The organism is Variovorax sp. Soil_C_17 (genome assembly GCF_057657265.1).
In genome coordinates this window covers 384,113-438,605 of sequence record NZ_JBDGIT010000004.1, presented here as the reverse complement: position 1 = coordinate 438,605, position 54,493 = coordinate 384,113, and the positions used below count along the sequence as shown (strand labels likewise).

General features: G+C 66.9%; 53 protein-coding genes (2 of these 53 cut by a window edge). 17 read left to right on the top strand and 36 right to left on the bottom strand.

Translation table 11 applies throughout. The features are described from left to right. On the bottom strand, positions 1 to 970 hold the 5' portion of the coding sequence (locus AC3A6Y_RS22200) for a ParA family protein (protein ID WP_487870381.1). 227 nt of this gene lie to the left of the window's left edge; the window shows 970 of its 1,197 coding nt (coding positions 1-970); its start codon is at positions 968 to 970; the stop codon falls past the left edge of the window. A 614-nt stretch (positions 971 to 1,584) separates the two neighbouring features. On the opposite strand from AC3A6Y_RS22200, the gene AC3A6Y_RS22195 reads away from it, so the two are divergent. Both AC3A6Y_RS22195 and AC3A6Y_RS22190 read left to right on the top strand, forming a co-directional pair. Then, positions 1,585 to 2,955 (top strand): hypothetical protein, encoded by a 1,371-nt coding sequence (locus tag AC3A6Y_RS22195; RefSeq protein WP_487870380.1) that lies wholly within the window; start codon positions 1,585 to 1,587, stop codon positions 2,953 to 2,955. A gap of 316 nt (positions 2,956 to 3,271) precedes the next feature. Then, entirely contained in the window at positions 3,272 to 4,021 is a 750-nt protein-coding gene (locus AC3A6Y_RS22190; RefSeq protein ID WP_487870520.1) for a DUF899 domain-containing protein, read from the top strand. A 54-nt stretch (positions 4,022 to 4,075) separates the two neighbouring features. Here the strand turns inward: AC3A6Y_RS22190 and AC3A6Y_RS22185 are convergent, their stop codons facing one another. Both AC3A6Y_RS22185 and AC3A6Y_RS22180 read right to left on the bottom strand, forming a co-directional pair. Continuing rightward, a complete protein-coding gene (locus AC3A6Y_RS22185) occupies positions 4,076 to 4,819 on the bottom strand; it encodes an EAL domain-containing protein (RefSeq protein ID WP_487870379.1) in 744 nt (247 codons plus the stop codon). Then, positions 4,816 to 7,536: a sensor domain-containing diguanylate cyclase gene (locus tag AC3A6Y_RS22180; RefSeq protein WP_487870378.1), complete on the bottom strand. Its 2,721-nt coding sequence runs from the start codon at positions 7,534 to 7,536 to the stop codon at positions 4,816 to 4,818. Before AC3A6Y_RS22180 ends, AC3A6Y_RS22185 begins: the two co-directional genes overlap by 4 nt. 315 nt (positions 7,537 to 7,851) lie before the next feature. Between AC3A6Y_RS22180 and AC3A6Y_RS22175 the strand changes: the two genes are divergently transcribed. Further along, positions 7,852 to 9,177, top strand: coding sequence for an NAD(P)/FAD-dependent oxidoreductase (locus tag AC3A6Y_RS22175; RefSeq protein WP_487870377.1), 1,326 nt, complete (start codon positions 7,852 to 7,854; stop codon positions 9,175 to 9,177). 16 nt (positions 9,178 to 9,193) lie between these two features. Here AC3A6Y_RS22175 and AC3A6Y_RS22170 read toward each other — a convergent pair whose 3' ends face one another. From AC3A6Y_RS22170 to AC3A6Y_RS22145, 6 genes are all read right to left on the bottom strand, one after another. Next, entirely contained in the window at positions 9,194 to 9,979 is a 786-nt protein-coding gene (locus tag AC3A6Y_RS22170) for a class I SAM-dependent methyltransferase (protein ID WP_487870376.1), read from the bottom strand. Between the two features lie 81 nt (positions 9,980 to 10,060). After that, positions 10,061 to 11,137, bottom strand: coding sequence for an alkene reductase (locus AC3A6Y_RS22165; protein ID WP_487870375.1), 1,077 nt, complete (start codon positions 11,135 to 11,137; stop codon positions 10,061 to 10,063). 74 nt (positions 11,138 to 11,211) lie between these two features. Further along, positions 11,212 to 11,916, bottom strand: coding sequence for an SDR family oxidoreductase (locus tag AC3A6Y_RS22160; protein WP_487870519.1), 705 nt, complete (start codon positions 11,914 to 11,916; stop codon positions 11,212 to 11,214). Between the two features lie 32 nt (positions 11,917 to 11,948). Continuing rightward, positions 11,949 to 12,950, bottom strand: a complete 1,002-nt coding sequence (locus tag AC3A6Y_RS22155) for an NADP-dependent oxidoreductase (RefSeq protein WP_487870374.1) — start codon at positions 12,948 to 12,950, stop codon at positions 11,949 to 11,951. 71 nt (positions 12,951 to 13,021) lie between these two features. Next, a complete protein-coding gene (locus AC3A6Y_RS22150; protein WP_487870373.1) occupies positions 13,022 to 13,627 on the bottom strand; it encodes a TetR/AcrR family transcriptional regulator in 606 nt (201 codons plus the stop codon). A 189-nt stretch (positions 13,628 to 13,816) separates the two neighbouring features. Continuing rightward, positions 13,817 to 14,512 (bottom strand): nitroreductase, encoded by a 696-nt coding sequence (locus tag AC3A6Y_RS22145; RefSeq protein WP_487870372.1) that lies wholly within the window; start codon positions 14,510 to 14,512, stop codon positions 13,817 to 13,819. Positions 14,513 to 15,150: 638 nt separating this feature from the next. Here AC3A6Y_RS22145 and AC3A6Y_RS22140 point away from each other — a divergent pair. Together AC3A6Y_RS22140 and AC3A6Y_RS22135 are read left to right on the top strand one after the other, a co-directional pair. Then, positions 15,151 to 15,645: an H-NS family nucleoid-associated regulatory protein gene (locus AC3A6Y_RS22140; protein WP_487870371.1), complete on the top strand. Its 495-nt coding sequence runs from the start codon at positions 15,151 to 15,153 to the stop codon at positions 15,643 to 15,645. A gap of 1,294 nt (positions 15,646 to 16,939) precedes the next feature. After that, positions 16,940 to 17,164 (top strand): hypothetical protein, encoded by a 225-nt coding sequence (locus AC3A6Y_RS22135; RefSeq protein ID WP_487870370.1) that lies wholly within the window; start codon positions 16,940 to 16,942, stop codon positions 17,162 to 17,164. On the opposite strand, the gene AC3A6Y_RS22130 is transcribed toward AC3A6Y_RS22135, so the two are convergent. Both AC3A6Y_RS22130 and AC3A6Y_RS22125 read right to left on the bottom strand, forming a co-directional pair. Next, the gene (locus tag AC3A6Y_RS22130; protein ID WP_487870369.1) at positions 17,165 to 17,908 is read right to left on the bottom strand and encodes an enoyl-CoA hydratase/isomerase family protein; all 744 of its coding nucleotides are present in this window, start codon (positions 17,906 to 17,908) and stop codon (positions 17,165 to 17,167) included. It lies immediately after the preceding gene. Next, positions 17,905 to 19,128: a CaiB/BaiF CoA transferase family protein gene (locus AC3A6Y_RS22125; protein WP_487870368.1), complete on the bottom strand. Its 1,224-nt coding sequence runs from the start codon at positions 19,126 to 19,128 to the stop codon at positions 17,905 to 17,907. Before AC3A6Y_RS22125 ends, AC3A6Y_RS22130 begins: the two co-directional genes overlap by 4 nt. 84 nt (positions 19,129 to 19,212) lie before the next feature. Here AC3A6Y_RS22125 and betC point away from each other — a divergent pair, with 84 nt between their 5' ends. The 6 genes from betC to AC3A6Y_RS22095 are packed head-to-tail and all read left to right on the top strand — an operon-like array spanning position 19,213 to position 25,619. Beyond that, positions 19,213 to 20,736 carry a choline-sulfatase gene (betC, locus tag AC3A6Y_RS22120; protein WP_487870367.1) on the top strand — a complete coding sequence of 508 codons (1,524 nt, stop codon included), beginning with the start codon at positions 19,213 to 19,215 and terminating at the stop codon, positions 20,734 to 20,736. Positions 20,737 to 20,749: 13 nt separating this feature from the next. Next, positions 20,750 to 22,249: an aldehyde dehydrogenase family protein gene (locus tag AC3A6Y_RS22115; protein ID WP_487870366.1), complete on the top strand. Its 1,500-nt coding sequence runs from the start codon at positions 20,750 to 20,752 to the stop codon at positions 22,247 to 22,249. 28 nt (positions 22,250 to 22,277) lie between these two features. Then, entirely contained in the window at positions 22,278 to 23,171 is an 894-nt protein-coding gene (gene mmsB, locus AC3A6Y_RS22110; RefSeq protein WP_487870365.1) for a 3-hydroxyisobutyrate dehydrogenase, read from the top strand. A gap of 23 nt (positions 23,172 to 23,194) precedes the next feature. Continuing rightward, complete coding sequence (locus tag AC3A6Y_RS22105) at positions 23,195 to 24,160, top strand: Bug family tripartite tricarboxylate transporter substrate binding protein (RefSeq protein WP_487870364.1); 966 nt, start codon at positions 23,195 to 23,197, stop codon at positions 24,158 to 24,160. Positions 24,161 to 24,164: 4 nt separating this feature from the next. Continuing rightward, positions 24,165 to 24,902 (top strand): hypothetical protein, encoded by a 738-nt coding sequence (locus AC3A6Y_RS22100; RefSeq protein ID WP_487870363.1) that lies wholly within the window; start codon positions 24,165 to 24,167, stop codon positions 24,900 to 24,902. A 30-nt stretch (positions 24,903 to 24,932) separates the two neighbouring features. After that, the gene (locus AC3A6Y_RS22095) at positions 24,933 to 25,619 is read left to right on the top strand and encodes a GntR family transcriptional regulator (RefSeq protein WP_487870362.1); all 687 of its coding nucleotides are present in this window, start codon (positions 24,933 to 24,935) and stop codon (positions 25,617 to 25,619) included. A gap of 33 nt (positions 25,620 to 25,652) precedes the next feature. Here the strand turns inward: AC3A6Y_RS22095 and AC3A6Y_RS22090 are convergent, their stop codons facing one another. Then, positions 25,653 to 26,579, bottom strand: a complete 927-nt coding sequence (locus AC3A6Y_RS22090) for a 2-hydroxyacid dehydrogenase (RefSeq protein WP_487870361.1) — start codon at positions 26,577 to 26,579, stop codon at positions 25,653 to 25,655. A gap of 3 nt (positions 26,580 to 26,582) precedes the next feature. Then, entirely contained in the window at positions 26,583 to 28,337 is a 1,755-nt protein-coding gene (locus AC3A6Y_RS22085; RefSeq protein WP_487870360.1) for a dihydroxy-acid dehydratase, read from the bottom strand. A gap of 122 nt (positions 28,338 to 28,459) precedes the next feature. On the opposite strand from AC3A6Y_RS22085, the gene AC3A6Y_RS22080 reads away from it, so the two are divergent. From AC3A6Y_RS22080 to AC3A6Y_RS22070, 3 genes are all read left to right on the top strand, one after another. Then, positions 28,460 to 28,708, top strand: coding sequence for a hypothetical protein (locus AC3A6Y_RS22080; RefSeq protein WP_487870359.1), 249 nt, complete (start codon positions 28,460 to 28,462; stop codon positions 28,706 to 28,708). Between the two features lie 52 nt (positions 28,709 to 28,760). Next, on the top strand, positions 28,761 to 29,429 hold the full coding sequence (locus AC3A6Y_RS22075; RefSeq protein WP_487870358.1) for a haloacid dehalogenase type II: 669 nt from the start codon (positions 28,761 to 28,763) through the stop codon (positions 29,427 to 29,429). Between the two features lie 228 nt (positions 29,430 to 29,657). Continuing rightward, entirely contained in the window at positions 29,658 to 30,983 is a 1,326-nt protein-coding gene (locus tag AC3A6Y_RS22070) for an NAD(P)/FAD-dependent oxidoreductase (RefSeq protein WP_487870518.1), read from the top strand. Positions 30,984 to 31,087: 104 nt separating this feature from the next. On the opposite strand, the gene AC3A6Y_RS22065 is transcribed toward AC3A6Y_RS22070, so the two are convergent. The 7 genes from AC3A6Y_RS22065 to AC3A6Y_RS22035 all read right to left on the bottom strand — a co-directional run bounded on the left by AC3A6Y_RS22065 (position 31,088) and on the right by AC3A6Y_RS22035 (position 37,310). After that, on the bottom strand, positions 31,088 to 32,362 hold the full coding sequence (locus tag AC3A6Y_RS22065) for an NAD(P)/FAD-dependent oxidoreductase (RefSeq protein WP_487870357.1): 1,275 nt from the start codon (positions 32,360 to 32,362) through the stop codon (positions 31,088 to 31,090). Next, positions 32,359 to 32,565 carry a hypothetical protein gene (locus tag AC3A6Y_RS22060; RefSeq protein ID WP_487870356.1) on the bottom strand — a complete coding sequence of 69 codons (207 nt, stop codon included), beginning with the start codon at positions 32,563 to 32,565 and terminating at the stop codon, positions 32,359 to 32,361. The genes AC3A6Y_RS22065 and AC3A6Y_RS22060 overlap by 4 nt, the downstream gene beginning before the upstream one ends. Positions 32,566 to 32,639: 74 nt before the next feature. Beyond that, positions 32,640 to 33,308: a haloacid dehalogenase type II gene (locus AC3A6Y_RS22055; protein WP_487870355.1), complete on the bottom strand. Its 669-nt coding sequence runs from the start codon at positions 33,306 to 33,308 to the stop codon at positions 32,640 to 32,642. Between the two features lie 79 nt (positions 33,309 to 33,387). Continuing rightward, the gene (locus AC3A6Y_RS22050) at positions 33,388 to 35,007 is read right to left on the bottom strand and encodes an ABC transporter substrate-binding protein (protein WP_487870354.1); all 1,620 of its coding nucleotides are present in this window, start codon (positions 35,005 to 35,007) and stop codon (positions 33,388 to 33,390) included. A gap of 32 nt (positions 35,008 to 35,039) precedes the next feature. Continuing rightward, positions 35,040 to 35,168 (bottom strand): hypothetical protein, encoded by a 129-nt coding sequence (locus AC3A6Y_RS22045; protein ID WP_487870527.1) that lies wholly within the window; start codon positions 35,166 to 35,168, stop codon positions 35,040 to 35,042. Positions 35,169 to 35,220: 52 nt separating this feature from the next. After that, positions 35,221 to 36,147, bottom strand: a complete 927-nt coding sequence (locus AC3A6Y_RS22040) for a GNAT family N-acetyltransferase (protein WP_487870353.1) — start codon at positions 36,145 to 36,147, stop codon at positions 35,221 to 35,223. Continuing rightward, on the bottom strand, positions 36,144 to 37,310 hold the full coding sequence (locus tag AC3A6Y_RS22035) for a DSD1 family PLP-dependent enzyme (RefSeq protein WP_487870517.1): 1,167 nt from the start codon (positions 37,308 to 37,310) through the stop codon (positions 36,144 to 36,146). The genes AC3A6Y_RS22040 and AC3A6Y_RS22035 overlap by 4 nt, the downstream gene beginning before the upstream one ends. A gap of 159 nt (positions 37,311 to 37,469) precedes the next feature. On the opposite strand from AC3A6Y_RS22035, the gene AC3A6Y_RS22030 reads away from it, so the two are divergent. Further along, complete coding sequence (locus AC3A6Y_RS22030) at positions 37,470 to 38,387, top strand: LysR family transcriptional regulator (protein WP_487870352.1); 918 nt, start codon at positions 37,470 to 37,472, stop codon at positions 38,385 to 38,387. A gap of 30 nt (positions 38,388 to 38,417) precedes the next feature. Here the strand turns inward: AC3A6Y_RS22030 and AC3A6Y_RS22025 are convergent, their stop codons facing one another. From AC3A6Y_RS22025 to AC3A6Y_RS22010, 4 genes are read right to left on the bottom strand one after another with little or no spacing between them, the layout of a single operon-like run. Next, positions 38,418 to 39,215, bottom strand: a complete 798-nt coding sequence (locus AC3A6Y_RS22025; RefSeq protein WP_487870351.1) for a class II aldolase/adducin family protein — start codon at positions 39,213 to 39,215, stop codon at positions 38,418 to 38,420. Next, positions 39,212 to 40,243, bottom strand: a complete 1,032-nt coding sequence (locus AC3A6Y_RS22020) for a Bug family tripartite tricarboxylate transporter substrate binding protein (protein WP_487870350.1) — start codon at positions 40,241 to 40,243, stop codon at positions 39,212 to 39,214. Before AC3A6Y_RS22020 ends, AC3A6Y_RS22025 begins: the two co-directional genes overlap by 4 nt. 36 nt (positions 40,244 to 40,279) lie before the next feature. Then, positions 40,280 to 41,284 (bottom strand): tripartite tricarboxylate transporter substrate-binding protein, encoded by a 1,005-nt coding sequence (locus tag AC3A6Y_RS22015; RefSeq protein ID WP_487870349.1) that lies wholly within the window; start codon positions 41,282 to 41,284, stop codon positions 40,280 to 40,282. Next, a complete protein-coding gene (locus AC3A6Y_RS22010; RefSeq protein WP_487870348.1) occupies positions 41,284 to 42,720 on the bottom strand; it encodes an amidase in 1,437 nt (478 codons plus the stop codon). Before AC3A6Y_RS22010 ends, AC3A6Y_RS22015 begins: the two co-directional genes overlap by 1 nt. A gap of 118 nt (positions 42,721 to 42,838) precedes the next feature. Here AC3A6Y_RS22010 and AC3A6Y_RS22005 point away from each other — a divergent pair, with 118 nt between their 5' ends. Continuing rightward, positions 42,839 to 43,720 carry a LysR family transcriptional regulator gene (locus AC3A6Y_RS22005; RefSeq protein WP_487870347.1) on the top strand — a complete coding sequence of 294 codons (882 nt, stop codon included), beginning with the start codon at positions 42,839 to 42,841 and terminating at the stop codon, positions 43,718 to 43,720. Between the two features lie 18 nt (positions 43,721 to 43,738). Here the strand turns inward: AC3A6Y_RS22005 and AC3A6Y_RS22000 are convergent, their stop codons facing one another. Both AC3A6Y_RS22000 and AC3A6Y_RS21995 read right to left on the bottom strand, forming a co-directional pair. Then, positions 43,739 to 44,983, bottom strand: a complete 1,245-nt coding sequence (locus AC3A6Y_RS22000) for a c-type cytochrome (protein ID WP_487870346.1) — start codon at positions 44,981 to 44,983, stop codon at positions 43,739 to 43,741. Positions 44,984 to 45,137: 154 nt separating this feature from the next. Further along, complete coding sequence (locus AC3A6Y_RS21995; protein ID WP_487870345.1) at positions 45,138 to 46,439, bottom strand: lytic murein transglycosylase; 1,302 nt, start codon at positions 46,437 to 46,439, stop codon at positions 45,138 to 45,140. 173 nt (positions 46,440 to 46,612) lie between these two features. Here AC3A6Y_RS21995 and AC3A6Y_RS21990 point away from each other — a divergent pair, with 173 nt between their 5' ends. Then, a complete protein-coding gene (locus tag AC3A6Y_RS21990) occupies positions 46,613 to 46,906 on the top strand; it encodes a hypothetical protein (protein WP_487870344.1) in 294 nt (97 codons plus the stop codon). Here AC3A6Y_RS21990 and AC3A6Y_RS21985 read toward each other — a convergent pair. The 10 genes from AC3A6Y_RS21985 to mdcA all read right to left on the bottom strand — a co-directional run. Further along, positions 46,897 to 47,310, bottom strand: a complete 414-nt coding sequence (locus AC3A6Y_RS21985) for a hypothetical protein (RefSeq protein WP_487870343.1) — start codon at positions 47,308 to 47,310, stop codon at positions 46,897 to 46,899. The genes AC3A6Y_RS21990 and AC3A6Y_RS21985 overlap by 10 nt on opposite strands. A 209-nt stretch (positions 47,311 to 47,519) precedes the next feature. Continuing rightward, on the bottom strand, positions 47,520 to 47,831 hold the full coding sequence (locus AC3A6Y_RS21980) for a hypothetical protein (RefSeq protein WP_487870342.1): 312 nt from the start codon (positions 47,829 to 47,831) through the stop codon (positions 47,520 to 47,522). A gap of 262 nt (positions 47,832 to 48,093) precedes the next feature. After that, entirely contained in the window at positions 48,094 to 49,215 is a 1,122-nt protein-coding gene (locus tag AC3A6Y_RS21975) for a heparan-alpha-glucosaminide N-acetyltransferase domain-containing protein (protein WP_487870341.1), read from the bottom strand. Between the two features lie 451 nt (positions 49,216 to 49,666). Continuing rightward, positions 49,667 to 50,572 (bottom strand): ACP S-malonyltransferase, encoded by a 906-nt coding sequence (locus tag AC3A6Y_RS21970; RefSeq protein WP_487870340.1) that lies wholly within the window; start codon positions 50,570 to 50,572, stop codon positions 49,667 to 49,669. Continuing rightward, positions 50,569 to 51,432, bottom strand: a complete 864-nt coding sequence (gene mdcB, locus AC3A6Y_RS21965) for a triphosphoribosyl-dephospho-CoA synthase MdcB (RefSeq protein ID WP_487870339.1) — start codon at positions 51,430 to 51,432, stop codon at positions 50,569 to 50,571. The genes AC3A6Y_RS21970 and mdcB overlap by 4 nt, the downstream gene beginning before the upstream one ends. Next, the gene (gene mdcG / locus AC3A6Y_RS21960) at positions 51,429 to 52,112 is read right to left on the bottom strand and encodes a malonate decarboxylase holo-[acyl-carrier-protein] synthase (RefSeq protein WP_487870338.1); all 684 of its coding nucleotides are present in this window, start codon (positions 52,110 to 52,112) and stop codon (positions 51,429 to 51,431) included. The genes mdcB and mdcG overlap by 4 nt, the downstream gene beginning before the upstream one ends. A gap of 16 nt (positions 52,113 to 52,128) precedes the next feature. After that, positions 52,129 to 52,830 (bottom strand): biotin-independent malonate decarboxylase subunit gamma, encoded by a 702-nt coding sequence (mdcE, locus tag AC3A6Y_RS21955; RefSeq protein ID WP_487870337.1) that lies wholly within the window; start codon positions 52,828 to 52,830, stop codon positions 52,129 to 52,131. Positions 52,831 to 52,841: 11 nt separating this feature from the next. Then, complete coding sequence (locus tag AC3A6Y_RS21950) at positions 52,842 to 53,723, bottom strand: biotin-independent malonate decarboxylase subunit beta (RefSeq protein WP_487870336.1); 882 nt, start codon at positions 53,721 to 53,723, stop codon at positions 52,842 to 52,844. After that, positions 53,720 to 54,052: a malonate decarboxylase acyl carrier protein gene (gene mdcC, locus AC3A6Y_RS21945; RefSeq protein ID WP_487870335.1), complete on the bottom strand. Its 333-nt coding sequence runs from the start codon at positions 54,050 to 54,052 to the stop codon at positions 53,720 to 53,722. The genes AC3A6Y_RS21950 and mdcC overlap by 4 nt, the downstream gene beginning before the upstream one ends. A gap of 14 nt (positions 54,053 to 54,066) precedes the next feature. Continuing rightward, positions 54,067 to 54,493: the final stretch of a malonate decarboxylase subunit alpha gene (gene mdcA, locus AC3A6Y_RS21940; protein ID WP_487870334.1), read on the bottom strand. Its footprint extends 1,256 nt past the window's final position; 427 of the gene's 1,683 nt are visible here — the last part of the coding sequence; its start codon lies beyond the right edge, outside the window — the gene reads right to left on this strand; the stop codon is at positions 54,067 to 54,069.

Sequence of the window (54,493 nt, the reverse complement as noted above, 5' to 3'; positions counted from 1 at the left end):
AACCTTCCAGGACCCACTGCCGGACCACCGAGCTCGCCGTGTCCGATGCCTCGACGCGCGACAGCAGCACATCGATGAACTCGAAGCTCTTGTCCTTGCCGCGGCTGCGAACCAGTTGGTTGCACAAGTCCGAGAACAGGTCCCAGAATTGCGCCGAGCTCGCAAAGTCCAGTGCCGATGGGGGCAGGGGCATGATGACCCCGTCGGCCGCCATGAGCGCATTGATCGTCACGTAGCTCAAGGATGGCGGGGTGTCGACCACGATGACGTCGTAATCCTCCCGCGAGAGATCGAGGCCGCGGTCGAGCACGCGCCAGAATTCAAAGCCCGGATCGCGGGCCTGGCGCGCCGGCAAGTGGAACTCGGCGCCGTAGAGCAGGGGGGCCGCGCACACCAGGTCGATGGACGGCCAGTAAGTGGGGCGGATCGCGTACTTCAGATTTTCCTGCTCACCCGTGAAGAGCGACATCGCCGTGTGCTCGGTCTCGACCTCTGCGTCCGGCAACACGCCGAACAGCGTCGTCGCCGAGCCCTGGGGATCGAGGTCCACCAACAGGACCCGATGGCCACGCATGGACAGTCCTTGCGCCAACGTGACCGCCGAGGTGGTTTTGGCGACGCCTCCCTTGAAGTTGGCCACCGTGATCGTGATGCCCGCCGCGCCGCCGGGGCGCAGATGCTCGGCACGCAACTCCCGGGCCCATGCTTGGGCCTCGGCCATCGTCCACTCCCGGCTGTTGCCGTGAATCTCGCCGGCCGGCAGGCCGCCCCGGGTCACGCGATAGGCAATCTTCGACTTGTCCACGCCGCACAGATCCGCCAGCTGCACCGCCTTCAAGGTCGGCGCCGTCTTGACTGCGGTGGGTGCCAACATGGCGGAGCGGATCCGGTCCATCATGCCGGCGATCTTGTGCGCTTGCTGCTCGATGTCTTCCAGGTTCTGACGACGTATGGTCTGCTTGATGTCCACGAAATCTGCCTTGAAAGTTGGTGAGTCGTGCGATTATGCCTATCACCCTCAGAAAAACGAAGGACCGTCGATCCATCGCGCGCAGACGGGCTTGTCCAGCCGGTTTTGGGGTCCTTTTCTCAAGAGTCTTCCGAGATTAAGGAAGAACTTCAATACCTTCAAGAGATTAAGCGGTCGGCAAGTGCAAAATTCTTCAATTAAATCAACAGGTTAGTAAGCGATCCCAGTCACAAGCGTCCAGCTTTTAATCGCTTCTGTCCAACTCTCAATCGGATCCGTCCGGGCTTTCATCGGCGGCTGTCCAGCCTTCGCTCGGTATGCCTCGCGCGGCTTATCCACAGCCCCGGATCGACGCCTGCGTGCAAGCAGGCGGCGATTGTCCGGCTTTTAATCGGGACCGAGTGCTAGCTTGGAGCGGTAGGAGCGGCTGAGTGTCCGGCTTCTAATCGCCGCAGCCGGAGCGTTGAACTGCTCGGCGCACTCAAGTGTCCAGGTTTTGATCGGGCCCGCTGGCACCGCGTGTTCCAAAGTGTCCAGGTTTTGATCGGCTTGGGTCTGGCGGTGCGAGGAGCGCTTGTGTCCAGCGCCGCTTGGACATAACATTGGCGCCCAAGATGAGCCCACGGAGCACCGAAGTCAGCCTCGAAAAGCCGAGCACGAGCCACGCCGTCGACGACGTGCTGGAGCTCAGGAAGCCGCACGAGATGATCGTCATGATGCCTCGTTCGGCCCGCGTCACCCTGACCGGCCGGCGCATCTACAGCGCCTTGCTCCAGATCGCCCAGACCCGGCTGGTCGCCCTGCCCGGCATGCCGGCGGCCGACTTCATGTTCGAGGCCCCGCTCGCCGCCGTCCTCCGGACCACCGGCTCGAGCGGCAGCGAGCGCACCGCGGCCAAGAAATACCTGATCGAGATGCGCAGCCTGGAGGTGGACTGGGAATCGACCGCGCCGGGCGATGGCGTCAAGTGGCGCGGCTTCTCGATGCTCTCGGAGGTGGCGCTCGAGCTGCGCCGCGGCGAGAACTGGGTGAGCTGGTCCTATCCGCCGACGATCATGGCCGCCTTGCGCGAGCCGCAGCGCTGGGCGCGCATCGACCTTGACGTGCTGGCGAAGCTGGGCTCCTACACGGCGGTCGCACTCTACGAGATCTGTGCGCGCTACCGGGAGAACCCCAGCGGCGTCACCAGCCGCAAGCCCGTGGCCTGGTGGGTCGACGCCTTGAGCAACGGGCCGGGCGCCGAGCGGCGCGAGTGGCGTAAATTCAAGAACGAACGCGTGAAGGACGCGGTCGCCGAGATCAACGCCGAGACCGACCTCGACATCGACCTCATCGAGCACAAGCAGGGCCGGGTGATCACCGAAGTCCAGTTCGCGGTGCGCAAGAAGCGCCAGGCCGCCCCGGCACGGCCGGCATCGAGCGAGCCCGTGGACGCCACGCTGGTGCTGCGCGCCGAAACGCTCGGCATCCGCGAGATCAAGCTGGAGGGCCTCATCAAGGAGTTCGGCGACGAGCGGGTGCGCAGCCAGATCGACGTGCTCGAGCGCAGAGCCGCCAACAAGACGCTGCGCACGATCGATAACGCCTTTTCCTACCTGCGATCGCTGCTGCGCAACGAGCCGCCGGCCCAGGAGAGCCCCCCGGAGCCGTCCCGCGCGCCCGCGCCCCATGCAACGGCTCCCACGCCGGCCTCCCGGCCCGTCGGTCCCGTGGCGGGCCTGGAAGGCTCCAGCTATCTGCGGGAGCAGATTCAGGCGATGAAGCAGGAGGTCGCAGCCCTGGAACCGGCTCAGCTGAAGCGCTGGGTCGACCAGGCGCTGCACGACCTGGCCCGCAAAGGGGCGTTGAACGCCGTCATCAGCCGCCGCGCCGCCCAGGGCGATGTGCTCCACGGGCTGCTGGGGTCCGCCGTCGTGTACGCCTATGCCGATGCCACCTACGGTCCGGACTGGAAGGTGGATCGCCAACTGTTCGACTCGCCCTGAGGATTTCGCTTGGCGCGCCATTGAACGATGCTCGCGAGAGTGATCGCTCACTAATCGACGCAACGGCAGGGGAGGGGAGGGGGCGAATGCCCGCGCAGCGCCACCTGGCCCGGGTCAATCACTCACGGGAATGGCGCCACACTTGTTACTCCCCGGCGTTCGATCCCCGGTGCCAAACTGCCTCCCAGCCATCGACGAGCGATGCGCAGCAATCGGAATTGCGCTCCAGCCAGGGAGCGCAGGAATTCCCCAACCAGGAGATTCAGCCATGACGACCAAGCCAACAGAAAGCGGAGGCCGCGGTGGGCAGACTGCCATGCACACACCACCGGTCGTGTCGCCGCAGGAATGGGAAGCAGCCCACAAGAAACTGCTCGTGAAGGAAAAGGCCCAGACCCGCGCCCGCGATGCCTTGGCCGCAGAACGCCGGCGCATGCCGTGGATGGCCGTGGAGAAGGCCTATGCCTTTGAGGGGCCCGCGGGCAAGGCCAGCCTGCCGGACCTGTTCGACGGGCGGCGTCAGTTGATCGTCTATCGCGCCTTCTTCGAGCCGGGCGTGTTCGGCTGGCCCGATCACGCCTGCCGCGGCTGCTCCATGGTGGCCGACCAGGTCGCCCACGTCGCCCACCTGAACGCCCGCGACACCACCCTCGTCTTCGTCTCGCGTGCGCCTCAGCCGGACATCGTGCGGCTGAAGGCACGGATGGGCTGGGAGATCCCGTGGTTCAGTCTCACCGACCGCTTCGACGCCGACTTCGGCGTGGACGAGTGGCACGGCACGAACGTGTTCTACCGCGATGGGGACCGCGTGTTCCGCACCTACTTCACCAACAACCGTGGCGACGAGCAGATGGGGGGCACCTGGAACTACCTCGACATCACGCCGCTCGGCCGCCAGGAGGTCTGGGAAGACTCGCCCGAGGGCTATCCCCAGACGCCGACCTACAAGTGGTGGAACTGGCACGACAACTACGACGCAGACGCAGCGCCGGACAAGAAGTGGGTCGAGGTGTCGGAGGCCGGAGAAGCGGCGTTCCGGAACCAGGACGCGGACACGAAGCCGTAAGCCGGGTCGGTCCCGGGGAGCCGGCGGGCGGCGGTACCCGGTGAGGGTGGACGGTCAGACCGCGTTCCAGGCCACCGCCGGCAGCACGCCGATGCCGGGCGCCGCGAACAGGAAGCCCTGGAACAGGCGCACGCCGAGCCCGCGAAGCGCTTGGACCTCTTGCGGGTGTTCCACGCCTTCTGCGACCACCCGAATCCGCAGCTCTGCGCAGATCGCGACAATGCCCTTCACGATGGCGAAGCGCACGGCATTGCGATGGACGTCCCGAACGAAGCTCATGTCGAGCTTGACGACATCGGGCTGGAAGGCCGCCAGCAGTTCGAAACCTGCATAAGCAGCCCCGAAGTCATCGATGGCGGAGGTGAAGCCAAGGCCGTCGAAAGCATTGAAGGTGGTGGCCAGCGCGGCCAGGTCGGCGACGGGCTCGCTTTCGGTGAGCTCGAACATCAGGCGGTCGACCGGAAATTGCGCCAGCTCGGCCGCGCGTATGGCGCTGTGGAAGCACTGCGCCGGCCCCGCAATGTCGTTGGGATCGACGTTGAGACTGAGCCGCGATTCCATGCCGAGCATCGACGCCATCTCGATCGCCTTCACGCGACAGGCCTCGTGGAAGGCAAAGCGGTGATGCGCCTGCACCTTGCCGAGCACCTCGAGCGCGCCTTCCCCGCGAACGCCACGCACAAGCGCCTCGTGCGCGAACACCTCCCTGACATCGAGGTCCACGATCGGCTGGAACGCGATCGTGAACGCCGGCCCAATGGCGGGCATGGGGGCGTCGCTGGCGCTTTGGGGTTTCATCGCGCCAGAGATTCCTTGCGAGGCCACGCAGAATCATGCCGGGCCACGGATCTCGAGGCCGCCATCATGAAGCGGTTCCGCCCGTCCTTCTTGGCTGCGTACAGGGCCGAGTCGGCGGTGGCCATCAAGGATGCGAAATCCTCATCCTCTTCCTCCGAAATCGCGATGCCGATGCTGGTCGTCACCTGCATGCTGCGGGCGGGGAGGACGAAGGCGGGGCGCATCGCCGCCAGCACCTTGTCGGCCACCCGCTGCGCTTCATGGGCATCGGCAACGCGTTCGAGAAGGATCACGAACTCGTCGCCTGCATAGCGCGCCGCCATGTCCGTCTCGCGAACGCTTTGCTGAAGGCGGCGGCCGAACTCCTTGAGCACCGCATCGCCCGCCGCATGGCCCAGCGAATCGTTGATCGACTTGAAGTAATCGATGTCCAGGAACATGAGACAGATCGGGATGCCGGATCGCCGGGTCTTGGCCAAGGCTTCGCGCACGCGCTGCTCGAACGACCTTCGGTTCGGCAGGCCGGTGAGCGCATCTTCGCGCGCCAGCGTGTCCAGCTGCATCTGCTTTTGCTTGAGGTCGCTGACGTCGTTGGCCAGGACGTACAGCCCGACGACCTCGCCCTGTGCATTCCGCTGCGGCAGGTAGGTGGTCTGCAACGTTCGCTCGCCGACCAGCAGCTTGGCGGTCTGTTCGAAGGACACCACCTCGCCGGCGAATGCGCGCTCCAGCAGCGGCTTGCGCATCTCGTAGTGCGCCTCGCCGACGGCTTCGCGGATGGGCCGATTGATGATCGACGCCGGCGGGATGCCGAGCCAGCTCTCGTAGCGGCCATTGCAGAAGACCACCCGTTCGTCGCGATCGAGCTCGGTCAGCAGCGCCGGCACGTTGTCGGTCAGCCCGCGCAGGCGCTGCTCGCTCTCGACGCTGCGGATCTCGGCGCGCTTGCGTTCGGTCACATCGAAAGTCATCGCATAGAAGCCCCGCACGACGCCCTGCGCATCGGTGTCGGGGATGTAGTGGGATTGGTACCAGTTCTCGCTGGTTCCACGCGTGCTGTAGCCGGTTTTCTCGAAGGTCACCGTTTCCCCCGCGAGCACGCGCTGCACATAGGGCTCGACCATTCGAAAATCCTCGATGCCGCGAACGTCGGCCAGGAGCCGACCCACCAGTTCGGCGTCGTCGTGCAGCGCGCGCACGTGGGCGTTCACGAAGGTGTAGCGCAAGGAGGCGTCCACATGCGACACCAGGGCCGGCAGGTTGTCGGTGATGGTGCGGATGCGGGCCTCGCCGGCTGCCCGCTCGCGCTCGGCCACCTTCTGGCGCGTGATGTCGAAGGTCATCACGTAGTAGCCGACGGTCTGCATGCCGTCGCGGATGTCGGGCACCAGATGGCACTCGAAGAAGCCTTCCTTGCCGTTGCGGTCGTAGATGCCTTCGCAGCGCGTCGGGGTGCCCGCCAGCACCTTGGCAACCTGTGGCACGAGCTGCTCATAGACCGCATCCGGCAGCGACTCCTTCATCGTCATGGTGCCGATGTCGGCCTGCGTCCGGCCCCGCATGCTGAGCCCCGCCTTGTTGCCGAAGAGGCAGCGCTGATCGCGGTCGAAGTAGGCGACCACGGCCGGCAGGTTGTCCGTCACGTCCCGCAAGAATCTTTCGCTCGCTTTCATCCGCTCCTGAGCCGTCTGCCGCTCCAGCATCAGCGAATCGAAGGTGCGCGAGAGATCGCCGATCTCGTCCTCGGGCGGCAGCTCCGTCATGGGAAGGTAGCTGGAGACCGTGCGCGAGACCTGCATGTGCTCGCGCAGCCGTGTCAAGGGCGCGAGCTGAGAGCGCATGACCAAGAAAGCGAGGCCGCCCACCAGCACCGTCAGGAGCAGGGCGCCGGCCCATGTGTAGCGCTCGATCTGCTCGATCTGGGCAAAGGCCTCGTCTCTGGGGTAGATGCCGCCCAGCACCCAGTTGGTCTGGCCGATGCGTTTGAAAGCGTAAAGTCCCTGCACGCCGGTGCGATCCATCGCTTCGATGGCGCCCTCGAATCCGGTCATGGCGAGATCGACCGCGGAATTGCGGCCTCCCTCGGCGTCCGCGCGCTGGAGAATCCGGGACTTGTCCGGGTCGTCGATGACGACGCCCTCCGTGTTCGTGATGAACATGTAGCCGCTCTGGCCGAACTTGACCTTGGCGAGTTCACCAAGAAAGTTGTGCTCGCTGAGATTGATGGCGCCGGAGATAACGTAAAGAACCTCGCCATGCCTGTCGAGGACCGGCTCCGTCATGGCCACCTGGGCCATGCCGTTGAGGCGATTGCGGTAGGGCTGGGAAATGACGCCTGCCTTGCGGGCGATCGTCTGCTGGAAGTACTCGCGGTCCTTGATGTTGATCGTGCCGGGCCGCAGCGCGCCTCCGAGGCCGGCCACGAGATCACCGTTGAGGTCGACGAAGGCGACGTTGGCGAAAGCATCCTTCAGGGACTTGTGCTGGCTGATGAAGTCCTGCAGCAGCGCGCTGTTCGCCAGCTGATGCGCCTCCACGCTGTCGCCGAAGGTCTGGAGCAGGGTGCGCCGGCTCAGGAACTTCTGGTCCATTGCCTCGGCGATGGCGGAGATCCGCTCCAGCTGCTCGGTGGCGATGGCGGCCTGCATGTTGCGCTTCACGAAGTACAGCGCCGTGGTGATGACGCCCAGCGTGATCGACAGGACGACCGCGACCATGCCTATCGACAACCGGGCGCGAAGGCCCAGGCGAGGGAGGCGAAGAGCTGGAGCACGCATCGAGCCTGCGAGCATACTGAACGAAGGTCTTCGGGCCTACGGGTGCGAGTCGCCGGAAGCGGCCTCTGCGTGACGAAATTGCGATGACGGCCACGCAATCGCGAGGTGTTCATGCTCGAAGGATTACCAAAGTACTCGTGCCTTCGACGTCAGGACGCTGCCTGCGTACCTGGCGCGAGCAAGTCCAACTGCTGACGCGCGGCGCGCCACAATGCGGACCTCGCCAGCGCGCTGGTCCAAAGGAGAAGTCATTTCATGCAGGTAATCCAGAATTGCGATGTGCTCGTCGTCGGCGGAGGGCCGGCCGGCTCCACCATCGCGGCCCTCCTGGCGCGCGAAGGACGGCACGTGGTTCTGCTCGAGAAGGACCATCACCCGCGATTCCACATCGGCGAATCGCTGCTGCCCGGCAATGTCGAGCTGTTCGACAAGCTCGGCGTGCGCGAGCAGGTCCAGAAGATCGGCATGCCGAAGTTCGGCATCGAGTTCGTGCCGCCGGACCTCGACTACTGCAGCTACGTCGACTTCTCCGAAGGCTGGGACCCCTCCAAGGACTCGGCCTGGCAGGTTCGCCGTTCCGAGCTCGACGAACTGCTGTTTCGCAATGCCGCCGAGGCCGGCGCGCTGGCGATCGAAGGCGCGAAGGTGCGCGAGATCGATTTCGACGAATCGGGTGCCACGGTCCAGGCGCTGCTCGACGAAGGCGCCAGCCGCACATGGCGCGCGCGCTTCGTCGTCGATGCCAGCGGCCGCGACACGGTCCTGGCCAGCAAGCTGAAGTGCAAGAAGAAGAACCCGGACCACAACAGCACCGCACTCTTCGGGCACTTCCGCAACGCCCGGCGCCTGGAAGGCAAGCGCGAAGGCAACATCAGCATCTGCTGGTTCGAGCATGGCTGGTTCTGGTTCATTCCCCTGGCCGATGGCACGACCAGCGTCGGCGCCGTCTGCTGGGCCTACTACCTGAAGGCGCGCGACAAGCCGCTCAAGGACTACTTCTTCGACACCATCGCCCTGTGCCCGGAGCTGCGCGACCGCCTCAAGGATGCGAGCCTGGTCGACGACCAGGTGCACGCGACCGGCAACTTCTCGTACTCCAGCACGCACGCCACCGGCGAGCGCTACCTCATGGTGGGGGATGCCTTCACCTTCATCGATCCGATGTTCTCCTCCGGCGTCTACCTGGCGATGCAGAGCGCCTTCGATGGCGCAGAGCTGGTGCGAACCGCGCTCGACCGTCCGCAGCAGCTGCCCGCCGCGCGCGCCGCGCTGGAGAAGCGCATGCGCGTGGGGCCGCGCGACTATTCGTGGTTCATCTACCGTGTCACGAACCCGACGATCCGGGACATGTTCATGCACCCGCAGAACATCTTCAAGGTGAAGCAGGGCCTGATGTCCCTGCTGGCCGCCGACATCCACCACGGGCGCGCCTATCGCCGCTCGTTGCTGATGTTCAAGGTGGTCTACTACGTCGTCTCCATGCTCAACTGGCGCCGCACCTATGCCGGGTGGAAGCGCCATCGCTTCAACATCCGGGACATGGGCGCACTGCGCGGCGAGACGATCCTGAAAGCGGACTGAAACCGGCACCGGCCCGCTAGCCTGGCGCCTGGCCCTCGGGCTTGAGGGCGCTGTACTCGGAGAAGATCCCGAGCTCCGTGTGCCGGCTCACCGCCTCGAAACCGGCCGCCTGCAGCGCCGCGAGGATCTGGGCCGGCGCGACACAGGCTTCGATCGTGTCCCAGTAGTAGCGCCACAGTTCGGAGGTGCTGCGCCGGCGCGCGACGACGCGTGCGATGACGGGAACGAGCGTGCGCATGTACGCCTTGAGCAGCGCGTTGCCGATGCGGCCCTCGGGACGGCTGATCTCCAGGATGAGCAGCCGGCCGCCGGGGCGCAGCGCCCGGTGGAATTCGGCGAAGGACCGGCCGAGATCGGACACGTGCCTGAGCGCGTAGCCCATGCTGAGGAAGTCGGCCTCGCCGTCCTCGCACGGCAGCTGCTCCGCCCGCCCGACCTTCAGCTGCACCCCACGCAGGTCGACCTGGCCCAGCATGCCGGGACTCGGGTCGACGCCGACGAGGCTTCCTGCCGAGCCGATCAGGGCGCATGCCTCGCGTGCCACCAGGCCGGTCCCGATGCCGACATCGACCACCTTGTCGCCCGGGCGCAGCCCCGCGCGCTGCAGCGCCATTCGCCGGTACCTGGAGCCGGTACCCAGGGCCAGGACGCGCTCGATGCGGTCGTAGTCGCTGGCGGTCTCGTCGAAGATGCGCCGCAGGAAGCGCTGATGCTCTGCTTCATCCCGGTAATACGCCGGCAAGGGCGTATGGGGCGACTGCACGGGACCGGCGGCAAGATCGGATTCGGGGGCGGCGTTCATCCGCCATCATAGGCACGCCCGCAAGGCCACGGCCCCCTCCCTGCGCATGCGGCTCGAACTGTCCGAGCCCCCCGGGGCAGATCAGGCCGCAAGTGCCGGATAGTCGGTGTAGCCCGTTGGACCCGGGGTGTAGAACGTCGCCATGTCCGCGGTATTCAGCGCCGCATTGGTCCGCATGCGCTCCACCAGATCCGGATTGGCGAGGAAGGGGCGGGCGAAGGCGATGAGATCGGCCTGCCCGGCGCTGAGCGCCGTTTCGGCACTGGCGCGGTCGAAGCCGCCCGCCAGGATGAACAAGCCCCGGAACGCTTCGCGAAGCCGAGATTTCAAGTCGCCGGGCACCGGCGGCGCACCCAATGCCGAATGGTCCAGCAGGTGGAGGTATTGCAAGCCCAGCTTGGATAGTTCCTGGGCGAGGGCCAGGTACTGAGCGTCGAGGTCGGGGAACGCGCCCGTGCTGTTGAATACGCCATGGGGCGACAGGCGGATTCCGACACGATGAGCACCGATGGCGGTCGCAGTGGCACCGGCAACCTCGAGCGCGAAGCGATTGCGGCCTTCGATGCTGCCGCCGTAGGCGTCGGTGCGCTGGTTCACATTGGCGTTCAGGAACTGCTCGATCAGGTAGCCGTTCGCGGCGTGCAGCTCGACGCCATCGAATCCCGCCTCGATGGCGAGTTGTGCAGACTTCGCATACTCGTTGATGGCGTGGACAATGTCGGCCGCGGTCATCGCTCGCGGTGGGCTGTGCGCTTGCATGCCCTGCGAGTCGGTGTACATCTCGCCGGGGCAGGCCTGGCCCGTTGGCCCGAGCACTTCCGCGCCCGCGGGCAGGTTGGCGATGTGGGTCACGCGCCCGGTGTGCATGAGCTGCACGAAGATCTTGCCGCCTTTGGCGTGGACCGCATCGGTGATCGCCCTCCAACTACCCACGTGCGCATCATTGAAGAGCCCGGGGATGCGCGCGTAGCCCAGGCCGTTGGGCGACGGCGAGGTCCCCTCGGTGACGATGAGGCCGGCTGAAGCACGCTGGGCGTAATACTCGGCCATCAACGCGTTGGGGGTGTTGGCGTCGACGGCACGGCTGCGCGTCATCGGCGCCATGATGGCGCGATTGGCGAGTTGAATCGATGCGGCGGTGAGAGGTTCAAAAAGCATGATGGTCCTTGGACAGGTGCAGGGCGTTCGAGAGCTTGCCGGTGGCAGAGGAGGGCTGCGATCGAAGCGAGACCTCAGGCGGGCTGTGGCAGGTAGCTGGGCCTGGCGGCCGTCATCCCGCGCTTGACTTGCAGGGTGAGTTCATCGGCCAACACCTCATCGAGGCCCGATTCGAGCCCATCGAGTGCGCGCTTGACGATCTCCTCGGAACTGGACTTGGGAACGTCGAACCCGCGCGTGAGGTCGGTATCGACGTAGGCCATGTGCAGCCCGAGCACCTGCGTCTTCTGCACCGCCAGTTCGTTGCGCAGGGCGTTGGTGAGCGACCAGGCTGCAGACTTGCTGGCCGAATAGGCGGCCAGCTCGCCGCCATTGACCCATGAGGCGATCGACAACACATTGAGCAATGCGCCACCGCCGTTGGCCTTGAGAGCCGGTGCGAAGGCCTTGCTGACGCGCAACAGGCCGAAGAAGTTGGTCTCGAAGATGCGTCGGGCGACCTCCTCGCTGTCCGACGCAACAAAGCCACCGGCCTGGGCTATGCCGGCATTGTTGATGACGAGCGTCACATCCGATGCCAGCGCTGCGGCGGCCGCCACATCGTCGGACCGCGTGACGTCGAGTCGCAGGGACTGAACCCCGGTTTGCGTAACGGTTGCGGGGTCGCGCGCGCCGGCGTAGACCTTGCGCGCACCGCGGGCGAGCAATTCGCGCGTGAATGACAGGCCGATGCCGCGATTGGCACCGGTGACGAGGACGACAGCATTCTCAATCTTCACGATGAAACTCCATGGTGGGGATAAAAACAGGCTCACTTGATCTTGACGACGACCTTGCCCTTGGCGTGGCCTGCTTCGACATAGGCCAGGGCGTCGTTGGTCGACTCGAATGGAAAGACCCGATCGATCACGGGCCGGATGGCCCCGGTCTCGACGAGTCGGGTGATTTCGCGCAGTTGGCTTCCGTTCGCCTTCATGAAGAGGAACGCGTAGTCGAGGCCTCGGCGTTTCGCCTTCCGCCTGACGCTTGAGCTCAGCAGCCGCACGACCAGCTTCACGAATGCCGGTGCCGCGATTTGCTTGCCGAAGTCGGGGTCGGGCGGGCCCGATATGGAGACCAGCTTCCCGCCTCGTTTGAGCACGCGCAGGGACTTTTCGAGCGTCTTGCCATCTTGGCTGTTCAGGACCATGTCGTAGTCGCGCAAGACATCCTCGAAGTCCTGCGTCCGGTAGTCGACGACCACGTCTGCACCCAGGCTCTTCACGAGCGAGGCATTGGCCGCGCTCGTCGTCGTGGCGACCGTTGCGCCCAGGTGCTTGGCCAACTGGATGGCGAAGGTCCCCACGCCGCCGGAGCCCGCCTGGATGAAGACCTTCTGCCCCTTCTTCAGCTTGGCTTTCTCGATCAGTGCCTGCCATGCAGTCAAACCCACCAGGGGGATGGAGGCGGCTTCCTCCATCGTGAGGTTCTTCGGCTTGAAGGCGAGCGATGCCTCCTTCACCGGCACGAACTGGGCAAAGGTGCCGATCCAAAAATCATCCGGCCGGGCATAGACCTCATCACCTGGCTTGAACTGCCGCACTCGCGATCCCACCTCGACCACGACACCTGCCACGTCATGCCCCAGGACGAGGGGCAGGCGATAAGGCAGGATCAACTTGAACTCTCCGTCCCTGAGCTTGGCGTCCAGTAGATTCACGCCGGCGGCATGGACCTCGACCAGCACTTCGTCATCGCGCAGTTCGGGAATCGGCATTTCTTCCAACTGCAATGCGCGCTGTTTTCCGTAGCGCTCGAGGACGAATGCTTTCATGGGGTAGACCAGTTTCGTATGATGAACATAATGTGTAAAGGCGAGCGAACGGGCGGCATCCATCGGTGATTTCAATGAGCAGCGGGGGTGAGGTGCTTGAGCGCCGCTTCGCGCAAAGCATCCGACAGCGCTGCATCATCGACTGCGCGAGCCAAGGTCAATGCACCCACCATGGTGGCGATGGTCACGAGTGCCCGTTCGTGGGCGCTGGGCTGTCCCCAGTCCGGCGACTGGCGGGCCACAAGGTCGATGACTTCCTTGATGTGGCGGGTCGCCACTCGACGCACTTCGCCCGCCTGGCGTGACGTTTCAGAGCCCAGGGCTGCCAGGGGACACCCGATGTCCGCCCGCTCGACGTGCTCCTTGGAGAGATAGGCATTGAGCATGGATGCCAGTGCCATGTCGGGGGGCACTCTGGCCACGAGCTCGGCGGCAGCGGCCGCAGACTCCGCGCATGCCTTGCCCGCCGCTTCGGCCAGCATCGCCTCGCGTGACGGGAAGTGAGCGTAGAAGGCGCCATGCGTCAGGCCGGCTTCCTTCATGATGTCCGCGACCCCGGTGCCGTCGTAGCCGCTACGCCGGATCGCGCGGGCGGCCACTGCCACGATGCGCTCGTGCGTGGCATCTTTGGCTGCTGCTCTGGCGTTGGGCTTGCTGCGTCGCATGATGTGCATCATACAACAATATTCCGCAAGGCGTAGAAGCGGTTTCGTCCCGACCGGATCGTGCGGAGAGCGGCCTCGCGCACGAGGCGGCGCGAGGGCCGGGTGAAGGCGAGCTGTCGCTCGGGGCTGGTGACCATCAAATGAGCTCAGGCATCGGTGTGCAGGTTGAAATGCATCGTGGCTCCAGAATAGACAGTGAGATCAGTCGTCCACCCAGCGCACGACCTCGTCAAGCGGTGCACGCGTGGTGCGAAAGCGGTTGGCCGGATGGCCGGCATCTTCGTAGCCGAAGGAGATGCCGCACACCACGCGCCGGTCATCGCCCAGCCCGAAGTGCGAGCGGATCAGCCCGGAGTGCGAGGCCAGCGCCGCCTGCGCGATGCACGCCACGCCGAGGCTGCGCGCCGCGAGCACGAAGTTCGCGACGTAAGCGCCGCAGTCGATCGCGCCGTAGACGCCCAGCGCCTCGGCGGTGCTGACGATGGCCACGTGGGGCGCGCCGAAGAAGCGGAAATTTTCCAGCGTCTGGCGCGCCGAGCCCTCGCGGTCGCCGCGCGCCACGCCGACGCTCTCGTAGAGCGCATAGCCGCATTCGCGGCGGCGCTGCAGGTAGGCGCCCTGGTACTCGCGTGGCCAGGGAAAGTCGGGCGCCGCAGGCTCGCGCGCTTGCGCGAGCATGGCCTGGCGGAATCGCTCGGTGCCGGCACCGCGGGTGATTGCCAGCTGCCAGGGCTGCGCGTTGCACCACGAGGCCGTGCGCTGCGCGAGCGCGAGGATGCGCTCGATGCGGGCTTGCGGGACGGGTTGCGGCAGGAAGGCGCGGCAGCTGTGGCGCTGCGACAGCAGGCGCCCGAGCGCGTCGGCTTCGGGGAAGGAGGAAGGCACGGTGGTGTTCATGAGGCAGAGGGTGCCACGGCGGCGACGTGCGTTGTCATCTGCCACGGATCTGTGTGTCGCTGATCACCGGGTCCCGGTGCCGTACTCGTCCGCGACGCGGCGCCGTCGATGCTGACCTTATCGTGATCCATCATGTCGCACCCGAGCAGCATGCCGACCCGGCCAAGAGACTTTCGCGGGTGGCACTTGTCGCTTTAAACGGTCCGGCCATTCGGCGATGAAAGGTCGAAATTGCGGCGCGTGGGTCTCTTAGTCGTCTTCCTCCAGCCATTGACATTAGAAGGTGGACTGTATGTTTGCAATGCTGCGGCCCATGGCATGGAAAGACGCACCAGACTTGCGCGATATCTGGTGGTTGCGAGCCCAGCCCAGCAACCCTGCAACAGGTGCGTTTCCTTGCTCGACTTCCCCAACGACAAGCGCCTGGTGCGGGAGACCGCAGTGGACGCAGCTTGTGAAGACGCAGAACATCAAACCCGATCAAGGGGGCGCTGGCAGGCGCATGGTCAGAGCCCAACGATTGACGCTGGCTCTCGAATAAAGCAGTCCCAGCCTTGGTGGCGTGAGGTCGTAATTCCGGGGAACCCGGCAATGCGATTAAAGTCGCACTCTCACCTCAATCTTGGAGACCTCATTCAATGGCTCAGAGTTACAAGCAAATCCAGAAGCAAATCGAGGCGCTTCAGCGCCAGGCAGATAAGATTCGCGATCAGGAAGTCAAGGGGGTGGTCGACCGCATCAAAGTTGCCATTGCCCATTACGGACTGACGGCAGAGCAATTGGGCCTTAGCGCGAAGTCTGATTCCGGCAATGCGAAGGCGAAGGCAAGAAAAGCCGCGCCGGTGCGCACTGCCAAGTACAGTGACGGGCAGGGGAACTCCTGGTCTGGAATGGGAAAGCGCCCGTTCTGGCTGCGCGATGCGCTCAATGCGGGCCGCGCGCTCGAAGAATTCGCTACCGAGTCCGGGTCGCCGAAAGCGCAGGGTCCGAAGGGGCGCACAGCTAAGAAGCGCAAGGCCAAGGTTGCTTATCGAGATCAGGCGGGACACACCTGGTCGGGAATGGGACCCAAGCCGCGCTGGCTCAAAGACGCACTCGAAGCCGGGAAGACGCTCGAGGAAATGGCAGGCTGAGTCGCCGCGCAGCGCGCCTTTCGAAACCAGCTGCTCGGAGCGGGTCACGACTCGGCGGTACCTGGCCATCGCTTCAGGTTCTGCCTTGGCCTTTGCGCGGTCTGCACGGCATCCGTACCTCTGCGCACTTGGCGAAGCGCGAAGGCGTGGCGCGATCGGGCGATCGGCGTTGCGCGCGGTGGCAAATTGCCATTGCCCGGAACCACTGACTTTCAGGGGGCGCCACGCGTGTGCCTTGCGTGGTCGGTGAATGAATGGTGAGCACCCGCACACACCCGGTGCGAGTGCCGCACTCGACAGCAATGAACCCGCCACGCGATGGCGAAGTTGTTGCCATTTCGAAGGCCTTGGGATTGCTGCGACGAGGCCCCGCTGCTGCGGGCGACGGGCGCGGGTTTCGGCAGGAAGCCGTCAGGTGCTTTGCTAACGAGACGCACGGATGCTCGGGCAGCGGATCGGCATGCTTGGCCTTGGCATCCCGAAACTGCGGCTGCGCTGCGATCCAGTCGGCCGCCGCGGTGTCCGCCTGGACGCCGGTCTGGGCGTCGTATGGCGAGACACCCAGCGAACAAGCGCTGCAGACGCAGGGCATGACGAGGGAAGAGCGATAGGTCCGCGCTCTCCATGCCCAAGCGCGCCGTAAGGAGCGCCTGCAGGTCTCGCACGTCCAGCGACGCCAGCGTCAGCACTGGCGACTTCGCCAGGCACCAGGCGGTGCAGCCGCCTTGCTTGTCCCGGTAGAGCTGAGTCGAGGAGCTTTGCCGCCAAGGCCCCGGTGGTCTGCTGGTGTGACAGCCACCGCTCGAAGGCCGGCCGAGGCCGTGGGTCGCACTTCTAAAAGAGAAATCACCGTTAGTTTATTTGTATCAATGCTCGACCTCACGACAGCCGGACGAAACAGGTCGCAAGTGGGCTGAGCTGCCGATAGCGATGAGGTGTCAGTGCATCGGGCATGCAACGACGTGCTCACCGGATCGGCAACGCCAGCAGCTCTGCGACGTGGCGACCGCCAAAGAGGAAGACGCCGACCCTTCTGCCGGGTCGTTGGTGTGACGAGATCCTGAAGCACAGCGATGGCTTGGCGCATCGACGAGCATGCACGCCTGGAAGACCACTGCGCGCGTTCATGTGGAAGGCTCCATCGGCTGGCTCTGCTGCATCACCGCGACCCTGGATGTGCCATCAGAAGCGAGTTCTGCCCACCGCAAGCCGAATATTCCTGTCTTTACGTGCCGTCGCGCGCCGCTTGTCATAAAGTCGAAGTCGCGACGAAGAGGGGAGGAACGAGTTGCCAATGAAACTGCTTGCCGCGCTCTGTGACGCGCGCTTGCCTTCGACAGTGTTCGAAGCCGACGACATCGAGAAACTGTTGGTCCTGAAAGACACGGGCTTCGTGGAGGCTGACATTCCACCGATGCGCCAGGACGAGGAAAGCTACCGCTACCGTGCCCCTGCCGTCGTTCTTAAAGTGACCGAACGTGGCTTTGCAGCCTGTCACACCCATGGACGGAAAGCGTGATCACTTGCCTGCCAGTTGCGCCACTTTGGCCAGTCGCCTGACCGTTTCCTCCGACGACATGGAGGCTTCGTACGCAGCCCTGCCGCAAGCTTCATCCCATTCGCCTGCCGAGATGGCGTTGATGTGGCGTTTCATCGAGCGGACTGCCTGCGCATCGCACTGAGCGATGTTGTCGCGGTAGAGGTCGATCCGCGGCTGCAACTCGTCGCGTTCGACCAGCTCCGTGAGGAAGCCGGTTCTGAGCAGTTCCTCGCTGTCCATCGTCATCCCGGTCAGGAAGATCTTCTTGCTGGCCGAACAGCCGAGCCGCGTGACGAAGCGCCGCAGGCCGCCCGGGTAGTAGTGCAGGCCGAACCTCGCGGCGGGCATGAACAGGCGGCATCCACGCACACCGATCCGGAAGTCGCACGCGAGGGCCAGGTCGGTGCCGCCGCCATAGGCGCTGCCGTTCATGGCGCACAGCGTGGGTACGTCGAGCGTCTCCAGGGCGTCGAGCATTTCCTCGAGAGATCGATCCAGGCGTGCGCCGATCTGCCCCAGCGTATAGCCTGAACAGAAAGTCTTTTCACCTTCACCGGTCAGCACGAGCAGCCGCACCGAGGGCGCGGCGCGCACTTGCTCGATGTGTTGCAGCAGGACCGCCGGGTCGTCCGGATCGATGCGGTTGTGTTGCCCCGGACGGCGCAGGGTGATGATCGCCATCGAGTCCGCGATCTCCAGCGTGGGTGCCGAGTCGCCGTTCATGCGCCGGCCCCTTGCGCATGCTGCACGATCACCCCCTTGCGCGCCAGCGCCTGGAGGTCCGCCTCCGCGTAACCCTGTTCCCGGAGCACTTCGAAGGTGTGTTCCCCAAGGACGGGAGGCGCACGGCGGATCGATCCGCCCAGGCGGCCATCGAACGAGATGGGGCTGCCCACCTGCCGGATCGCGCCGAGCTCGGCGTGCTGCACCTCTTCCACGAGCCGAGAGTGAAGCACCTGTTCATCCGCAAAGACGTCGGCAAGGTTGTTGATGGGGCCGGCCGGGATGTCGGCGGCGAGCAGCCGCTGAGTCCATTCGGCCCGGCTGCGCTCCTTCAACTTCGCCTCGACCAGCCCCTTGAGTTCCAGGCGCCGCTCGATCCGCGCGGCGTTGGTGGCGTAACGCGGGTCGTCGACCAGTTGCTGCAGTTCGAGCACCTCGCACAGCCGCTTCCACATCTCGGCGGTGGCCGGCGCAATGTTCAAGGGGCCGTCGGCGGTCTCGAACACGCCGTACGGCGAGATCACAGGATGGGTGTTTCCGGCGAGCGCCGGCACCTCGCCGAGGCTCAGGTAGCGCTGCGCCTGCACGCTCATGAGGGCGACCAGGCCCGAAAGCAGGGAGGTTTCCACGCGGCGGCCGCGGCCGCTCGCGTGCCGCTCTGAAATTGCGGCGAGCACGCCGATGGCGCACCACATGCCCGCGGTCTGATCGCCGATGGCCACGCCGACCCGGACCGGGCCGGACTCGGCGGTCCCCGTGACGCTCATCAGGCCCGAGTAGCCTTGGGCGATCTGGTCGAAGCCCGGACGACCACCGGCGGGACCCGTGCGGCCGAAGCCGGTCACGCTCGCATAGATCAAACGCGGGTTCGCGGCCGCAAGCGCTTCATAGCCCAGGCCCATGGCCTCCATGGCGCCGGGCCGGAAATTCTCGACGATCACATCGCAGCCGGTGGCCAGCTCTCGCAGCAGATCCAGCGCCGCAGGGTCGCGGAAGTTGACCGCGATGCCGCGCTTGTTCCGGTTGCCGCTCAGGTAGTAGGCGCTGGTGCCGCGATCGAAGGGCCCCCAGCTGCGGATCATGTCGCCGCCGGTCGGCTCCACCTTGACCACGTCGGCGCCAAGGTCGCCGAGGACCATGGTGCAGAAGGGCCCGGCCAGCGCCCGGGTGAGATCCAGGACGCGAACCCCGGTCAGGGGCAGGAATGTTGAGTCGCTCATGTTGTCTCCGCTTGTCATGTGGCTGAGACCAGTCTATATTGCATACAACCGAAATGCAATCGTTGTGCAATCAAGGAGACCCCCATGCGAAAACCCAACATCCTGTTCGTCATGGCCGACCAACTGTCGGCCCCCGTCCTGCCGTTTCACGGCAACCCCGTCGTGAAAGCGCCCCACCTGCAGGCGCTCGCGGAGCGCTCCGCCGTGTTCGAGAACGCCTACTGCAATTTCCCGCTGTGCGCGCCCGCGCGCTTTTCACTTCTCGCGGGCCAGTTCGCCACCCGCATCGGCGCGTTCGACAACGCCTGCGAGTTCCAGGCCGCCACGCCGACACTCCCGTACTACCTGGCCCAGCAGGGCTACAAGACCATCCTCAGCGGCAAGATGCACTTCGTCGGGCCCGACCAGAAGCACGGCTTCCAGGAGCGGCTCACCACCGACATCTATCCCGCCGACTTCGGCTGGGTCGCGGACTGGACGGAAGGCGAATTCAGCTTCTACTCGCCGGGCCACAACCTGAGCACCGTGGATGAAAGCGGCTCCTGCTTCCGAAGCCTGCAGCTCGACTTCGACGAGGAAGTTGAGGCCAAGGCGATCCAGCGCCTGTACGACCTCGCGCGGGAGGACGAGCAGCCCTTCTTCATGTGCGTGTCCTACACGCATCCCCATCCGCCCTATCACATTCCCCCGGAGTACCTCGATCGCTACTCGCCGGACGAGATCAACCTGCCCATCGTCGGCGACATGCCGATGCAGGAGCGCGACAAGCTCAGCCAGTGGGTTCAGTACTCGCACGGGCTCAACGACAAGGGCGCGACCGACGACCAGGTCCGCCGCGCGCGCCACGCTTACTACGCGATGGTCAGCTACATCGACGACAAGGTCGGCCGCCTGCTCGAAACCCTCCAGCGTGCCGGCTTCGACGACAACACGATCGTGGTCGTCACCTCCGACCACGGCGACATGCTGGGAGAACGCGGCATGTGGTTCAAGCGGGTGTTCTTCGACTGGTCGGCCAAGGTGCCCCTGCTGGTCTTCGATCCCCGGGCGCCCAAGCCGCGCCGCATTGCAGACCCGGTCTCGCACGTGGACCTGCTGCCGACACTCGTGGACTACGCCACCGAGGGAAAGGCGCCGGCCTGGGTCGAACCCATCGACGGCCGCAGCCTGGTGCCGCTGGTCGCCACGGGCGATGCCGGCGGCGAAGCGGAAGCCTTCGTCGAATACACCGCCGAAGGGGTGACCGGCCCCTGTTGCATGCTCCGGCGCGGCAAGTACAAGTACGTGTACACGCATGGCCATCCCGACCTGCTGTTCGACATGGAGGCCGACCCGAACGAGCTGGTCAACATCGCGCAGCAACAGGCGCAGGTCGCCGCCGACCTCAAGACGCGTGTGCTCGCCCGCTGGGACCCGGAGGCGATCACGCAGCAGGTGCTGGCCAGCCAGGCCAGGCGCAAGTTCATCAATTCGCTGCCCGACGCCATGCAGCCGGTCTGGGACTACCAGGCCAGCACCGACGACACGCGCCGCTTCGTGCGCCGCGGCAGTGCCCGGGTGATCAAGGTCAAGAAGCGTTGGCCGCCCCTGGCCGCCGCCGACCAATGAAAGGAGCCGCAGCATGACTCAAGCCAAGCTCATTGCAGATATCGATCCGCACCGTCTCGCCCGCGCCATCAGCGGCTACAACCTGATCGGCGGCGCACTGATCGGGGCGCGCTCGGGACGCACCTTCCCGGTCGTCAATCCCGCCACCGGAAGCGAGATCGGACAGGCTGCGCACAGCGACGCGAGCGACGTGGACCAGGCGGTCGCAGCGGCGGCGAGCGCTCAGCCTGCGTGGGCCGCCACGGCCGCACGCAAGCGGGGCACCCTCGTGGCCGAATGCTCGCACCTCCTGGCCGAGCACGTGGAGGAACTGGGGCGCCTGGTTGCGCTCGAAACCGGCAAGGCCTTGCGCACCGAGAGCCGCGTCGAGGCTTCCGTCGTCGCCGACGCCCTGCAGTTCTACGGCGGCCTGGGCTCGGAGCTCAAGGGGGAGAGCGTTCCCTTCAGCCCCGACATGCTGACCTTCACCCAGCGCGACCCGATCGGTGTGGTGGGCGTGATCATTCCCTGGAATGCGCCCATGATGCTGATGGCGCTGAAGATCGCGCCGGCCCTGGTGGCAGGCAACACGGTCGTCGTGAAGTCGGCGGAAGAGGCACCGCTGGCGGTGCTGCGCGTGTGCCAGATCCTCAACCAGAAACTTCCTCCGGGCGTGCTGAACATCGTTTCGGGCTACGGAGCGGATTGCGGGGCGCCGCTCGTCGCGCATCCCAGCGTCGGCAAGGTGACCTTCACCGGCTCGGTCGAGACCGGCCGCATCGTCGCGCGCACGGCCGGGGAGAAGCTCATCCCCGTCACGCTCGAACTGGGCGGCAAGAGCCCGATGATCGTGATGGACGACGCCGACCTCCCCAAGGCCGTCGCCGGCGCGGTCAGCGGCATGCGCTTCACCCGGCAGGGCCAGAGCTGCACCGCGGCCAGCCGCATCCTCGTGCACGAGAAGGTCCATGACGAATTCGTCGCCATGCTGAAGGCGCGCGTCGATGCGATGAAGATGGGCGACCCGTTGGACGAGGCGACGGACATCGGCACCATCATCTCGCGGCCCCAGCTCGAGAAGGTGCTCGGCTACATCGAGAGCGGCCGCTCCGAGCCCGGAGCCCGGGCGCACGAATGCTCGCAGCTGCCCGCGGGCGAAGCACTTCGCTCGGGCCTCTTCGTGCGGCCGGTCATCTTCACCGGGCTCGACAACGCCTCCCGCCTCGCGCGGGAAGAGATCTTCGGGCCCGTGACTTGCGTGATCCGCTTCTCCAGCTATGAAGAGGCCTTGGCGATGGCGAACGACAGCGACTTCGGGCTGGCAGCGACCATCTGGACGCAAAACCTGCACACGGCCCTGGACGCCACCCGGCGACTGCAGGCCGGCTTCGTGCAGGTGAACCAGAACATCGTCGTCCAGCCCGGCCTGTCCTATGGCGGCGTCAAGCAATCGGGCCTGGGGCGCGAAGCCTCGCTGGAGGCGATGCTGGACCACTTCACCCACAAGAAGACAGTGATCTTCAACATGACCTGAGCTGGCTTTCTGACAACAAGGAGACATCATGGCCGTCATCGGTTTCATCGGACTGGGCAACATGGGCTTTCCCATGGCATGCCGCTTGAAGGAAGCAGGCCACGCGGTGCGCTGCTTCGACGTGAGCGCGGGCTCCATGGAGCGCGCGCATGACGCGGGGCTGCACCCACGCACATCGGTCGACGAGGCAGTGGCCGGCGCCGAAGTCGTGATCACGATGCTGCCCAGCGGGCGCCACGTGCTGGACGTGCTCGCGGCGCGGGCGCTGCCCTTCGCCCCGGGTGCGCTGGTCATCGACTGCTCGACGATCGATGTCGCGTCCTGCGCCACCTTCCACGAGAGCTTGCAGGCCAAGGGGCTCGCCACGCTCGACGCCCCCGTCTCGGGCGGCGTCGGCGGCGCCGCCGCGGGGACGCTCACCATCATGGCGGGCGGCACGGAAGCTGCCTTTGCGCGTGCGCTCGAGTTCCTGCGCGCCATGGGCAAGAACATCATCCACGCCGGCGCGGCCGGCGCCGGACAGGCCGCGAAGATCTGCAACAACATGCTGGCAGGCATCTCCATGCTGGCGGTGTCCGAAGCCCTTCACCTGGCAAAGCAACTGGGCCTCGATACTCGGAAGTTCTTCGAGATCGCCTCGACCTCCTCGGGCCAGTGCTGGGCCCTCACGAGCTATGCACCCGAGCCCGGCCTGGTGCCGTCTGCCCCGTCCAATCGGGGTTACGAGGGCGGCTTCGCGTCCGAGCTGATGCTCAAGGACCTGCGCCTGGCCGAGCAGGCCGCCGTCGCGAGCCACTCGCCTGCGCTGCTCGGCGCGGCCGCCGCGTCCGTCTATGCCATGCATTGCGCCGCGGGGCGGGGCCGGCTCGACTTTTCTTCCATCATCCAGATGCTCGGCGCTGCGCAGCCCGCGCGTGCCTGAACGAGCCGGACAAGGAGACGCGCATGAAGATCATTCGTCGCACCTTCAACAGCGCGATCGTTGCGCTGCTGTGCACCGGCACCGCCGCCTTCGCGCAAAAGGACACGGGCAAGCTGATCGTGGGCTACCCGGCCGGGCAGTCCGTCGATGCGGTGGCCCGGCTGCTGGCCGAGCGCCTGGGCCCGGCGATCGGCCGAACCCTGATCGTGGAGAACATGCCCGGCCAGTCCGGCAGCATCGCGCTCGAGGCGGTCGCGCGAATGCCCGCCGACGGCAGCATCATGACCTTGTCCGCATCCGCTGCCGTCGCCGGCAATCCGGTGCTCTACAAGAACGTGCGCTACGACAGCGTGAAGGACTTCGAGCCCGTCGGCTTGATCTATGACGCGCCGCTCGTGCTGATGGTGAACACCACCCTGCCGATCAAGTCGCTCGACGAGCTGATCGCCTACGCCAAGGAGCACCGGGGCAAGGTGAACTACTCGTCCCCGGGCAATGGCTCCGTGTCGCACCTCGCCATGTCGGAGCTCATGCGGCGCACCGGCATCGAAATGACGCACCTGCCTTACCAGGGCGCCGCCAAGTCGCTCACGGACCTGGCCGCGGGCCAGGTGCAGGTCTCCTTCGACGCCTATGGCGCCGCCCAGCCCTTCCTGGCGGGCGGACGCGTGCGCGCGATCGCCGTGAGCTCGAGCGAGCGCATCTCCGTGCTGCCCTCGGTCCCGACGGTCGCGGAGAGTGGCCTGGCCGATTTCGATCTCGTGCCGTGGGTCGGCTTGCTGGCGCCTGCCGGCACGCCCAGGGCCGTCGTCGACAAGGTCAGCGAAGAGCTTGCGAAGATCGTGCGCTCGCCCGATTTCTCGCAGCGGATCGTCGGCCTGGGAGGGCGGCCCCGATCCAAATCGGCTGCGGAGTTCAAGAGCTTCGTGCGGCTCGAGGTCGACCGCTGGGCGGCCATCATCAAGAGCTCCGGGGCCCGGCTGGAGTGAGGCGATGATTGCACTCGGCTTGGCCGCGCTCGCCGGCGAAACCCGGCACCATCGCGTGCTGGAGAACGGCTTCAGCTTTCATCGAAGCGAGTGGATGCAAAGCGATCGCGGGCCGGGTCTGTCTCCCACCGTGTTCCTCGTGGAGCAGCCGCCGAACGCCGTGCTTGCACCGCACTTTCATACGCAGAATCAGTTCCAGGTCGTCAAGTCCGGCGGCGGCACCCTGGGTGCCCACGCGGTGGGTCCCGGCTCCGTTCACTACGCCGGCGCGTTCACCGGCTATGGGCCGCTGGTGGCCGGTCCTGCCGGCCTGAGCTATTTCACGATTCGGGCGGTGTACGAAACGGGCGCGAACTTCCTCCCGGCCGCACGGGACCGGCTGCGGCGCGGCCCCAAACGCAATGCCCACGGGCCGGTGCATGAGCCGCTGGCGATCGAAGCGCTTCGCGCCCTCGACGCGCCGCGCCAGGTCCCGCTGATCGCGCCGCAGGACGGCCTCGAGGCCTTTGCCCTGCAGCTCCCGCCCTTTTCGCGACTCGAGCCGATCGAAGCGCGCGGCTCCGGCCAGTTCCAGCTGGTCCTTGCCGGCGTGCTCGAAACGCCGCAGCGGCGGCTGCAGGCGTGGGAGAGCCGCTATCTTTCGCCCGGTGAAGATGCAGGCGGCTGCCTCGCCGGCGCCGCCGGCGCTCACCTGCTGGTGCTGCAGATGCCGGCCGCCGCGCTCGAATACTCGAGCGCGTGAAGCGCCGTTGATCTCTTGTATAACCGTTGCATGACATCTGAGAATTCCAGCGCACTGCGAAAGCGAGGTCCCCAGCCGCTCTCGGCCGAACAGGTCTGCGATCGGATCCGTGCCGCGATCCTGAGCGGGGAGCTCAAGCCCGGATCGAAGCTCACCGAACAGGATCTCGCAACCGAACTCGAAGTGAGCCGAACGCCGGTCCGAGAGGCCATCCGCCAGCTGGAAGTGGAGCGCCTGGTCCGGCGCACGCCCTTCGTGGGCGTCACCGTCACCCAGCTGCGCCCGGAAGAAGTGATCGAGCTGCTGGACATCCGCGAAGTCCTCGAAGGGCTGGTGGCACGGCTCGCCACGCGCAACATGGACATCCACCACCTGCAACGACTCAAGAAGCTGATGCAGCAGCTGGCCGCGAGCGCAAGGAAAGGCGACGTCGCCGTGTACCTCGATCACGCGCTGGCGTTCCGGCGTGCTCTCGTGGAATGCTGCCGCAGCGCCACCTTGTCGGAGCATGTGCTGGCCATCGAGAACCGCCTGCGGTTGACGGGCAGCCGCACCGCGCTGCTGCCGGGGCGCCTGGAAGCGGCCATCGAGGAACACCAGAAGCTGCTGGATGCGATCGAGCGCGGCGATGCCGACGATGCCGAGCGCCTCAATCGCGAACGCATCCGGCACATTCGCGACGCGGTCGCGAGGTCGATTTCGTTCGTCATCTTCTAGCTGAGCGATGGCGAGAACCAGGCGCTGGCGCGGTTAGTAGCCGCGGGACCGATCGACGACGTCCATGAGCTGCTCGCCGCGTCGATGCCGGCGAAGGTTCTCCAGCAAGATGGGTGCAGCGGTCTCGGGCTGGGTCATGCTGGCCACGTGGGGCGTCAGGAACACACGCGGATGCGCCCAGAAGGGATGTTCCGGCGCCAGGGGCTCGGGATCGGTCACGTCGAGAATGGCACGTGAAAGCCGGCCCGAATCCAATGCGTCGATCAGATCCGTATCCACGAGGTGCGGACCGCGACCGACGTTGATCAGTGCCGCTCCGGAAGGCAAGGCGGCAAAGAGCTCTCTGTTCAAGATGCCCTTGGTGGCCGGGGTGAGCGGCAAGAGGCAGATCAGGACGTCGCAGCCCTCCAGGAAGGGCTGCAGCTGCTCGGCGCCGGCGAAACTCTCCACGCCCTCCATGTGGCGCAGGGAGCGGTTCCAGCCGCGCAGCCGGAAGCCGTAGGTCGCCAGCCGCTCCAGGACGGCACGCCCGAGCACGCCCATGCCCATCACGCCGATGGTGCGCGCCGAGGCGGGCGGCACCTCGAGCGCATGCCAGGTCCGCGCCGCCTTGGCCGCCACATAGTCGAAGAAGTCACGGTGCAGGGCCAGGACGGCGAGGCTCACGTACTCCACCATGCCGTTGATGATCCCGGGCTCGACCATCCGCACGATGGGAATGTGCGCGGGCACGGCGGAGAAGTCGACGTGGTCGATGCCGGCGCCCGATGAGAACAGCACCTTCAACCGCGGCAGCGCGGCGAGCAAATCCTGCGGCGCCTGCCAGGCGATCAGGTATTCGATCTCGTCGAGCTTGCCGGCGTCAGGCCAGACGCGGAAATCAATGTCGGGGGCATGTTCTGCAAAGTAGCGCGCCCAGGCTGCGGCACGCGGTGCGTCCGATCGGTAGAGAATCCTCATGGCTCACCAGCCTCCCACCCAGCCATCGAACAGTCCCTCGGGGAGGATCTCCTTGTCGGCGCCGCGCAGGAAGTCGAAGTCGCAGCCGAGGTGCGCCTGCTCGACGTGCTGGTCGTAGAGCTTGCGGTAGCCGCGCACGTGCGTCTGCGGTGGGGGCTGCCAATCCCGGCGCCGACGTTCGAGCTCCTGCGGCTCGACGCAGAGATCCAGCCGACGTGCGGCAACGTCGAGCTCGATGATGTCGCCATCGCGCACGAGGGCGAGCGGGCCGCCGACCGCTGCCTCTGGAGAGACGTGCAGCACGGCGGCGCCATAGGCCGTGCCGCTCATGCGTGCATCGGAGATGCGCAGCATGTCGCGCACTCCGCGCTCGAGCAGCTTGCGAGGAAGGGGCAGCATGCCCCACTCCGGCATCGCCGCTCCCACGGGTCCGGCATTGCGCAGAATCAGTACGCTGTTCTCGTCGATGCCGAGCTCGGGGTCGTCGATGCGGTTGGCGATGGTGTGCACATCCTCGAAGACCACCGCGCGGCCCCGATGGCGGAACAGCTTCGGGTCGGCCGCGCAGGCCTTCATCACGGCGCCTTCGGGCGCAAGACTGCCCTTCACGACCACCAGGGTCTCACCGGACTTCACCGGCTTGTCCAGCGGCCGGATGACCTCGGCGTCGAGCACCTCGGCGGTCTCGATGATCTCGCCGATCGTGCGCCCGTCGACCGTCCGCGCGTCCAGGTGCAGGAGCGGCCTGAGCGTCCTGAGCAGGGCGGGCACGCCACCGGCCGTCATCAGTCGCTCGGTCAGATGTTCGCCGGCGGGCTGGACATTGGCGATGAGCGGCACGCGGCGGGCGATCTCGTCGAAGCGATCCAGGGTCAGCGGCACGCCCACGCGTCCGGCGAGCGCCAGCAGATGAATGATGACGTTGGTCGAGCCACCCACCGCGCACAGGAGCGTGATGGCGTTGTCGAAGGCCCGTGCATCCAGGATTTCCTCGGGGCGTGGGCCGCCTTCGTTGGCCAAGCGGACACTGCAACGGCCCGCCTCGCGGGCGCAGTGACTGCGGCGACGGTCGGTCGCCGGCACCAGGCTGCTGCCGGACAGGGCCACGCCCAACGCCTCGCAAATGGCCGACATCGAAGAGGCGGTACCCATCTCGGCGCAGTGGCCCACGGTTCCCATGACGCTGTTCTCGAAGGAGGCGAAGTCGCATTGAGACTGGCCAGCGCGCAACTGGTCAACCAGACGCCAGACGCCGGTGGCGTTCGCCAACTGCCCGCCGGTCGCCGAGCGCGGCGTCGCCGGGCCGCTGGCCAGGAAGACGAAGGGAATCCTGGCGCTGGCCGCCCCCATCAGCAGCGCCGGCTGCGTCTTGTCGCAGCCGCCGAGCAGCACCACCGCATCGAAGGGATAGCCGCGCAGGGTTTCCTCCACCTCCATCGCCAGCAGGTTGCGGAATGGGAACGAGGTCGGCTTGATGATGTTCTCGCTGATCGACATCATCGGCACCTCGAACGGGATGCCGCCGGCCTCGAGGATGCCCGTGCGCACTTCCTCTGCAAGCGCGCGCAGGTTGAGGTTGCACGGGTTGATGTCGGACCAGGTGTTCAGGATGCCAACGATGGGTCGCGTCATGAGGTCCTCGCGGCTCCACCCGGCCGCGGCAAGCGTGGAGCGGTGCACGAAGCCAGGCAGATCATCCTTGCGGAACCAGCGCGCGCTGCGCAGCGGCCGCTTGTGCGAAGTGGCGTTGTCGCCCATGAGTTCAACCTCCAAAGAATTGGAGAAATGCTACTTGCACGGTGCAAAGCCGACCTGCCGTTTACGCTCGACATTCAGCACGAATGCTTCGGCCTTGCCCGTGGAATGGCACAACCCAATGGATGCCCGCCGCCGGGCGCACGAGCGTGATCGGGAACTGGCTCTGGGCTGAACTTGGCGCGCCGCTCGGCCAGCACAAACGAGCCGCGCACCCGGCCACTTCCGGTTTTTACTGTGCAGCGGCCATGCAGAACGACACCATCTTCGGTGTGCACTGCTTACCATTTCTTTTCATGACATCCAGTGCTTCAAGCCTGCTCGATCCACATGATTTCGTGCCGGCAAAGCCGATGCCATCAACGGCTGCCTGATGGGTTTGCCGCCGCCTGGACTTCACCACCAACTCCCTGCAGGAACACGACCATGACCTTCCGCCCCAAGTACATCACCTTCGATTGCTACGGCACGCTGACCTACTTCCCCATGCACCAGGTGGCCCACGACATCTACGCCGATCAGCTGTCCCCGGAGCAGATGTACCAGTTCAGCAATGATTTCAGCAACTTCCGATTCGACGAAGTGATGGGCGATTGGAAGCCCTATGACCAGATTCTCAAGTCGGCGGTGCAGCGCACCTGCAAGCGCCATGGCCTCACCTACCGCGACGAGGATGCTCAGAGGATCTATGACGCAGTGCCCACCTGGGGTCCGCACGCGGACGTGCCGCACGCGCTGACGCGCGTGGGCAAGAAGATCCCGCTGGTGATCCTCTCCAATGCGATGAACGAACAGATCCACTCCAACGTGAGCAAGCTCGAAGCGCCGTTCCACAAGGTCTTCACGGCAGAGGACGCCCAGGCCTACAAGCCTCGGCTTGCGGCCTATGAGTACATGTTGGAACAACTCGGTTGCGGGCCCGAAGACATCCTGCACGTGTCGGCCAACCCGCGCTACGACATCTTTCCGGCCCACGACATGGGCATCAAGAACAAGGTGTTCGTCAATCGCGGCCACGAACCGCGGCCCAACGAGGCGTTCAACTTCGCCGAGATCCGCGACATCAAGGGCCTGCCCGCGCTGGTTGGGCTCTGACAACGGGGCACCGTGGGCAGCAAGAATCGAGACCTATCGCCGCAGCTGCTCCACGGGAGACATCCATCCAGGACAAGCATGAAACGCAACAACGAACTGAACGGCCCAGGCGACCTCGAAGAAGGCGTCGCGCCGGGCGCGCCGATCGGCTGGGAGAGCAGCGAGCGCGCCGCCAGGTTCTCCGCAGTCCAGACCGTGCCGTCTTTGAACGACGATCGGGCTCCAGCCATGTCACAGCCACTGCGCCTTGTCGAGACTTCGCCCAACCCGCCCGCCCATGCCGACGTCGTCGTGATCGGCGGCGGGATCATCGGCATGTTTACGGCGTACTACCTGGCCCGGCGCGGGCTTTCGGTCGCCGTGGTTGAGAAGGGCCGCATCGGCGCCGAGCAATCGAGCCGCAACTGGGGCTGGTGCCGCCAGCAGAATCGCGACGCGCGCGAACTGCCGATGGCGACCAGGAGCCTCGAGCTGTGGGAGCAGTTTGCCGCCGACACCGGCGAAGACACGGGCTTCTCCCGCTGCGGGTTGTTGTATCTCAGCAATGACGAATCCGAATTGGCCCGCTGGGCCCGCTGGCGCGATTTCGCAAAGACGGCGGGCGTGACCACCCACATGCTGAGCGGCCGGCAGGCCTCGCAGCGCGGTCAGGCGACCGGCCGCGCATGGAAGGGCGGCGTGTTTTCGCCCAGCGACGGCACGGCCGATCCCGCCAGGGCGGCGCCCGCCGTGGCAGCTGCGCTGATGAAGCTGGGCGGCAGCGTCCACCAGAACTGCGCAGCGCGGGGCATCGAGCTCGAGGCCGGCCGCGTCAGCGGCGTGGTCACCGAAGCGGGGACCATCAAGACCCGCGCGGCCGTTCTCGCAGGCGGTGCGTGGGCGTCCTCGTTCTGCCACCAGCTCGGCGTGCGCTTTCCGCTCGCCACTGTGCGCCAATCCATCGTGCGCGTGTCCCCGCTGGAAGAGCGCCTGCCGGATGCCCTGGCGGGCCCGGGTGTCGCGGTGACGCGGCGCCCCGACGGCAGCCACATACTGGCGATCAGCGGCCGGGGGCGCGTGGATCCGACGCCGCAGCTGATGCGCTTCGCGCCGCAGTTCGTGCCCATGTTCGCCAAGCGCTGGCGCAATGTGTTTCCCGGCGGCCTGGAAGGCATCCGCTGGGGCCATGAAACCCGCGCGCGATGGAAGCTGGACGCGCCCACGCCCATGGAACGGGCGCGCATCCTCGATCCCAGGCCTGATCCGGCGGGCGTGCGCGAGACCCACCGGCGTGCCGTCGACCTGTTGCCTGCACTCGGCAAGGCGCCTATCGCCGGCACTTGGGCGGGTTACATCGACAGCACGCCCGACGGCATCCCCGGAGTCGGAGAAGTGCCGCAGGTGCCCGGGTTCATCCTGGCCGCGGGCTTTTCCGGGCACGGCTTCGGCATCGGTCCGGGCGCCGGCCACCTGATTGCCGACCTCGTCACCGGCGCAAGCCCGATCTTCGATCCCGCGCCTTTCAGTCCAGGCCGGTTCGACAAGTCGGCGTGGGGCAAGGTGGCCGATTTCTAGTGGGCTAGGCCAGCCGAAGCATTCACGAGCAGGCCATCAAGACGAAAGCACTGGCAACGGCCTACTACGGGCGACACCAGTGCGTTCGCGCCGGGCACCGATACTTACCGCAAGACGTCCATCAGCCTGTAGTACGCACCCACGGCAGGAAGAAACCACGGCTTGCCGAAATGCCCGGGGATTGCGGGCCAATCGAAGTCCTTCCACGGATTGCGCCCGTGGTTTCCGTCCATCACTTCTGCCATCACAGTGCCCATGTAGGTGGACATCTGCGTTCCATGGCCGCTGTAGCCCATGGAGTAGTAGACGCCATCACGCTCGCCGGCCCGAGGTAAGCGGTCGCGGGTCATGTCGACCAGGCCGCCCCAGCAGTAATCGATGCGCACGTTCGAGAGATAGGGGAAGGTGGCGACCATGTCGCGGCGCAGGATCTCACCACTTTTCTTGTCCGATTCCGGGCCCGGGGCGGCGAAGCGCGCGCGACCGCCGAAAAGGAGCCTGTTGTCCGGCGTGACGCGGAAGAAGTTCACGAGATTGCGGGTGTTCGTTGCATTGCGGCGTCGCGGCAGGATCCGATCCAGCACGTCCTGTGGCAGTTGCTCCGTGACGATGATGTAAGCACCCACCGGAACGATGCGCCGACGGAACCAGGCGAGGGGGCCCACCGCCGATGTGCCGGTGGCAAGCAGGACTTGGCGCGCCTGCACGCGCGCGCCGGGCGTTTCCACCTCGTGACCCTCTGAGGTCCGGCGCAGTGCGGTCAAGGGCGTGTTCTCGTGGATGCGCACGCCTTTGCGCGCTGCGGCGCTCGCCAGCCCCTGGACAAACTTGCCCATGTGCATGCCCGCACTCTTGCCGAACACCAGCCCGCCGTAGTAGGCGTCCGACCCCAATTCTTCGGACAACGCGGATTTCGACACCATGTGGGTGTCCGGGTCGACCTCACGCGCCAGCAGTTCCTGCGAGCGCGCCAGCTTGTCGTAGTGAGCGGGCTTGGCCGCGAGCTTGAGCTTGCCGGTGCGGCGGAAGTCGCAATCGATTCCTTCCTCGCCGATGATCCGCTCGACCGTGTCCACGCCGGCGTCGAAGCTGCGGTACAGCAGGTTTGCCCGTTCGGTGCCCAGCCGCGCACACATGGCGGCGTAGTCCTGGGCAAAGCCGTTGTTGACATGCCCGCCGTTGCGGCCCGAGGCAGCGTTTCCGACACGCTCGGCCTCCAGCAGCACCACTTGCGCGCCCTTATTTGCCAACGCCAGAGCGGCGGAAAGGCCGGTGAACCCGCCGCCCACTACGACGACGTCCGCACGACCGCCCGGAGGTCCTTGCACCGCTGCGTCGAAGCGTGGCGCGGTGTCGTGCCAGTACGAGGCGAGTTTCATGAAGCATCTCCCTGGCGTCGCATGGCGACGGCGTCGATTTCGATGAGATGGCCGTGATGCACCGCCGGCGCCCGAACTACGTTGCGGGCCGGCCGGGCCGGCCCCACGGATTCGACGCAGATCTTGCTGAGACGCGGATAGTGGGCCACTTCGACTGCATTGCCGGCCACCTCGGTATCGGCCCAGAATGGTTCGATCTTCATCTTGATGCCATTGGGGAACGGCCCGGTGGCAGATCCATCTCGAATCGAGCTGTCAACGGTGCCTCGCCCCCGTTTCACAAGCCGACCAGCGCGGGCAGGCCGTTGATGTCGCGGATCTCCGCGAAGCTGTAGGCTTCGTTGGGCCGCGGTTCGTGGCCGCGATTGACGAACACCTTGTTCTTGATGCCCATGTCGTCGGCCGAGAAGATGTCGTAGCGCGGGTTGGCCGACACGTGCAGGATCTCGTCCGGCGCACAGCCGAGCTGGTCCAGCATGTACTCGTACGCAGCCAAGCGGGGCTTGTATGCGCCGGCGTCCTGTGCGGTGTAGATCTTATGGAACGGTGCTTGGAGCTTGTCCACGTTGGACTGGATATGTTCGTTCATCGCATTGGACAAAATCACCAGCGGGATCTTCTTGCCCACGCGAGTCAGCGCATGCGGCACGTCCGCGTGCGGGCCCCAGGTCGGGATGGCGTCATAGATCCTTTGCGCGTGCTCGTCCTTGAACGTGAGGCCGTGGCGCTTGCAGGCGCGCTGGAGGGACGACTGGATCACCTGCTTGTAGGGCTTCCAGTCGGCCAGCACTTCGTCGAAGCGGTAGTCGGAGAAGTTCTTGATGAAGAGGTGCATCTGCTCGGGCGGCAGCTGGCCCTCGTAGATGTCATGCGCCACTTGATGCATGGGAAAGTAGGTCAGCGTGCCGTAGCAATCGAAGGTGATGTACTTGGGGCGGAAGGTCATGGTCGTGTTCCAGAGAGTGTTGATGTGCAAAGCTGAGGTGGCCGGGAATCCCTGATTGAGAAAATGCGAACCGGTGAGGTCATGCTTCCAGCCAGACGTGTTCGGCGAAGCTGGAGCCCATCATTCCGCCGAGCGGTATTTGCGACAGGCCCTTGAGCTTGCTGACGTGCCCATCGATGCTGGAGGTGAACATCGGGATCCCGATGCCGCCTTCGTTGTGGATCATCACCTGCATGTCCGCATACATCTGGGCGCGCTTGACCGCGTCGGTTTCGCCGCGCGCGGCCACCAGCAGCTGGTCGAACTTCTCGTTCTTCCAGCCCGCTTCGTTCCAGGGTGCATCGGACTTGAAGAACAAGGTCAACGCCAGGTCGGCGCTGGGGCGCGTGTTGACGTTGCCGAAGCCCACGGGGTGCTTCATCCAGTGCGTCGACCAGTACCCGTCGGCAGGCATGCGCTTGACCTCCAGGTTCAGCCCGATCTGCTGGGCCGCCTGCTGCAGCACCAGGGCCATCTCCACCGAGTTGACCGCGGCGGGCGAGACCACCACCGGGACGGCGGTGCTGCCCAGGTTGGCCCTTTGAAGGTGCCACTTGGCCTTCTCGGGATCGTACGGACGCTGCGCCAGGCCCTTGAAGTGGAAGCGGCTGTGCGGGCCGATGGGCTGGTCGTTGGCGACTACGCCATAGCCCTGGGAGATGGTCTTGAGCATCTGCTCGCGATTGAACAGGTGCTTCATGGCCAGCACGAAATCAGGGTTGGAGCCGGGGCTGCGATCGAAGCGCATGACCAGGTCCGTGTACGAGACCGCCTTGGACTCGAAGATCGCGTGCTGGCCGGTGGCCTTCACGCGTTCGACCGAGCGCGGGTCGACCGCGCTGATCAAGTCCAGCTGGCCCCCCAGCAGCGCGTTGACGCGTGCCGACTCATCGGTGATGGCCAGGAACTCGACCTCGTCCAGATACGGCCGGTTCGGCTTCCAGTAGTTCTCATTGCGCACGGCGATGGAGCGCACCCCGGGCTTGAACTCCTTGACCTTGTAGGGGCCGGTGCCGATGCCGGCACTGAAGTCGGTCGTGCCTTCCTTGACGATGTGGAAGTGGTAGGTACCCAGGATCACGGGCAGGTCTGCGTTGGGCGAGGTCAGGCGGAAGGTCACCTCGTTGGGGCCGGTGGCCGTCACCTGCTCGATCTGGTCGGCCAGGACTTTGGCCTTGGATGCGGTCGCCGGGTCCTTGTGCCGCATCATCGAGAACACCACGTCGGCCGGCGTCAGCGGCTTGCCGTCGTGGAAGCTCACGCCCTTGCGCAGCTTGAACACCCAGGTCTTGGCGTCCTTGGTGCTGAACTCCTCGGCCAGCGACGGCTGCGCCGCCAGGCTGCCGTCCAGCGAGGTCAGCCCGTTGTAAAACATGAAGCCGCGGGCGTAGTCGGTACCGTTGGCCTGCCTGGCGGGATCGAGCGTGTCGTTCACGCCCGAGGAGGTACCCGCCACCCGAATGCGACCGCCCTTGCGCGGCGTCTGCGCGTGTGCCGTGCCGGCCAGCGTCGCGACGCTGCCCGCCAGCGCGGCCTGCATGCCGCCGGCCATCAGCATCGCCAGCACGTCGCGCCGGTTGGCACCGCGCTGCAGCTGGCCCATCAGGCGCGTGCTTTCCTCGGCCCCGATCAGGCCCTTGAGATTCGTGTGCTCGTTCATGGTTGACTCCTCGATGGGTGGCGAGATCGGCTTCAGGCGAGCTTGTCCTCGAGCCGTTGGCAGGCCCCTACCAGCGGCAGGAACCACGGGGGTCCGACATGGCCCGGGATGGCCGGCCAGTCGAAGTCTTTCCAGGATTCAGTTCGGCGCGCCAGCTTCATCGTGGCGCCTCCTGCGTTTCCCGCGTCTTCGTGCGCAGCATCGTGATGTCTCCTAGTTGAACGACTGGTTGGCCAGCGCGAACATGCGTGCCGGCCCCGCCGGCGGGACATGCGGCCCCTTGACCATGGTGGTGGCGTCGCCGACCTGGCGCAGGCCGATGCTGTCGAGCCAGTCCCCGAGCTGGGTGGTGGCAGCGGTGTCGACGCGCACGAAAACCTGGCCGAGTCGCGCGAGCGCAGCTTCGATCAAGGCGCGCGCATCGGCCGCACTTTCGGCGACCACGGGACCGATGACGTGCCCGCGGCCGAACAGGCGCGAAATGGCGTAGCCGCGCGGCTCGCCGTCACGCACGAGCACGTGGCCCTCACCGGCCTGGAGGAGCCGATCCAGCATCTGCCGCCGGGCAAAGCACGTGGCCTGCCGGTCCAGATCCGCGATCGCCTCGACATCCGCCGGCGTCATTGTCCTGACCAGACTGGCCGGTGGCGCCTGGTGGCGCTCGTGGGGAACGCCTTGATGCTGCTGGATGACGCCGATGCGCACAAAGCCGCGCTTTTCGTAAAGCGCCAGACCTTCGGCCGTCGAGTTCAGCGTGATGCTCCGCGGGTGCGCCGCTGCCAGCAGCGCATCCATCAGCCGGGCACCGTGGCCACGGCCCTGGGCAGCCTTGGCAACGATGATCATCCCCATCGAAGCCTGGGTCCCGCCGTAGTCCCACCAGGCCGCGGTCGCGATCACTGTACCGGCGCCGTTGCGCAGCACGAAACCCTGGCCGAGCTCGAGGGCGAAGGCCCAGTCCTCGAGCCGGTAGGGCCAGGACATCTCCTGCGAAAGCTGCAGTGCGCTTTCCAGATGTTCCGTGGCGAACGGAAGCAGCACCGCATCGTGGTCGCCCGAGACCACGGCCTGCGTGGCGTGGCGTGCCGGGGTCGCCGTCCGGTGCGTCGGGCTGCCGGTCGCGATCTGCTCGCCGCTCATCGCCACCCCCCGAAACGCGACCACTCGGCTTCGACCCGATCGGATGCGCCGCGAACGACGTGATAGGCCCGATGCTGGGCGCCTGTGGCGCAGGCGTGGTTCGGCAGGATCCGCACACGATCGCCGATCGCCAGATCGGGCAGCTTGCCCGCCGAGCCGGGACGCACCGTGATGATGCCGTGCTCCTGGTTGGCATCGGCGACGATCAGGTCCGGATACGGCACGCCGGCGGCGTTGCACACCAGCCCATAGCCTTGGTCGATTGCCTGCCTGCGGGTGCCGCGGTCCTGCGACAGCGCCATCCAGCCGGCGTCGACCACGATCCATCCCTTGCTGCGCTGGTGGCCGATCACCGTCGCCAGCACCGACAGCGCGATGTCGTCGATCTGGCAGACACCGATGCCGGCCATCACGAGATCGAAGAACACGAACACGCCGGCACGCACTTCGGTGACGCCGGTGAAGTCGGTGGCGTTGTGCGCGGTCGGTGTGGAGCCGACGCTGACCACCGGGCAGGGCAAGCCCGCCTCGCGCAGGATGGCGGCGGCATCGACCACGCTGCGGCGCTCCGCCTCGGCACATTCACGCAAGGCCTCGGCCCCGCGGGCCGAATAGCTGTCGCCGGCGTGCGTCATCACGCCACGCAGTCGGGCGCCGTCTTCGAGGGCGCGGCCGATGTCCAGCAGCAGTTGCCGGTCGGTCGGCAGCACGCCGGAGCGATGGCCGTCGCAGTCGATCTCGATGAGCGCCGGAATGCACGTGCCGGCCCCGCGCGAGGCCTGGGCGACGGCTTGCGCCTGCTCCACGGTGTCCAGCACCACGGTGACGTCGGCGCCCCCGGCGCGCAGCGCCAGCACCTGGGGCAGCTTCGATGGCGCAATGCCGACGGCGTAGACGATGTCCCGCACGCCGGCCGCCGCGAACTGTTCGGCTTCGAGCAAGGTCGAAACGGTCGCCGGACCCGACGGCGACGTCATGACGCGCCGGGCGACCTCCACCGACTTGGACGTCTTGAGGTGGGGACGCAGCGTCACGCCCTGGCCGTCCAGCCTGGCTTTCAGGCGCGCGATGTTCCGCTCCATCCGCTCGGTGTCGAGGAGGAGGCAAGGCGTCGCCAGGTCCTCCAGGGTCGTTGCGATCCGTTCGGCTTGCGCCTGCTTCATGGCGATGGACTGGCCCAATGTCGTGCTCCAAGTTGTCTGGTCCGATGCGGCCTGCTGGATGCGGACCGGCACCGACCTCGATGGGATGACCGGATGTTGCACTCGATCGATTGAACCTACAATTTATCGAACCTGCATAGCGAGTTAAGGCTGCACTAAATGATCAGCTCCGAGGATCTGCGCTTCTTCAACGTGCTGGCGCAGTCCGCCTCGCTCGCCGAAGCTGCCCGCAAGATGGATGTCACGCCGCCGGCGGTCACCCAGCGCCTGCAAGCGTTGGAAGCACGGATCGGCATCCGGCTGATCGACCGGTCCGGCCGCCGGATGGTCCTGACCGACGAAGGCGATCTGGTCGCATCGCACGGGACCATCGTGGCCGATGCGATGGAGGCACTGTCCGAGGCGTTGGCCAATCGCAAGAAGTCCGTCAGCGGCCATCTGCGCATCGCCGCCCCGCATGGCTTCGGCCGGCTGCATGTCGCGCCCGTGGTCGATGCGTTTGCGAAAGCGCATCCTGGCGTGACGGTCACCCTGGACCTCGCCGACCATCCCGGCGCGCACCTGGTCGAGAGCAGCGACGTCATCGTCCATATCGGCCCGCCTGCTGCCCAGAACCAGATCGTCACGACGCTGGCACCGAACCGGCGCATCCTCTGCGCCAGCCCGGACTATCTCGCCAGCGCTGCGCCGATTCAGTCGCCTTCCGACTTGCTGCGGCATCGATGCCTGGTGCTGAGAGAGAACGACGAGGACGTCACGCTGTGGCGCTTCGTGCACGCTTCGCGCGAGCCGGAGACCATCAGAATCCGGCCCACCATGTGCAGCAACGACGGCGCGGTGGTGTTCGAGTGGGCGTTGGCAGGGCAGGGCGTCGCGATCCGATCGGAGTGGAACGTCGCGGCCGATCTGGCGGCCGGTCGGCTCAAGCGGTTGCTTACGAGCTGGGAGGTTCCTGCGGCCGACGTGGTCGCCATGCTGGGCACCCGCTTCGGGCGAAGTGCGCGGGCAACGGCCTTTCTGGCGATGCTGCGCCAATCTCTTGCGCCGCCGCCCTGGCGGCGCAGGAGATTGCGATGATGCCGGGCTTCGGGCGGGCCCGGCCCGTGCTCACGTCCGGTAGGAGCTCCCGCGCTCGCGCTCCAGCTTGCGCAGCAGTCCCGGCCACTCCAGCTTGCCGACCTCCATGAAGCCGCCGGGGCCCAGCATCTTGCGGCCCTGGGCGCGGGTGTGCCGGATGGTGGCCTCGGACAATTCGTGCAACGGCACGCCGCCGGCTTGTCCGTCGATCTGGAACTGGCACGCCGTCTCCAGTCGCAGCATCCAGCAGAAGGCCTCCGCGACGCTGCGTCCCACCGTCAGGGCGCCGTGGTTGCGCAGGACCAGGACACGCCCTTCGGGACCGAGGTCGCGCACGAGTCGCTCGCGTTCGTCTTCGTCGAGCGCCGTGCCCTCGTAGTCGTGGTAGCCCAGGAAGTCCAGCATGACGCAGGCCTTCTGGCTCAGGGGCCGCAGGCCCAGGGCCTGCATCGCGATCGCGTTGTTCGCACGGGTGTGGCTGTGCATGACGCACACGAGCTGAGTCTGCGCCATGTGGATGGCGCTGTGGATGATGAAGCCCGCGGGGTTGAGCAGCGACGGGTCCCCTTGCACCACGCGACCGTCGAGGTCGACCTTGATCAGGGCGGAGGCCGTCATCTCGTCGAAAAGAGTGCCCAGCGGATTGACGAGGAAGTGATGTTCGGGCCCCGGCAGCATCACGGAGATGTGGGTCGATGCCAGGTCCGACATGCCGTGCAGATCCGTCAGCTGGTAGCAGGCCGCGAGGTCGCAGCGCAAGCGCCACTCGGCGGCATCCATGCCTTCGGGCCTGGCACGCGACGAAAGTTGCGCGATATCGTTGTTCACTTCGATGTCTCCTTGGTGTTGGGGCTGTCGGTGCCGAGCGATCGCGACATGGCGATCCAGCGTGTGAGGTCGGCCTGGACGAAAGCTTGCGTCTCGGTCGGCGGTGCGGGTTGGATGAGCAGCCCCAGGTCCTTGAGGCTGGCCTGGACATCGGGCGCCGCGAGTGCCTCCGTCAGCGCACGGGCGAGCGTCGCCGTCACCTCCGGCGGCAGCCTGGCTGGCGCCATCAGGGCAAACCAGTTGGAGATGGCCAGCTCGGGCATACCCTGTTCGGCGACCGTGGGCACGTCCGGCAGCGACGCGACCCGTGTGCTCGACGTCACGGCGATCGCCTTGATCCTGCCCGATTGAACCTGCTGGACGACCAGCGGCACGGTCATCGCGGTGACGCCGATCTCGCCCCGCATCAGGTCGGTCATCACCTCTGGCTGGCCGCGATAAGGCACGTGCGTGAGATCGATCTTCTGCTGGCTCTTGAGCAGTTCCATCGTGAAGAAGGGCGTCGTGCCTGCGCCCGCAGAGCCGTAGTTGACCTGGCCCGGTCGCGCCTTGGCGTGGCCGACGAGATCGGGCAGCGAGCGGACCGGCACGCCGTTGCTCACGATGATCGCCTGGGGAATGGTGCCGATCATCCCAATCGCGCTGAACGCGGTCTGCGGCTGCCAGGAAGGGGCCGCCGCGCCGGGGGGCGCCATCGTGGTGGGGCCGCTGGCGACGACCAGCGTGTACCCGTCGGGAACCGCGCGCGCCACGGCCGAATAGCCGATGCTGCCGGCAGCACCCGAGCGGTTGTCGACGATGAAGCTCTGCTTGAAGCGCTCGGAGAAGTGCTGCGCGAGCCGGCGCGCAATGACGTCCACGATGCCGCCGGCGGGAAATGCCGAGACGATCGTCACCGGACGCTCGGGGTAGGCCGCGGCGGCGGCCTGTCCCAGCGGCACCACACAAGCCGCGAGGAGCAGGGCCACGGCCCGGACGGCTGCACGACGATGCGTGCATGCAGAAGTCTTCCTGATCGCATTGCGCATGGAGATCTCCTTCGATTGAAAAGGCGTGCGGCGGCGTCACTCCTCGCTGCGGAATCCCGAGGCCTTCACCAGGGGCCGCCAGAAGTCGCGCTCATCGCTCAGCATGCGTTTCAGCGCGGCGCCGGGCAGGCCCGTGGGCTCCAGGCCTGCGCGCGTCATCGCGCTTCTGACCTGCGGCTGCTGCATGGCGGCCACGAAGGCGCGCTCCAGGCGCTGCACCACCGCCGCAGGCGTGCCTGCAGGAACGAAGGCGCTGTAGGAGGCGTTGGCATGGTCGAAGGCCTCGATGCCCGCCTCGCGCGCGGTCGGAACATCGGGCAGGATCGCGTTGCGGCGCGTGCCGGAGACGGCCAGGATGCGCACCTTGCCGCCGCGATGCAGTTCCAGCTGGCTCGCCAGGGCATCCGCGCTCAGGGGAACGTGCCCCCCGACCAGGTCCGCCACCAGCGGCGCGCCCCCCTTGTAGGCCACGGGCGTCAGCGGAACGCCCACGGTCTTGCCCATGCCGAGCACGGCGAAGTGCAGTGTCCCGCCCAGGTTGGTGAGCCCCACGCTCGCCTGCGACGGGTTGGCGCGCACCCAGCCGAGGTAGTCCTGCAAGGTCTTGTAGGGCCGATCCGAGCCGGCGGAAATCACCGTGGGGACCTCGACGAGATGGGCAACGGGGATGAAGTCGCGGTCGAGGTCATAGGCGAGCTGCTTGTAGGTCATCGGGAAGATGACCAGCGGCGCGTTGGAAGACAGGAGCACGGTCCTGCCATCGGGCGCGGCCCGCTTTACGAACTCGATGGAGATCCGCGAGCCCGCGCCGGGCCGGTTGTCCACGATCACCTGTTCCTCGCCGCCGGTGCGCAGCTGCTCGGCGAGCGCCCGCGCCAGCGTGTCCAGCGCGCCGCCGGGCGGAAAACCGACGACGAGGCGCAGCGGAGGGGCGCCTGCGGCCGGCGCTTGCGATTGCGCGTGCGCCGAAGTCGAGCCGACCGCAAGCGCCGCGAGGGCTGCGATCCACAAGGAAGAACGGAAATACTGCAACACATTCATCACTGCACCTCTAGATCCGGCCAACGGCCCAAAAGATTGCTGGCCGCTTCGAACACTGCCGCCGCGGCAAGCAGGTCCGACTCCTGGCGCAGGCGCCCCACCAGCTGCAGCCCGATCGGAAGTCCGTCGCGCGCGAAGCCGCAGGGGATGGTGATCGCGGGGTGGCCCGTCAGATTGAAGGGCATGGTCCAGGGGAACCAGTTGGAGCGCACCTCATCGAAGAGCCGCCCGTCGATCTCGAGCTTGCCGAACAGGTCCTGCTCGATCGGCAGGGCGGTGCGCGCGAGCGTGGGGACCACGATGAAATCGTGGTCCTGCAGCAGCGCCTGCACGTGCCGGAAGAGCCGGGTGCGAGCGAAGTTCGCTTGCTGGTAGTCCACGGCGGTGTAGTCGTTCGCGAGCGCGAGCTGCTGCAGCAGCGAGGGGCTCATCCGATCCGGCTGCTCCTCGGCCATCTTGCCGAAGCGTGCCTTCCATACCGTGTGATTGATGGTGCGCCACAGCGGCTCGATGTCGAAGTCCGAGGCCGGCGGCATCTCGGCCAGCTCCGCGCCCAGGTCCCGCAGCAGTCCGAGGGCAGACTCGAAGCAGGACGCAACGTCGGCAGCGATCGGCCTGCCGGACGGCATGTCCGCGAAGAGGATGCGCTTGCCGCGCAGGGTCCGCGCCGATTGCACGGCTTGCAGGTAGTCCGCGGGCCGGGCCCCGGCGGACCAGGGGTCGCAGGCATCCTCGCCCGCCATCGCCTGGAGCATGAGCGCGGTGTCGGCGACCGTGCGCGAGATGGGCGTGACGTAGGTGAGATTGCCGATGACGTCTTCCGCCTGCGAATGCGGCACCAGGCCGATCGACTGCTTCAGCCCCACCACGCCGTTGCAGGCCGCCGGGATCCGCGTGGAGCCTCCGCCATCGGTGGCGATGCCGATCGGTGCGAGCCCTGCCGCAACCGCCACGGCTGCGCCGCCGCTCGAGCCGCCGCTGGTGCGATCCGGATGCCAGGCGTTGCGCGTGCGTCCGAACAAGGGCGCATCGGTCAGGCACTTGGAGCCGAACTCCGACGTCGTGGTCTTCCCGATGAGGATGGCTCCCTGCCGGCGCAGGCGGGCGACGGCTGCCGCGTCCTCGGCCGGCACGTTGTCGGCGAACAGCAGCGAGCCGAAGGTGGTCTTCACGCCCTGAGTGTTGACCAGGTCCTTGCAGGCATAGGGAATGCCGTGCAGCAGCCCCGTGGCTTCGCCTCGCACGACGGCCTGCTCCGCGGCCTTGGCCTCGCGCATGGCCTCGTCCGCGCAGAGCGTGATGAAGCAGTTGAGCTTCGGCTGCAGGCGCACGGCGCGCTCCAGCACCGCCCGGGTCACTTCCACGGGCGAGACTTCACGGCGCGCGATGGCTTCGCGCAGCCGCACGGCAGTCCAGAAGCAAAGTTCCTCGGTCATCCGGCATTCCTCTGTCACATGCCGGCCACTTCAGCCGGCGACAGGATCAAGAGTGCCAACGACCTGCTCGCCGGTCCAATACTCGTTCACAATCCGCACATATCGGAATCGTATGAGCATGGATCTCAAGAGCTTGCGTTACTTCGTCGCCGTGGCGGAGGCCCGCAGCGTCGGCAAGGCCGCCCAGCGGCTGCACATGGCGCAGCCGCCCTTGTCCGTCCAGATTCGCAACCTCGAGGCCCAGGTCGGGACGCCGCTGTTCCTGCGCGAATCGACGGGGATGCGGCTCACCGACGCGGGCAGTGCCCTTTTTGCGCGCGCGCGTGAAGCCCTGGCCCTGGCGCACGAAGGCTTCGAGGCCGCTCGTGCGGTCGGGTCCGGACGGCGCGGCCGGCTGGCGGTGGGCTACATGTTCTCCCTGGGCTACGCCATCCTGCCCAAGCTCGTCCCGCTTCTGCATCGCAACCTGCCGGACGTCGAACTGCAATTCGTCGAGATGAGTGCCGCCACCTGTGAAGCGCATGTGCTGCAGCACAAGGTGACCGTCGGCCTGTGCATGCCGGCGATCCAGCGCGCGGAAGTGGCCAACACCATCGTCGGCACGCAGCCGCTGCGCCTCGCCATGCCGTCAAGCTCGCCGCTGGCCCGCCTCGCCTCGGTCCCGATGGAACGGCTTCAGGGCCAGAAGATGATTGCGCTGCCTTCGCTCAGGGAGGACGTGGATGCCTCGATGGTGGCCGCCCTGTTTCGGCGGCACCAGGTCACGGTGCAGGTGGTCGAGCGGGTGGAGACCGTGCACGCTGCGCTCGCGCTCGTGCTCGCCGGGGAGGGCTGTGCCGTGGTCCCCGCGTGCGCTGCTGCGGGCCTGCCCCGGGGCGTCGTGGTGCGCAGGCTGGCGGGCGTCAGCGAGGGCTTCGATGTGGCGGTCTCCAGGCGCCATGACGTGGACAGTCCGTTCATCGAGCCGTTCATCGCCGCTGCGAGGCAGGCGCTGCGCTGAGAGGGCGTCTACCGGGATCTACTGGGCCTTCAGGTACTGGGCCAGATCTGCAATCTCCTGCGCGGTGAGGCCGAGCGATCGGCGGATGTTGTAGGTGGCTGCAACGTCTTCGAGCGTGGCGGCCGATCCGTCATGGAAGTACGGCGGATGCTGCCAGGCGCCTTTCAGTGGTGAAGTGCGGTACATCCTGGTCGCAGAACGAAAGGCGTAGCTCGGCGTCTCCGGCTCCGCCATCGAATCGCTGGGCGGATGCAGCGTGGCGTTGGCATCCGTCAGGAGCGCGCCGCTGTGGCAAGTCACGCACTTTCCCGCGCCATCGAAGACCACCTTTCCGCGCGCGGCTGCCGCAGCATCGAAACTGCCTGCCGGCGCACCGGGGGCCTGCAGCGACAGTTGGTACGCCTGCAACGCGGGCAACTTGCTCGTGACCAGGTCTTCGGTGCCGTTGGTGATGTTCAGGTTCAGGCGCGGCTCCGAGAAACTCCCTCGGCCGCCCATCTGAGTCACAGCCACGTAGCGGTTCCAGTAGGAAATCTCGGTGCCGTCGCCGGTGAAGGTGATGCTGTGAATGCCTTGCAGCCCGTAGGCCGGCGGGATGACCACCGGCTTGTTGAGGCCGTCGATGTTGAAGCGCGGGTCGTACTTGCCTTTGCCCCAGGAGAGATAGACCGCCTTCTTGGCGGCGTCCACGGCCGGGGACAGCGCGATGATGGCGCCCACGTTCAGGTCGCGATTGGGCCAGCCATCGAGCCGCCTGCCGATGCCCGGCGCAAAAGAGTTGTCGACGCTCGAGTGGCACAGGGCGCAGGTGACGCCGACGCGGGTCAAGGCGTCCTTGCCATTGACCGTCTGGACCGTGCCCTTGAGGCCGACGACAGCGTCCAGCTTGAGCAGGGCGACCGTCGTGTCGGGGCTCGTCAGGTCGACGCTTCCTTCCTTGATGCCCTTGGCCACTGCAGCCGGCAGCGCCTCGGCATCGACCTTCAGCCCGACGGCCAGCGCGGTCACGGGAGCGACCGCGGTGCTGATGACCTCATGCATGCGCAGCGTATCGGTCCAATGGGCTTCGTCGCCGAAGGTGTCGAAGCGGAAGATCTTCCGGCCTTCTGCGACCAGTGCGGCCTGGTCGGCGGGCGGGCCGCTTGCGCCCGCTCCAATTCCAGCTCCAATTCCAGCGCCACCTCCACCACCACCGCCGCATGCGACGGTCAGCACGGCAGCAGCCGCGATGGCGACGGGCGTTCGACGACGGGACGTGATCATGCGCAGCTCCTCGGCGGACACCGGGCTGCATGACACCCGCAGCGGATGTCGATTCAGCAGCCCGTGTCCATTGGATGGAGCAGGGGACCGTCCTGTTCCCAGCGCCGCCGGCCGTTCGCCGCGCTGCGAAAAGCGGGCGGACAAGCATGCCTTGCTAAGGCTGCTGCAGCCGCTGAAGCAGCTCCATGTTCGGATAGCCGTCCGCCGGCAGGCCGACACTGCGCTGATAGCGGCGCAACCCCTCACGCGTGGCCGGGCCCATCACACCGTCGGGCGTTCCGCTGGCAAAGCCGCGCTGGTTGAGCGCGGTCTGGAGTTCGAGCAACTGGCTGCGCGTGAGCGGAACCAGATCGCGCGGCCAGGACGCCTGCACGCCGGAGCCGCCGTTCAGGCGCTGCGCCAGCAGGCCCACCGCCAGCGCGTAGCTGGTCGAGTTGTTGTAGCGCAGGATGGCGCGGAAGTTCGGCCCGACCAGGAAGGCAGGCCCGCGCGCGCCTGCGGGCAGCAGGAGGGTGCCGTCGTCGAATTCCGGCAGTGGCCGATCCTCCACCGCTCGCAGCCCCTCGGCGGTCCATTGCGCGGTGGACTGGCGCACGGCGGTGTCTGCGCGGCCGACGTCGAAGCCGGGCGGCAGCCGGACCTCGACGCCCCAGGGCTTGCCCGCTTGCCAGCCCGCGCGCGCGAGAAAGTTCGCGGTCGATGCCATGACGTCCGCCATGCTGCCCCAGATGTCGCGCCGGCCGTCGCCATCGGCATCGACTGCATAGGCCAGGAAGTTCGACGGCAGGAACTGGGTCTGGCCCATGGCGCCCGCCCAGGAGCCGATCATGCGTTCGCGCGCGATGTCGCCGTTGTCGAGGATTTTCAGGGCCGCGAGCAGCTCGGCGCGCGCCCAGTCGCCGCGGCGCCCCTCGAAGCCGAGCGTCGCGAGTGCGTCGATGGTCGCGGTGTTGCCGTAGTTGCTGCCGTAGTTGCTCTCCATGCCCCAGATCGCAACCAGGATGCCGGGCGGCACGCCATAGCGCGACGCCGCCGCTTCGGTTTCGTTGCGGAACTGCAGGAGCTTGTCCTGGCCTGCCGCCACGCGCTGGGGCGTCACGGCGTTTTCGAGATAGTCCCAGACCGTGCGCGTGAGCTCGGGCTGCGCACGGTCCAGTTCGACCACGCGGGGCAGGTACTGAATGTGGTCGAAGGCGCCGCGCAGCGTTGCCTCGCTGATGCCTCTTGCTTGCGCGCTGGCGCGGAAGTCCGCCACCCACTGTGCGAATCCCGCTTGCAGGTCCCCATCGGGTGGCGCGGGCGCGGGGAGCGTTGTGGCCGGGCGACTCGCGGTCGGCGGCGATGGCTGCAAGGGCGCGGTGGCTGGCGCAGAGGCACAGCCGCCCAGCACGGCGAGCGCCAGCGTAATCGGGGCCAGACCGGGGATAGGCTGCAAGGGGCAATGGGCGTGATGCATTCCATCGATTTTTAACCTGCAATCGTCCCGGCTGTCGGTCGCGGCCGAAGTCGGAACCGGCACCGCGCTCTTACGCTGCGCATCGTCCGGTTCTGACAAGAAGCGCCGCGAGGTCTGAGAGGATTTCTTCTCCGCAACAAATTGCATCGCCCAGCGACGAAGGGATCTTGAACATGAATCCAAACGACCCCTACGAGCCGACCCCGACCGTGGCGGATGAAGCCAGCGCCGTGGTCGACGACGCGCAGGTGATATCGAAAACACTGCCCGCAGCCCCGCTGCCGCGGGGTACAGCACGACTCAAGGGACAGGCGGAGCACGCGCTGGATGTGGTGCGCGGCTATGTGATCCGGCAGCCGATGTGTGCAGTCTTGATCGCGGCGCTCGGGGGCGCGGCGTTGTCCGCTTTGCTAGGGGGCCGGCGGCGGCCCGGCGATGCCTGGCGCGAGCACCCGACCTATCGGTAGAAAGCCTCCACCTTGCCGTTCAGCGCGGCCTCGTTCCGGCCGGGGGTGTACAGGCATTCGTCGCCATCCTCGTCGCCGGAGATGTACGAGACCATGATCCCGTCCAGATCGGCAATCGGCTGCAGGAAGGCGATCAGCTCGGATGCGGAAATGCCTTCGGCCTTGATCGCGTTCCAATGCCTGAACAGCGTCGCCTGCACGGCCGCCTCTCGCGCTTCCGCTTCGCGCGCTGCGAATTCGGCTGCAGCGGCCGATGAAGCAGAAGCGCTCGCGCGATCGTTCCTGCGAAAGAAGTTCGCGAGCGAGGCTGCGAGCGTCGGCCCACCGGCAGAGGCGCGAGACCGCGATGCATAGGCATCGAGGTCGGAGGGTACCGTTGCGGTGACATCGCTGTGCTGATGCATGGGCCGAACTCCTTCGGGTGCTCATGTGGACTTGAGCGCAATCCTAGGGCGTGCCGTACAGGAAGGTCGCAATTTGCGGTTCGGTCCTACGCTGAAAGCTTGCATTTCTCGTGATCCGGCCGCAGGCGTTCGATCTCGCACGCGTGCGCGTTGTCTGACCTGAATTCCAAAGTCGTCAGATGAACGCGGGCAGGCGTGGAGCGCCGCGGTCAGCGGCGTCGCGCGGCCAGAAGCAAGTCGGCCGTTGCTGTGCGCCCGCACCGGCGACAGATGTTTTCGAGCTCCTGGAAAACGACGTCGATTCGCTGCAGAAACAATGCCCGGCTTGCGGGTGGGGGGCGTGTGCTCAATGCCCAGGTGAGTTCGGCCAGGCGCTCCTCTCTCGCACAGCGCGCCCAAGGCCGCAGGTCGCAATAGCAAAGGAGCGCGAGGCGCCCGAGGTCTTCCCTGCGCCGCGCATGGCTGACGTCCGCCGCGAGGTCGTCGAGGCCCAGCAAAAGGCTGTCTGAGAGCGTATCCATGGTGCAGTGCAACATTCTGCGTGCCGGGGTGTGCGGAAAGTAGAGTGCGCGACCTAACGCGCGGCTCGACGCCTGCAGGCGCTCCATGCGGCTGGACCGGCGCGGCAACGCCCATCAGTGCTCGACGAGCGCGGCAGCAGCTTGGCGGCGCTCCTCATGGCGAGGCCTTCGAGGCGTCGTGTTCAGGAGCCCCGATCCTGCAAGCCGGAGGCAAAGCGCGCGTGAGGCTGCAGCGAAGTTGGGTAAACCGCCCGCCCAGGCATCAGAAGTAGCGCGTGACCCAGTTCGGCTGGTCCCGCTTCATGCGGTAGTACCAGGCACAAGGCCAGCGCATGAGGACCAACAGCAACAGCCAGATGAGATAGGTGGCTGCCAATCCCCACTTCGTGTGCACGGCAGCTGCGGCGATGCCCAGAACGTAAAAGTGAACGACGTAGAAGAAGAAGGGCACCCGGCCGAAGACCACGAACGGACGAAGCCAAAGGGGCACGCGGCGGCGTGTGACCCACCACAGCACAGCCAGGCCCGCGAAGATCGCGGCGAATGACCAGGCGAGAAAGGGCAGGTCCGGCGGGTACTTGGCGAAAGTCCAGAACGCGAGGCTGTCGACCTCCGTGTAGGCGTAGGCATTGCCGTAGCCGCCGTTCAGACGGATGGCCACGAACAGCGCGAGGCAGGTGCCGGCCAGCCCCAGCCAGAACCTGGCCGGCTCACGGCGCTGCAGCGTGTCGCGCCCGACCACGAAACCCGCGACGGCTATCGCGGCCCAGGGGATCACCGGGTAGAGCGATCGAAACGCACCGCTGCGGACCGGCTCGTAGAGCACCGCCCGCAAGGGCAGCGGCAGCGCCGACACCTCGAGCAGCGGGTGCAGCGCCAGCACGGCAATCGCCGCGGCCAGCAGGACCTTGCCGGGCGCGTCGCGCACGAGCGCGAGGATGATGAGGGCCGCGCCGATCGAACTGAGTACGGCGAACGAATAGAAGCCCATGGCGGCGCGCGGCAGGCCCATGACGAGCGCGTCCACGGCGATCAGGACCAGGCCGCGCAGGATCAGCCGCCGCGTGACCTCGGCATGCGGCAGCCCGCGCTGCTCGCGCGAGGCGCTGGTCAGCGCCACCATGAAGCCGGCCATGAAGAAGAAGGCCGGTGCGACCGGCACCCCCGTGAAGCGCGTGAGGAACTGCAGCAGGTCGCCGGATGCGGGCGCCGCACCCGCGGCGAGCTCCTCGCCGGCCCGCCCGGCGTTGAACATCAGCGAGGCGTGGTCCAGGGCCATGTGGGCGATGAGGAGGCCTCGAAAGGCGTCTACGTAGCCTTGCCGCGCAGACGGCGCGGCAGCGTCGCCGGCCTTGGCACGGAGGCTGGAGGAGAGGGACTGCATGGAGGGTCTCAAGGGCGCTCCCATGGTGGGCAGGCGTGCAGCGTACGTCTTGAAGATTGGCGACATGCGCGGCGCCCCGAAGGGCCGGGCGGACGAGATCCACAGCGGCTTGCCGGCGGCCCCGCGAGATTGGTCGCAGAAGCCGTGAAAAAAGTCGCATCCGACGGGCCGATCATGCGCGCGCTCGCCTAATGTGACGACGCCGTCCACACCATCTGCATGTACAACAAACGGGTTACTCGATGCCCGCCATGTCTCCCGTCCTCATCCTTCTTTGCATCGCCGCCATTGTGGTGGCAGGGCTCGTTCTCGAATACTTCTCTCACCGCGAGACCTACCGTCCCGACCGGAAGGTGCGGCAACGCGACGCGCGACGCACGGACTCGTCCGGCGGACCGGAATGAGTCACCCCTGGTCAGCCGCCCCGGGGTGCTGAAGCGTCGTCGATTCGTCAGTCCGCATGGCTGTTCAGCCAGGCGGCAATTGCTGCAGCACTGCGGAAGTCATCGCAGGCGCGAGCGGGAACACCGGGATAGCGCTGGCTCCACATGCGCGCCAATGCCTGGCCGGGGCCGATCTCCAGCACGCAACGGACCTGCCGTCCCATGACGTTTTCCATGCATTCGTCCCAGCGAACCGTCGTGGCGATCTGGGCGGCCAGCGCGACCCGGGCGGACGAGGCGGCCCGGATGCGGTCCGCCGCATTGCTGAACAAGACCACGCGAGGCGCCTCGAACCGAACGTGTTCGAGCGTCCGCGAAAAGCCGTCGGCGGCCTCGCGCATCCACGGCGTATGGGAGGCTACGTTCACGCGCAATCGCGTGCATTGCGCACCTGCGAGCTCGGCCGTGCGCTGCGCCTGGGCCAATGCAGCGATCGGCCCGCCCAGGATCACGCTCTCCTCGCCGTTGCGGATGGCGAGCGCGAGGCCCGTTTCTGCCCGCAGCCGCTCGAGCCCGGGCCGGGAAAGACCTGTGACGGCCAGCAATCCGCCGGGGGCCCGCGCCGCGCATTCGTCCATCGCCTCGGCCCGCCGCCGTGCGAGTCCGATGGTGGATGCGGGATCGAGCACGCCCGCCGCGCTGAAGGCCGGCAGTTCCCCGACGCTGTAGCCCGCGATGGCGGCCGGCGATGCAACGTGGGGCGCCAGCTGATGCCAGGCGGCCAAGGCCAGGCCGGTCAGCAGGGTCTGCGCGTTGTCGTTGCGTTCGGCCCAGCCGGCATCGGCCAGCGCACCGCGCCAGTCCTCGACGCCCAGGCGCGTGCGCATGTCGTTCACGATGGCGTCGTCGGCAAGCCATGGCAGCATCGCCGGGTGCTGGTTGCCTTGGCCGGAAAAGAGCAGCGCGAAACTCATGAAGCGCCACACACCCGCGTGATCCAGCAGGCTGCGGCCAGCGTGTCTGCCGCGCCTCCGGGCGACAGGCGTCGTGCTACGAACTCGCCTGCAATGGCGTGTGCCTCCAGAAGCCCGCCGGGCCGCGCCACACCGCCTCGATGCAGGAACGCCTGCGCCGTGAGCTGCGCGAAGCGCAGCCCGGCAAGGCCGCCGCGATGCGCGAGGTTGCTGTCTTCCAGGACCGCCATGATGTGGAACAGGGTGTCGAGACGCGCCTGCTGCGGCGTCAAACCGCGCGCCAGTGCGGCGCGCAGAGCGGGCAGCGCCGCATCGAAGAGCACCGGAAAGACCAGCGCCGCTTCTTCGGATGCACTGCGAAGTCCATGGCGTCGAGCGGCGATGCCGCCGGGGAGGGTCGACGTGCGCCGGCTTCGCCGGGCCAGTGCATCGCCCCACCGCAGGCGCAGCGCACGCTGCAGATCGGCCGGGCGGGGTGCTTCATCCCGTTCTCGCAGCACGGCACCGGCTGCGGCGCACAACAGGCCGAGCATGAAGATCGCACCGCGATGCGTGTTGATGCCGCCGGTGGCGGCCAGCATGCGTGCCTCCGCCGCGATCCCGAGGCGCTCCAGCACGTCGAACTCCGCGCCCGCCAGGCCGGCCTCGGCGATCTGCGCAAAGTAGCGGCGCAGCGAAAACAGGCTGCGCATGAAGGTGTGCGCATCCATGTCGTCGTGGCTGCCGCGGTCGATCAGTGTCACCAGGCCCGGCTTGGGCGTCAGCGACAGCTCGTCGTGCAGGGCCAGCGTGGCGGCCCGTCCGAGCGCCGATGGCGTGAGCGTCGGGTGGCGCTGCTCACGCAACGCAGAGGTCCTCATGGGACCAGCTCCGCCAGCCCGGCACGCTCGCACCATGCCGTATCGCGCTTCAGGGCCACGTCGTTCAGTCGCTTGACCATCACCGCCCGCGCGCGCCCGGCGCGCCACGCGGCCCATTCGCGCCACGCGACCGCCGCGCCACCGTCGAAAACGAGCTCGCCATCCAGCCTCGGCCGCGCTGCGCCGAAGGACCGAAGGGCGTGCGTCACGGCATCCGCATGGGAGGCGTCATCGACGGAGATCCACAGATCGAGGTCGGAGCCCGGCCGAACGTGGTCCAGGCCGCTGATCGCCTGCCACCCGTAGCTGCCGAAGACGCGAGCTGCCGCCCCGCACGCGTCGAGTCCGCCGAGAAGCTCGCGCACCGCGGTTCGCGCCGCCCGCGGCAGCAGCCCCTGCACCTGGGCCAGGCGCGGGAACTCGTCGAAGCAGAGCAGCGCGGTGCGCGGCACCTGCAGCGCCAGCCGGCGCCGGTCCCAGCGCGCAGGCGAGGGCAGGCCCAGCGCGATCCATCCGTCGGCAGGGGCTGCGACCGGTTGCCGCGTCACCACCAGCGGCAGTCGATGCATGGCCCAATGCATCAGGCATTCGCGCGCCTGCGGGTCCCATGGCCGGACCAGGACGGCGGACCAACCGGCCTCGGAGAGCCGGACGAGTTGATGGCGGCGCAGGGAGACCATGGCGCACCTCCGGCGGTCAGGCGGCGTCCAGCACGCGCTGCACGACGGCGGCGGCAAGCTGGCGCCCGCCCCGCTCGGCACCGTCCTGCGCGCGCCGGTCTTCCGTCGGCGTGTGGGCCAGCGCATCGCGAAGGCAAGCCTGCAGGTCGCCGCGCCACAGCGCGCGCACGCCGCCCATGGCCACGTAGTTCTGCACGCCCGGCGCGAACACCGGATTGGATTGCGACAGCGCCGTGAGCTTGTCCTCCGACAGCTTGGTCACGCGCGCCATCGCGGGAATGCGCATCACGCGAATCTCGGCGTCCGGCAAGGCGTAGCAGGCATCGGCGATCAGGCCCGAGGTGATGAACCCTCCGGACAGCGCCTGGTCGTACACCAGGCCGATCACGCGGTGGCCGCGACGCCGCGCCAGATCGATGCTTGCGCCCAGATGGGCCATTGCGCGGTTGATGCCGAGCAGTTCATCGCGCCGGCGCAACTGCTGGCCCTGGGTGTCGATCAGCAACAGGATGGGCCGGCCGGGATGCTGCGCCACCGTGTCGAGCACCGCGCGGGCCTGCGCGAGCGCGAGCCGCACGCCGATCGGCGCATGGTGGGTGGTGCCGATCACCGTGAGCGGCTCGCCTTCGAACATCACTTCGCCGTGCAGGAAGTCGCCGTCGGCACGCATGCCGTGATAAGGGCCGAAGAGCTGCGTCACCAGGGAATTCCACTGCATCTGAACGCTCCTCAACGGATGGTGCGCAGCGCGCGCACGGCTTCGACCGGAAGGTCAGGGACCTGTTGCGCATCGGCGATGCCGAGCGCGCTCCAGAGCAGGGTGGCTTCGTCGCGGCCCGCGGTATCGGAAGGCAATGCGCGCAGGCGAGCACTCAGCAGCGCGTGTTCTTCCTCCAGCGCCGCCAGCGTCAGCGGCCTGGAGGCGTCGAGCGCCGCGACAGCCGCTGCGCGAAAGTCCGCGACGTCGTCTTCGACCAGCGCGTCGCAGTCGCCGGTCAGCCAGCGGTGCTTGCCGCCGGTGGTTCGCCACACCAGCGCGCGGTCGCGCGAATCGAATTCGTCCACCCCGTGGGAAGACTCGATCACCTCCGGCCCCGACATCGCAAGCCGCCCGACGTCGCTCATCACGATGTGATCGGCACAACGCGCCACGATGCCCATGCCGCCGAAGCAGCCGTTGGCGCCGCCGATCAGCACGATCACGGGGATGCCGGCCGCGCGCACATCGAGAAGCGCCCGCATCACTTCGGACACGGCGATCAGCCCCGCATTGGCCTCGTGCAGGCGCACGCCCCCCGATTCGGCCAGCAGCAGCACGGCCGCCGGGCGGTCGCGCAAGGCACGCTGCATCAAGCCCACCAGCTTGGCGCCGTGCACCTCGCCGACGCCGCCCCCCATGAAGCCGCCCTCCTGCGCGGCGACGAAGACGCTGCGGCCGTCGAGCGTCGCACGGCCGATCGCCACGCCGTCGTCGAAGGCGTAGGGAACGCCGAGCTGCGCCAGGTGCGGGCTGGTGACCCGCTCGGCAGGCGGCAGCCATTCGTGGAAACTGCCGGGGTCGAGCAGCAGCGCCAGCCGCTCGCGCGCGGAGCATTCGGCAAAGCTGATCATGGCTGCCCTCCAGTGATCTCGGCCACCGCCTGGTCGAGCCGCAGGCTCACGACCGCGGGCGTGGCGCCCATGTCGTTGATCGAGACGCGCACGCCGGCCAGCGGATGGCGGGCGTGGAAGTCGTCCATCACGGCCTGCCAGATCGGCCCGAAGCCGCGCGCCGAAGTCTCGACGCGCACCGCGCAGTCGCTGCCCTCGGCCGGCTCGAGCAGGACTTCGAGATTGCCGGAGCCGACGACGCCGACCAGCACCGGCGCAAAGGCGCCGGCCGGCCGGCCGCCGGAGAATAGAAAGTCCAGGGTTTCGAGCCCTGCGGGAACGTCGCTCATGGTCGGATCTCCTGCTACCAGTTTCTGAAGCGCTTGGGCGGCTGGTACAGCCCGCCCGAGGCGCGCACCAGGTCGCGCATGCTGCGTGCGGCCAGCAGGTTGCGCGTGGCCTGGCGGGGGTCGATGCCGAGGTCCTGCGGACGGCGGATCACGCCGCGGTCGCGCAGGTTCTCCACCGCGCGCCGGTCGCGCGCCAGGCCCACCGCGGTGTAGCCGGCCACGCCGCGGATGGCCTGCTCGCGCTCGGCGTCGCTGCGGCACAGCAGCAGGTTGGCGATGCCTTCCTCGGTGAGGATGTGCGTGACGTCGTCGCCGTAGATCATGATCGGCGGCAGGTCCATGCCGGCCTGCTCCTGCAGCGTCCAGGCATCCAGCCTGTCGACGAAGGCCGGCTGCATGTGTTCGCGGAAGGTCTCGACCATCTGCACGACCAGCTTCTGC

What these genes read in the sequence shown, in the direction of transcription:
- AC3A6Y_RS22165 (WP_487870375.1), bottom strand. Translation starts at nt 11,137, where the DNA reads ATGCTTTTTGAACCTCTCACCGCCGCATCGATTCAACTCGCCAATCGC.
- AC3A6Y_RS21950 (WP_487870336.1), bottom strand. Translation starts at nt 53,723, where the DNA reads ATGATCAGCTTTGCCGAATGCTCCGCGCGCGAGCGGCTGGCGCTGCTG.
- betC (WP_487870367.1), top strand. Translation starts at nt 19,213, where the DNA reads ATGCGAAAACCCAACATCCTGTTCGTCATGGCCGACCAACTGTCGGCC.
- mdcB (WP_487870339.1), bottom strand. Translation starts at nt 51,432, where the DNA reads ATGAGGACCTCTGCGTTGCGTGAGCAGCGCCACCCGACGCTCACGCCA.
- AC3A6Y_RS21970 (WP_487870340.1), bottom strand. Translation starts at nt 50,572, where the DNA reads ATGAGTTTCGCGCTGCTCTTTTCCGGCCAAGGCAACCAGCACCCGGCG.
- AC3A6Y_RS22030 (WP_487870352.1), top strand. Translation starts at nt 37,470, where the DNA reads ATGATCAGCTCCGAGGATCTGCGCTTCTTCAACGTGCTGGCGCAGTCC.
- AC3A6Y_RS22005 (WP_487870347.1), top strand. Translation starts at nt 42,839, where the DNA reads ATGGATCTCAAGAGCTTGCGTTACTTCGTCGCCGTGGCGGAGGCCCGC.
- AC3A6Y_RS22040 (WP_487870353.1), bottom strand. Translation starts at nt 36,147, where the DNA reads ATGAGCGGCGAGCAGATCGCGACCGGCAGCCCGACGCACCGGACGGCG.
- AC3A6Y_RS22080 (WP_487870359.1), top strand. Translation starts at nt 28,460, where the DNA reads ATGCCCGCCGCCGGGCGCACGAGCGTGATCGGGAACTGGCTCTGGGCT.
- AC3A6Y_RS22035 (WP_487870517.1), bottom strand. Translation starts at nt 37,310, where the DNA reads ATGAAGCAGGCGCAAGCCGAACGGATCGCAACGACCCTGGAGGACCTG.
- AC3A6Y_RS22100 (WP_487870363.1), top strand. Translation starts at nt 24,165, where the DNA reads ATGATTGCACTCGGCTTGGCCGCGCTCGCCGGCGAAACCCGGCACCAT.
- AC3A6Y_RS22075 (WP_487870358.1), top strand. Translation starts at nt 28,761, where the DNA reads ATGACCTTCCGCCCCAAGTACATCACCTTCGATTGCTACGGCACGCTG.
- AC3A6Y_RS22175 (WP_487870377.1), top strand. Translation starts at nt 7,852, where the DNA reads ATGCAGGTAATCCAGAATTGCGATGTGCTCGTCGTCGGCGGAGGGCCG.
- AC3A6Y_RS21980 (WP_487870342.1), bottom strand. Translation starts at nt 47,831, where the DNA reads ATGGATACGCTCTCAGACAGCCTTTTGCTGGGCCTCGACGACCTCGCG.
- AC3A6Y_RS22020 (WP_487870350.1), bottom strand. Translation starts at nt 40,243, where the DNA reads ATGCGCAATGCGATCAGGAAGACTTCTGCATGCACGCATCGTCGTGCA.
- AC3A6Y_RS21985 (WP_487870343.1), bottom strand. Translation starts at nt 47,310, where the DNA reads ATGCATCAGCACAGCGATGTCACCGCAACGGTACCCTCCGACCTCGAT.
- AC3A6Y_RS22195 (WP_487870380.1), top strand. Translation starts at nt 1,585, where the DNA reads ATGAGCCCACGGAGCACCGAAGTCAGCCTCGAAAAGCCGAGCACGAGC.
- AC3A6Y_RS22065 (WP_487870357.1), bottom strand. Translation starts at nt 32,362, where the DNA reads ATGAAACTCGCCTCGTACTGGCACGACACCGCGCCACGCTTCGACGCA.
- AC3A6Y_RS22105 (WP_487870364.1), top strand. Translation starts at nt 23,195, where the DNA reads ATGAAGATCATTCGTCGCACCTTCAACAGCGCGATCGTTGCGCTGCTG.
- AC3A6Y_RS22085 (WP_487870360.1), bottom strand. Translation starts at nt 28,337, where the DNA reads ATGGGCGACAACGCCACTTCGCACAAGCGGCCGCTGCGCAGCGCGCGC.
- AC3A6Y_RS22055 (WP_487870355.1), bottom strand. Translation starts at nt 33,308, where the DNA reads ATGACCTTCCGCCCCAAGTACATCACCTTCGATTGCTACGGCACGCTG.
- mdcG (WP_487870338.1), bottom strand. Translation starts at nt 52,112, where the DNA reads ATGGTCTCCCTGCGCCGCCATCAACTCGTCCGGCTCTCCGAGGCCGGT.
- mdcE (WP_487870337.1), bottom strand. Translation starts at nt 52,830, where the DNA reads ATGCAGTGGAATTCCCTGGTGACGCAGCTCTTCGGCCCTTATCACGGC.
- AC3A6Y_RS22090 (WP_487870361.1), bottom strand. Translation starts at nt 26,579, where the DNA reads ATGAGGATTCTCTACCGATCGGACGCACCGCGTGCCGCAGCCTGGGCG.
- AC3A6Y_RS22130 (WP_487870369.1), bottom strand. Translation starts at nt 17,908, where the DNA reads ATGAACGGCGACTCGGCACCCACGCTGGAGATCGCGGACTCGATGGCG.
- AC3A6Y_RS22155 (WP_487870374.1), bottom strand. Translation starts at nt 12,950, where the DNA reads ATGAAAGCATTCGTCCTCGAGCGCTACGGAAAACAGCGCGCATTGCAG.
- AC3A6Y_RS22190 (WP_487870520.1), top strand. Translation starts at nt 3,272, where the DNA reads ATGCACACACCACCGGTCGTGTCGCCGCAGGAATGGGAAGCAGCCCAC.
- AC3A6Y_RS22050 (WP_487870354.1), bottom strand. Translation starts at nt 35,007, where the DNA reads ATGAACGAGCACACGAATCTCAAGGGCCTGATCGGGGCCGAGGAAAGC.
- AC3A6Y_RS22180 (WP_487870378.1), bottom strand. Translation starts at nt 7,536, where the DNA reads ATGGTCGCGGTCGTCCTGTCGATCACGCTGGGCGTCATCACCACGGCG.
- AC3A6Y_RS22185 (WP_487870379.1), bottom strand. Translation starts at nt 4,819, where the DNA reads ATGAAACCCCAAAGCGCCAGCGACGCCCCCATGCCCGCCATTGGGCCG.
- AC3A6Y_RS21975 (WP_487870341.1), bottom strand. Translation starts at nt 49,215, where the DNA reads ATGCAGTCCCTCTCCTCCAGCCTCCGTGCCAAGGCCGGCGACGCTGCC.
- AC3A6Y_RS22060 (WP_487870356.1), bottom strand. Translation starts at nt 32,565, where the DNA reads ATGAAGATCGAACCATTCTGGGCCGATACCGAGGTGGCCGGCAATGCA.
- AC3A6Y_RS21990 (WP_487870344.1), top strand. Translation starts at nt 46,613, where the DNA reads ATGAATCCAAACGACCCCTACGAGCCGACCCCGACCGTGGCGGATGAA.
- AC3A6Y_RS22115 (WP_487870366.1), top strand. Translation starts at nt 20,750, where the DNA reads ATGACTCAAGCCAAGCTCATTGCAGATATCGATCCGCACCGTCTCGCC.
- AC3A6Y_RS22070 (WP_487870518.1), top strand. Translation starts at nt 29,658, where the DNA reads ATGTCACAGCCACTGCGCCTTGTCGAGACTTCGCCCAACCCGCCCGCC.
- AC3A6Y_RS22125 (WP_487870368.1), bottom strand. Translation starts at nt 19,128, where the DNA reads ATGAGCGACTCAACATTCCTGCCCCTGACCGGGGTTCGCGTCCTGGAT.
- AC3A6Y_RS22145 (WP_487870372.1), bottom strand. Translation starts at nt 14,512, where the DNA reads ATGAACACCACCGTGCCTTCCTCCTTCCCCGAAGCCGACGCGCTCGGG.
- AC3A6Y_RS22095 (WP_487870362.1), top strand. Translation starts at nt 24,933, where the DNA reads ATGACATCTGAGAATTCCAGCGCACTGCGAAAGCGAGGTCCCCAGCCG.
- AC3A6Y_RS22010 (WP_487870348.1), bottom strand. Translation starts at nt 42,720, where the DNA reads ATGACCGAGGAACTTTGCTTCTGGACTGCCGTGCGGCTGCGCGAAGCC.
- mmsB (WP_487870365.1), top strand. Translation starts at nt 22,278, where the DNA reads ATGGCCGTCATCGGTTTCATCGGACTGGGCAACATGGGCTTTCCCATG.
- AC3A6Y_RS22140 (WP_487870371.1), top strand. Translation starts at nt 15,151, where the DNA reads ATGGCTCAGAGTTACAAGCAAATCCAGAAGCAAATCGAGGCGCTTCAG.
- AC3A6Y_RS22000 (WP_487870346.1), bottom strand. Translation starts at nt 44,983, where the DNA reads ATGATCACGTCCCGTCGTCGAACGCCCGTCGCCATCGCGGCTGCTGCC.
- AC3A6Y_RS21995 (WP_487870345.1), bottom strand. Translation starts at nt 46,439, where the DNA reads ATGCATCACGCCCATTGCCCCTTGCAGCCTATCCCCGGTCTGGCCCCG.
- AC3A6Y_RS22015 (WP_487870349.1), bottom strand. Translation starts at nt 41,284, where the DNA reads ATGAATGTGTTGCAGTATTTCCGTTCTTCCTTGTGGATCGCAGCCCTC.
- mdcC (WP_487870335.1), bottom strand. Translation starts at nt 54,052, where the DNA reads ATGAGCGACGTTCCCGCAGGGCTCGAAACCCTGGACTTTCTATTCTCC.
- AC3A6Y_RS22150 (WP_487870373.1), bottom strand. Translation starts at nt 13,627, where the DNA reads ATGATGCACATCATGCGACGCAGCAAGCCCAACGCCAGAGCAGCAGCC.
- AC3A6Y_RS22045 (WP_487870527.1), bottom strand. Translation starts at nt 35,168, where the DNA reads ATGAAGCTGGCGCGCCGAACTGAATCCTGGAAAGACTTCGACTGGCCG.
- AC3A6Y_RS22170 (WP_487870376.1), bottom strand. Translation starts at nt 9,979, where the DNA reads ATGAACGCCGCCCCCGAATCCGATCTTGCCGCCGGTCCCGTGCAGTCG.
- AC3A6Y_RS22135 (WP_487870370.1), top strand. Translation starts at nt 16,940, where the DNA reads ATGAAACTGCTTGCCGCGCTCTGTGACGCGCGCTTGCCTTCGACAGTG.